The sequence below is a fragment of the Paraburkholderia sp. J76 genome (genome assembly GCF_905220295.1).
Classification (GTDB): Bacteria; Pseudomonadota; Gammaproteobacteria; order Burkholderiales; family Burkholderiaceae; genus Paraburkholderia.
The window spans coordinates 114,189-170,385 of record NZ_CAJMZJ010000016.1 but is presented as its reverse complement, the minus strand read 5'-3'; the positions used below and the strand labels follow the sequence as shown (position 1 = coordinate 170,385).

The window sequence follows — 56,197 nt, the reverse complement described above, 5'->3', positions numbered from 1 at the left end:
TGCTCGACACGATCGGCGCAGGCGCGCCGGACTTGCGCGCGGTCGTCGCGGGCTTCGGCGAGCGCCGTATCGACGAATACCGCATCGGCTTCACGAAGCGCGGCAGCAATGACGTGCTGTACGGCGTGGTCTGGCCGCTCTATGGCCGCGAGAACGGCGATGCCGACATCGACGAGGAACCGACCGAAGAAAATGTCAGCAGCGGTCCGCTCGAAGAGATTGTTGCGTTGCTGAAGGAATCGGGTATCACCGATATCCGTCGTCACGCCGGCCGCTTCGAGCCGGAATATTGCGATGACTGCGGCGTACCGCTCTATGCGGACCCACTCGGCGAGATCGTCCACGCCGAGATGCCGGAAGATGCTGAGCCTGTACAGCCACACTTCCACTAAGACAACTCCAGAATTCCTACCCGGTCCCGCCTGTGTGCGGGACTTTTTTTTGCCCTATGTCTTATGCCTTTTGGACAGGCCGCCAGCGCCCAACCTTTTTGTCATCATGGTGTTGTTCACCGCCGCTTAGAAGCGGTGCGCATTGCACAACATTTTGAGAGGAGGGCATTCCATGCGGTTCGTTGTACTCAATCCGGACGCTGAAAGACGCGAAGGCCTCAAGGCGCTGTTAAGACAAATCGACCGACGCGCTCGCTTCAACGACGCGCCGGACTGGCGCAGCGCGGAGCGCGCCATGCAACGCTTCACCCCCAACCTGATCGTGATCGACTGGCACGACGGCATTCGTGCCGGCGAGCTGCGTCACTTTGTCATGAGGCACCGCACCTTGCCCGTCGCCATCCTGGTGGACAGCGCCGAAACGCCCGCGACCGTGCGGGCGCTCATCGACGAAGGCGCCCGCGGCATCATCCGGCGCACAACGGACTCGATCCTGATCGTGAAGTTTCTGGAACTCATCATGCTCGGCGGCGATCACCTGCCTGCCGACGTGCTCGGTCCGTGCACGCCCTGGCCCATGCCGCCCCGGCGCAACGCCAAGGCCGCTGCGCAGGCCCGCAAGGTACGTCCGAAGGTCCACCTGTCGCCACGACAGGAGCAGATTCTGCGCTGCGTCCATATGGGCAACACGAACAAGATGATCGCGAGAGCGCTCGGCATCAGCGAGGGCACGGTGAAAGTCCATCTGACAAGCATCTTTCAGCAACTCGGCGCGCCCAATCGCGCGGCGGCCGTCGCGATCTACAACGGATTGCTGGCGAACCAGTTGCAGGTGCTGCGCGCCCAGTACGAGCGGCCCGCCAGGCCGAAGCACGGCGAGCACGGCCCGGTGCCATTGCGCGCACGAGAGAGTCTGCCGTTCCGCTATCCGTTGCTGTCAGGCGACAGTGCGCAGCCGCTGCCCCTCGCCGCTGAGCCGCAGACGCCATTTGGCGACCCTGCCGCGGCGCAGCAGGTGCGCCCCCTCGAGGTGGACGAAACCAGCGAGAGCGCAGACGAGGACGCCCTCCTGCTCGCTCGCGCACACGTCTTGCCCTCCAACGAGTAATATGAAGCACATGGGGTTCCTATTTACGCCGCTTCCGCTCTGGGTTGCTATCGGTGCCTGGGTAGTCACCGTAGGGCTGCTCGCGCTCGCGTTGTGGAAGAACCCCTTCAAGCGTCTTCAGGACGCGACGCTCCAGCACGTGTGGCTCGCGATCGTCGTCGCGATCTCCGTGCTGTGGGCGAGCAACGCATGGCTCGAAGACGGCACCGTGCTGCACCTGCTCGGCGCCACGCTCGTCGTCACGCTGTTCGACTGGGGCCTCGCGCTCGTCGCGATGGGCGTCGTCGTGGGCCTTGCCGCGCTCGTCTTCGACGCCCCCTGGGAAGGCATCGCCCTCACCTTCCTGATATTCGGCGCGTTCCCTGTCGCGGTTTCGACGCTGCTGCAGCGGGCCTGTACGGCATGGCTGCCGCGCAACCTCTTCATGTTCATCGTCGGCCAGGGTTTCGTCTCGCCGGCCATCGCCGTTTCTGCGGCGGCCTATCTCGCGCTCGGCACGCACGTCGCGATCAACGGTGGCTCCGCCATCACGGTGCCCGCAGGCTATGCATTCAGCGTATTTCTGCTCGCTTCGGGCGAAGCCTGGTTCACGGGCATGGCAACCGCATTGATCGCCGTCTACCGGCCAACATGGGTCACGACCTACGACGTGCGCCGTTATCGCCTGGGCGGACCGCGAACCTGAGCGCTCGCCAGCAACGTAACAACGGGCGCGGCAACACGTCGCGATCGACCGGCGACGGATACCTGACAGCGCTTGCGCCGCCTCTTCCATTCAGACATAAGAAAATAATTGTTTCCGGATTGAACTCAACCCGGCTGTGCCGCATCTTACGGTGCCTGACGTCTCACCCCTCTTCCCAAGCAAGCAGATGGACTGCAACCATGCATCCCGCCGGCTGTTGTTGGTAGCCGGTCAACTGGCGGCGTGCGCCGCGAGCCTCATGCTCATCGCCGCGCCGACCGCGCAGGCCGATCAACTCGATCAACACAACGATCTCGTCAATCAGTTCGTCACGCAGATGCACGCCGACCCGCTCGTTGCGGACTGCGCGGCGCACGGCGATTTCGTGGCCAGCACATCGACGGCGCTCGATCATGTCGAATTCCCGCCTAGTTCGTTCGACAGTGCGCACGCAAGCGTCACGCCGTGGAACGACTCGTTCGACGAAGGCAAGCAGCGCGTGAAGGTCGATACGATCGTGACCGTCGACGGCATCGGCATTCCCAAAGACAGCGGCAACGCGCCCTACGATCTGAAGTTTCGCTGCGGCTATGTCTCGCAGCAAATGCTCGCGTTTAGCTGGAACGATCCGCTGCCGCCGGCGCGCGCGCGTAGCGAGCGCAGCACAGCGTCGCCGGCAGCCGCACACGGAACGAGCAGGCATTCGACCGGAAAGGCCACCGGCAAGGGCTCGAAGAAGGCGCCCGCGGGCAAGTCGCACCACAAGTCGTCGAGCAGCACGAAGTCGACCAGCGCGAAGTCGAGCAGCAAATCGACGGCAACGAAATCCACGGCAAAGAAAACGACTTCAAAGAAGAAGACGGCTCACTGAAGTCGTCGGCGTTCCCGATACAAAAAGGGGGAAGCGGCCTGGCCGCTTCCCCCTTTCTCCATGTGCGCGGGATTCTAGCTCGCGTTACGCGAACGTCTCCACGTGATGCAGGATAGCCTGCAGCATCGCGGCACCGAGCGCGGCGCTACGCTCGCCGTTCCAGCCTACGCGCTCGTCGGGCAGATTGGCGTTGTCCTTGAACGGCATTTCGAGCGTGAGCGACAGGCAGCCATGGCGATGACCGATGTACTTCGACGCGAGCTTGAGCGCATCTTCGCGGTAGCGGCTCGCCTCGTAGCCGTGCTGATCCTGGAAGTCGGGGCTCGCCACCTTGAACGCCTCGATGAACGCCTTCTGTTCCGTGCGTTGCTGATCGGTAAAGCCCGGCAGCATTTCCGAACCCGCCACGAATACATAAGGCAGCGTTTCGTCGCCGTGGATGTCGAAGAAGAGATCGACGCCCGTCTGTTCGATCGCATCGCGCACGACGAGCACTTCGGGACTGCGCTGCGCGTCCGGCTCCATCCACTCGCGGTTCAGGTTCGCGCCCGCCGCGTTGGTGCGCAGATTGCCGTGAACGCTGCCGTCCGGATTCATGTTCGGCACGATATGGAACACGGCGCGGTCGTACAGCTTGCGCGCGACCGGATCGCCCGCCCAGTCGCCCCAGCCCGCGAGCCGCTTGACCAGACCTTCCACGAACCACTCGGCCATGCTCTCGCCCGGATGCTGGCGCGCGATGATCCACACGGTCTTTTTGGGCTTGCCGTCGGGCCCGGTATCGCCCGGCATGCCGAGCGAGAGCAGCGACATGGGCCGGCCTTCCACGCTCTGGCCGAGTTCCGTGAGCGCGGCATGCGGCAGTTGCTGAAGCGCGCCGAGGAACTCCGAGTGACGCTCTTCGCTATACGGCTCGAAGTACGCGTAGTAAATGCTGTCGAAGTCGGGCGTGTGGTCGATGACGAGTTGCTTGCCGTCATAGGAAGTCGGCACGCGGAACCAGTTCACGCGGTCATAGCTCGCGGCGGCCTGATAGTCGCGCCAGCCCTCGGGAAACGCGCAGGCCGACGCATTTTCGAACGTCATCACGCAACGCTCGCCGCGCACGCCGGACACGCGGAAGTAGAACCATTGCGCGAACTCTGACTGGTTGTCCGCGCGCACGCGCAGACGGATATCGTCGGCGCGCTCGCTCGACAGAACCTCGATCGCGCCCGCATCGAACTGGCTGGAGATGGCAATCGTCATAGTCTTTTCCTTCCTGCTTGTTTGTTCACTTACTCGGCGATGCGCCGGCGAAATACGTAGGTCGAGTCGTTCGATGCGTCCGCATCGAACGCGTAGCCTTCCACGTCGAACGCCTTGAGCGCTTCGGGCTCGGCCACGCGATTCTCGACGGCGTAACGCGCCATCAACCCGCGCGCGCGCTTCGCATGAAAGCTGATGATCTTGTAGCGGCCGCCCTTCCAGTCTTCGAAGACGGGCGTGATGACAGGCGCGGCGAGCTTCTTCGGCTTCACGGCCTTGAAGTACTCGTTCGACGCGCAGTTCACCAGCACGCGCGCGCCCTTCGCCGCTTTCGCGTGGTTGTGTTCGATCTGCGCATTGATCGCGTGCGTGATGCGCTCGCCCCAGAATGCGTAGAGATCCTTGCCGCGCGCGTTTTCGAAGCGCGTGCCCATTTCGAGGCGATAAGGCTGCAGCAGGTCGAGCGGACGCAGCACGCCATAGAGCCCCGAGAGCACACGCACGTGCTGCTGCGCGTAGTCGAGATCCGCCGACGAAAGCGACTTCGCGTCGAAGCCTTCGTACACGTCGCCGTTGAACGCGAGCACGGCCTGCTTCGCGTTGGCCTGGCTGAACTGCTTCGACCAGTCGGCGTAGCGCTGGAAATTCAGGCGCGCGAGCGGATCGGAAATGCTCATGAGCGAGCCGATCTGTTGCGGCGAAAGGCGGCGCAGGCCCGCGATCAGCTCGGCTGCGTCGTCGACGAAATCGGGGATGGTGTGGGTTTCGATGTGCGCCGGCGTGTCATAGTCGAGCGATTTGGCCGGCGACAGAACGATTATCATAGAGGCTTGCAGGCACGATGTGCCGATGTTCAAAGGCGAAAGCCCGATTGTAGCGAATTCACGAATGACCGGCCTCACGCTCCCCCCCGCAACGCCCCTCTCGCCTGCCGCTGCTGCGGCGCTCCCCGTGGTTCTCGACTCGAACGTCTGGCTCGATATTCTCGTGTTCGACGACCCGCACACACGCCCCATTCGCGAGGCGCTCGAGCGCGGCGCGATCCGGGCGCTGATCGACGAACGCTGCCGGGCCGAACTGGCTTACGTGCTCGACTATCCGCAGTTCGCCGGCCGGGGCGTCGAGAAAGCAGACGCACTCGCCACGCTGTCAGGGCTCGTTGCTCTGCTCGAATTGCCGGAGCTTCCCGCCGACGCGCGCCCGCTGCCCCAATGCCGCGACCGCGACGACCAGAAGTTTCTGGAACTCGCGCGCGCAAGCGGCGCGCAGTGGCTCGTCTCGAAAGACCGCGCCGTGCTCAAGCTCGCGAGGCGCGTGGCGCGCGACTTCGGCTTTCGCATCGCGACGCCCGACGCGTTCGTCGCCGAATGCGCGCAAAACGCGGCTCAGGCGGCGCGGGCCTGATACGCGGGCATCGCGGCGCTCTCGCCAGGCCGGGCCACCGCATCCGCGCCGATTTGCCTACAATCAACCTTTCCTGTCCCAACGTCTGACTTCCGCCCGCGACATGAACGCACCGCATCTCACGCAGAATTCGCAGGACTCCCTGCTCACGCCCTCTTTTCCGTCGCGCCTGCCGAATGTGGGCACGACGATCTTCACCGTGATGAGCGCGCTCGCCGCCGAAAAGGGCGCGGTCAATCTGGGCCAGGGCTTTCCCGACTTCGACTGCGACGCACGCATTGTCGACGCCGTCGCGCAAGCCATGCGCGAGGGCCACAACCAGTACCCGCCGATGGCCGGCGTCGCCGCGCTGCGCGAAGCGATCGCGGACAAGATCGAGCACGTATATGGCCGCCGCTACGACGCCGCCAGCGAGATCACGGTGACGGCGGGCGCCACGCAGGCGCTGCTTACGGCGATTCTCGCGACCGTGCATGCGGGCGACGAAGTAATCGTGGTCGAGCCGACCTACGACAGCTATCTGCCGTCGATCGAACTGGCGGGCGGCAAGCCCGTGTTCGTGACGCTCGAAGCGCCCGACTACGCCATTCCGTTCGACCGCCTCGCCGCGGCGATCACGCCGAAAACGCGCCTTATCCTCATCAATACGCCGCACAACCCCACAGGCACGGTGTGGCGCGCCGAGGACATGCAAAAGCTCGAGGAAATCGTGCGCGGCACCAACGTGATGATCCTCTCCGACGAGGTGTACGAGCACATGGTCTACGACGGCCAGCCGCACGAGAGCGTCGCGCGCTATCCGGAACTGGCCGCGCGCAGCTTCATCGTGTCGAGCTTCGGCAAGACCTATCACGTGACGGGCTGGAAAGTGGGCTATGTGGCCGCGCCAGCGCCGCTCACGGCCGAGTTCCGCAAGGTGCATCAGTTCAATGTGTTCACCGTGAATACGCCGATGCAGTTCGGCCTCGCGCAATACCTGCGCGATCCGAAGCCGTATCTGGAATTGCCCGCGTTTTATCAGAAGAAGCGCGACTTCTTCCGCGCCGGCCTAGCCAACACGCGCTTCAAGCTGCTGCCGTGCGAAGGCACCTACTTCCAGTGCGTGGACTACTCGGCGATCAGCGATCTACCCGAGGCCGAATTCTCGAAGTGGCTCACGAGCGAGATCGGCGTGGCGGCCATTCCGGTGTCGGCGTTCTATCACGAAGCGCACGAATCGGGCGTCGTGCGCTTTTGCTTCGCCAAGCAGGAAAGCACGCTCGCGAGCGCGCTCGAACGGCTCGCGCGGCTCTGATGGGCTTCGCGCGCGATGAATCCGCGAACGGCAGTGCGTTCCCGATCATCGCGCGCAACAACTCGCGCAGCGGCGCGACGCTTACGAGTTCGCCTCGATATACGCCTTGCGGTCGGCGTTGACGCGCTGCGCCGCGGGCCGCTCGCCGATCAGCTTGAGATACGACTTCCAGTCGATGCCCACGTCGGCGAGAAAATCGCTGCCGTAGACGGCCTGCGTCGCGCGGCCCACGAGCGGCAGACTCACGAACGCCGCCGCGTCGGCCACGCCGAATCGATCGCCCGCCACGTACGGCGCGAATTTCGCGATCCGCGCGAAGGCCGCCACATAGCGGCGCAACCGCTTCTCCATGGTCGCCTTGACCTCTTCGGTCGCCTTGCCGCCGAAGAACGCTTCGCCGTAAAGCTCGCGCGCGTTCAACTCCAGATGCGTTTCGATGAAGACGATGAGTTCGCGCTCCTTCGCCGCCTGCCACGGATCCGCCGCGAAAATGGGCTTTTCGGGAAAGCGCGCCGCCAGATACTCGGCGATCACTTCCGACTCGCACAAAAATCCCTGTTCCGTTTCGATAAAGGGCACCTTGCCGCCCGGCGACTGAGCGAGCAGCGCCTCGTCGAGCGGCAGTTTGTTCGCCACCTCCTCGAACTCGATACCGTGTTCGAGCAGCAGAAGCTTGACCTTGTTGTAGTAGTTCGAAAGCGCGAAACCGTGCAGCTTGATCATCCTCATTGCCTCCTTGTGAGGGGCAGTTCCGTTAGCGAAACCGCCGAACCGTTTTCAGAAAATTGTACGACCGTGCTATTCTAGGCCAATCATGGAGCCAGGCTTCCAATGACTTCACATCATTTCAACATTGAGACAATCGGCGTAGCCGACACCTTCGCGAAACTCGCGGCAAAAGGCAAGCTCGACGAGCCCTGCGCTCACGCAGCAGACATCAACGCATCGAACGAGGCATCGCAATGAGCGCCGAACTCCGCAGCACCCGCCCCCACGGACACGAATCGACACTCGTTCTCACGCTGTCGAACCCCGGCGCACGCAACGCATTGCATCCCGACATGTACGCCGCAGCCATCGAAGCCTTCGACGCCGCCGAGCGCGACCCGTCGCTGCGCGCGATCGTCCTCACGGGCGCGGACAACTTTTTCTGCGCGGGCGGCAACCTGAACCGGCTGCTCGAAAACCGCGCGAAGGACCCGTCGGTGCAGGCCGCCAGCATCGACATGCTCGCCGCGTGGGTCACGGCGATGCGCCAGTCGAGCAAGCCGATCATCGCGGCCGTGGAAGGCGCCGCGGCAGGCGCGGGCTTCTCGCTCGCGCTCGCGGCCGACCTGCTCGTCGCCGCCGACGATGCGAAGTTCGTCATGGCCTATTCGCGCGTGGGCCTGACGCCCGACGGCGGCGGCTCGTGGTTCCTCGCGCGCTCGCTGCCGCGCTCGCTCGCGTTCGAACTGATGGTGGAAGGCAAGCCGGTCGGCGCGGCGCGTCTCGCGGAACTGGGCGTCGTGAACCGCCTCGCGAAGCCGCAATCTGCGCTCGACACGGCGCTCGCCTGGGCCGACGAACTCGCGAAAATCTCGCCGAATTCGGTGGCACGCATCAAGGGGCTGACGAACGTCGCCGACACCCAGCCGCTCGAAGCGCAACTCGCCGCGGAGCGCGACAGTTTCGTCGCATCGCTTCATCACGGCGACGGGCTCGAAGGCATCACCGCGTTCCTCGAAAAACGCGCTCCCGTCTACAAGTAACTCCACCGAGCGCCATGCCCATGAGCGAATACCCACTGCCCGCGCGCCGCCGCCTCTACGTGATGCGGCACGGCGACGTCACCTACTTCGACGGCACGGGCCGCGCGATCGACCCGGACACCGTGCCGCTCAACGAGAACGGCTGCGCCCAGGCAACCGCCGCGGGCGAAGCGTTCGCCTTGCAGGATGTGCGTTTCGATCGCGTGATCGTGAGCGGGCTGCGCCGCACGATCGAAACCGCCCAGCGCGTTCTTGCGGCAACCGGGCAGGAAATCGAACTCGAAGTGCAGCCCGCGTGGGAAGAGATTCGCGGCGGCAGGCTTGCCGCGATTCCGCCCGCCGAAGTCGAAGACGCCTTCCTGCGCGTGTTCGACGGCATCGTGCCGGAAGACACGCGCTTTCTCGGCGGAGAGACCATCGGCGAATTGCTCGACCGCGTGCTGCCGCCGCTGGATGCACTGCGCGCCGATCCCTCGTGGGACACGGCGCTCCTCGTGCTGCACGGCGGCGTGAACCGCGCGATTCTCTCGCACGCGATCACGGCGGGCGGCCGTGCATTCTTCGGCCACCTCGCGCAGGCAACGGGCTGCATCAACGCGCTAGATGTCGGCGCCGCGCCGCGCGACTGGGTCGTGCGCATGCTCAACTACGCGCCGCCCTCGCCGCTTCACCGAGACACACGCAACACGACGATGGAAATGCTTTACGCGCAATATCTGCGCTACAGACCGCACGGCTGACGCGCGGCGACCCACAGGAGCATCAGCAGGGAGACAGCGATGGCGCAAGCCACCCCCGATGGAGACACGCAAAAAAACGCGCAAGATCACGCGCAAGCGCGCACCGACTACTCGGCGTTCGAAGGCACGCGCCCGGTTGCCGAGCGCCAGCGCTTCGACACCGACGCGCTGACCGCCTGGCTGACCTCGCACGTAGAGGGCTTCAAAGGACCGCTCACGATCGAGCAGTTCGCCGGCGGCCAATCGAATCCGACGTTCAAGCTCGTCACGCCGAGCCGCACTTACGTCATGCGCGCGAAGCCGGGACCGAAGGCGAAGCTGCTGCCCTCGGCGCATGCGATCGAACGCGAATACCGCGTGATGGATGCGCTCGCGAGAACCGCCGTTCCAGTCGCGAAGATGCTCGCGCTCTGCGACGACGAAGCGGTGATCGGCCGCGCGTTCTACGTGATGGCGTTCGTCGAGGGCCGCGTGCTCTGGGACCAGTCGCTGCCCGGCATGACGCGCGAGGAACGCGGCGCGATATACGACGAAATGAACCGCGTGATTGCGGCGCTCCACAACGTGAAGCCCGACGCCGTGGGCCTCGCCGATTACGGCAAGCCCGGCAATTATTTCGCACGCCAGATCGATCGCTGGAGCCGCCAGTATCAGGCATCGGAAACAGAGCGCATCGAGGCGATGCATCAGCTCATCGAATGGCTGCCGAAGCACACGCCGGACGATGCGGGTTCGCGCGTATCGGTCGTGCATGGCGACTACCGCCTCGACAACCTGATCTTTCACCCGAGCGAGCCGCGCGTGCTGGCCGTGCTCGACTGGGAACTCTCCACACTAGGCGACCCGCTCGCCGACTTCTCGTATCACTGCATGGCCTGGCACGTCGATCCCGCGCAGTTCCGCGGCATTGCCGGGCTCGACTGGGAGGCGCTCGGCATTCCCGACGAAGCCCAGTACGTCGCGCGCTACTGCGAGCGCACCGGCCTCGAAATTCGCGGCGACTGGAACTTCTATCTTGCGTACAACATGTTCCGGATCGCGGCGATCCTGCAAGGCATCATGAAACGCGTGGTGGACGGCACGGCCGCGAGCGCGCAGGCAATCGACGCGGGCCGCCGCGCGAAGCCGATGGCCGAACTCGCCTGGCGCTACGCGCAGAAAGTGCGCTGAAGGTCCGCGAGAGCGCGTTCGCCAAACGACTTATTTTCCATTGTCATTGTCACTGCATCGCATTGCGAGGTTACCGATGAATTTCGATTACTCCCCGAAAGTGCAGGCGCTGCGCGAGAAGCTGCTCGCGTTTTTCGACGAACACATTTACCCGAACGAGGCGATCTTTCACGAGGAAGTCGAGCGCAATCGTGCGAACGGCAATCCGTGGGTGCCCACGCAAATCGTCGAACAGTTGAAGGAAAAGGCGCGCGAGGCGGGACTATGGAACCTGTTCCTGCCCGCGTCGGAACGCGGCGCGGGCCTCACGAACCTCGAATACGCGCCGCTGTGCGAAATCATGGGCCGCGTGCATTGGGCGCCCGAAGTGTTCAACTGCAGCGCGCCCGACACCGGCAACATGGAGACGATCGAGCGCTACGGCAGCGAATCGCACAAGCAGCAATGGCTCGCGCCTCTGCTGGCAGGCCAGATCCGTTCGGCGTTCCTGATGACCGAGCCCGACGTGGCCTCGTCGGACGCGACGAACATCCAGACGCGCATCGAGCGCGACGGCGACGACTACGTGATCAACGGCACGAAATGGTGGTCGTCGGGCGCGGGCGACCCGCGCTGCGCGATCTACATCCTGATGGGCAAGACCGATCCCGATGCGCCCCGCCATGCGCAGCAGTCGATGATCCTCGTACCCTCGGATGCGGCCGGCATCACCGTGCGCCGCCCGCTCACGGTGTTCGGCTACGACGACGCGCCGCACGGTCACATGGAAATCACGCTCGATAACGTGCGCGTGCCCGCCTCGAACATCCTGCTCGGCGAAGGCCGCGGCTTTGAGATTGCGCAAGGACGCCTCGGGCCGGGCCGCATCCATCACTGCATGCGCCTGATCGGCCTCGCAGAGCGCGCGCTGGAGTTCATGGCGAAGCGCGCCCTCTCGCGCGTGGCGTTCGGCAAACCTGTCGCCCAGCAGACCGTCACGCAGGAGCGCATCGCCGAAGCACGCTGCATGATCGAACAGGCGCGCCTGCTCACGCTCAAGACCGCGTACATGATGGACACCGTCGGCAACAAGGGCGCGCGCGGCGAGATCGCCATGATCAAGGTGGTGGCGCCGAACATGGCTTGCCAGGTGATCGACTGGGCGATGCAGGTGCACGGCGCGGCGGGCGTGAGCGGCGACTTTCCGCTGGCGTATTCGTACGCCTCGGCGCGCACGCTGCGCTTCGCGGACGGCCCCGACGAAGTGCACCGCAACGCCATCGCCAAGCTCGAACTCTCGCGCTATATGGACGCGGGTGCGGCTTCGCGCGTGGAAATGCCAGTTACGCGGTCGTAAGTGCGTGCAGGCCAGCCTGTGCATCGGGCGGCATTCGCCTCGCCCGATGCCGCTGGTCATTGCTGCGCGGCGAGCGCTTTCGCAATCATCGCGAGCGTGCGGCGCCTGATCCAGCCGCTCGATGCGCGAATCGCGAACCAGTAGGGCGTCATCATCGCTTTCACGCTCCACGACGGGCAATGCACGAACGTTTCGGTGACCAGACGCGCGTCGCCCTTTGCCGGCACCTCGACGCGAAATCGCAAAACCAGCCTGGCAGCATCAGAGGGGCCGGACGTCAAAAATTCCTCGACGTCAGCGACGGCCAACAGGCCGAGATCAGGGCGCCAAAAGCGGCCCAGGAGGCCCAGCGACAGTTCACATTCGTCCCGATGAAGCAACGTGAACGTCCCGAAACCGAAGGAATCGTGCGTCGTTCCGCGCATTCGCGTTGCCAGGCGACGCGGCCACTCGCGCACACGCAGAAGTCTGTCGATGACGGGATCGGCGCGCATGTCCAGACTCGCGACCGCGTCGATAATACGTTCCGGCGAAGCTCGCAAGACCGGCCCTTCATGCCGCTCGTAAAATGTATAGCCGGGCAGAAAACGTGTGGAAGGTGAGGTTTTGCCGGCCATCGTTCATCCCGTGCGAATCGCTTCGTTGTTCAATGCGCACCATGATGCCAGCCGCCGGGCCGGTGATCCCATACCGCAATTGAGGTCACTCGACCAGCGTCAGCAGCGCGCAACGAACTATGCTACCTTGCGCCAGATCCGGCGCGGCCACACAACGCGCCCTCTTCCACGGTGCCAAGGAGCCACGATGATCGACGTCTATAGCTGGGCCACGCCGAACGGTCACAAAGTCCATATTATGCTCGAGGAAACCGGCCTCGAATACCGGGTGCATCCGGTCGATATCGGTGCGGGCGACCAGTTCAAGGCCGACTTCCTCGCCATCAGCCCGAACAACAAGATTCCCGCCATTACCGACTCCGAAGGCCCGCGCCGCGCCGACGGCCAGCCGTTTTCGCTCTTCGAATCGGGCGCGATCCTGATTTATCTCGCCGCGAAAACCGGCCGCTTCATGCCCGAAGACCTCGCCGCGCGCTACGACGTGCTGCAATGGGTGATGTTCCAGATGGGCGGCCTTGGCCCCATGCTCGGCCAGGCGCACCACTTCCGCATCTATGCACCCGAGAAAATCGACTACGCGGTCAATCGCTACACGAACGAAGCGAAGCGTCTCTACAACGTGATGGAAACGCAACTGGAAAAAACCGAATACCTGGCCGGCGACGAGTACACCATCGCGGATATCGCCGCTTTCCCGTGGACGCGCTCCTGGCAGAACCAGGGTATCGATCTCGATTCGCTGCCCAACGTCAAGCGCTGGCACGAAAACATCGCCGCGCGGCCGGCGGTCAAGCGCGGCGTCGAAGTGCTGGCGAATGCGCGCAAGCCGCTGATGGACGAAAAGGCGAAGGAAATGCTGTTCGGCGCGACACAATACGCCCGGCGCTGATTGCGCCGACTGCTGATTCCCTCGCCAAACCACAGGGGCGCCCGCCTTGCAGCGGAGCGCCCCTTTTCGTTGAGCACGCAACGACCTCAGAAATAGTGCCGCGTGATGAACTCGGCCACGCAAGCGGGCCGCGCGTTGGCCTCACCCGTGCCCTCGCGCTCGATGGTCACGTCCCACACGACCTGCACGCCGCCGCCCTCCAGGTCGCTCACATCTTTCACCGCGATGCGCGCACGCACCTTCGCGCCCACGGGCACCGGTTGCGTGAAGCGCACACGGTTGAGCCCATAGTTCACGCCCATGCGCTGGCGCATCTGCAGCGTTGCCCCAAGCAGCACAGGAATGAGCGACAGCGTGAGAAAGCCGTGCGCGATCGGGCCGCCGAACGGCGACTCGCGGCGCGCACGTTCGGCGTCGAGGTGAATCCACTGGTGATCGCCCGTGGCATCAGCGAAACCGTGCACATCCGCTTCGCTCACTTCGCGCCAGCCGCTCACGAGCGGCCCGGCGCCGATCAGCGCGCGCAACGCCGCGGCGTCTGCAATCTGCGTGATGTCGCTCTCGCTCACGATGCGCTCCCTGGATGGCGAAGGCCGAAGAGCGCCTTCGAACGCACGATTACGAGCAGTTCGCCGTGCTGGTCATGGCCTTCCCACCGCGTTTCGACGATGCCGCGATCGGGCTTGCTCGCCGAAACGCGCTTGCTCACGATCGTGTTCGTCATCGTGAGCGAATCGCCCACGCGCGTGGGCTTGAACCAGCGAATCTCGTCGACGCCGGGCGAGCCCATCGAGGTCGAGTCCTTCAGGAAGTTGCGCACGAGCATGCCCATCATGACCGAGCACGTATGCCAGCCGCTCGCGACAAGCCCGCCGAACATCGACGCCTCGCCGGCGGCCTCGCTCATGTGAAACGGCTGCGGATCGAACTGCTCCGCGAAATGCACCACCTCGTCGCGCCCGAACGTGTGGGAACCGATCGTATAGCGCCTGCCCACTTCGAGATCTTCGTAACTCACGCCCATCCGTACTCTCCGCCGATGTTGGCCTGTTGTCGTTCGCCTGCGCCCCGAGTCACGCTGCCTGCGCGAAACCGGGCAGCGAGGCGAAGCGTTCGAGATGATGATCGACATCGCCGAGCGTCGTTTCGATGATCGCAAGACGCTTGAACAGATGCGCAGCCGCCACTTCGTTGGTGACGCCCATGCCGCCGTGCAGTTGCACGGCCTGCTGGCCAATGAAACGCGCCGCCTGGCCGACCCGCACTTTCGCCGCCGAGATCGCGCGGCGCCGTTCATCGGCCGATTCACTACTGTAACGCGCGGCAGCGAGGTAAGTCAGCGAGCGGGCCTGCTCCGCGTGGATCAGCATCTCCGCCATGCGGTGCTGCAACGCCTGGAAGCGCGCGATCGGCACGCCAAACTGCTGACGGGTTTTCGTGTATTCGACGCTCGCGTGGTTGAGCGCGTCCATCGCGCCCACCGCTTCCGCGCATAGCAGGAACGTGGCGTAGTCGGCGATCTTTTCCCACGTCGCCGCGCCGGTGTGTGCCTCGCCGAGACGGCGCGCGTGGGCGTCCTTGAATGTCAGCGTCGCGGCGCGGTGTCCGTCGATCGTGCGGTAGTCGCTCACCTCGACGCCATTCGCATCGCGCGCGACGACGAAGAGCGCCACCTCGCCCGCGGTACGCGCCGGCACGATCCAGTAGTCGGCCTGGGCGCCGTGCTGCACGACCGATTTCGTACCGGTGAGCGCAAAGCCGTCGCCGGTTTCCTTCGCCTGCGTTTCGAGCGAGAACAGGTCGTAGCGCGACTGCGGTTCATGGAAAGCGGCGGCGAGCTTGATCTCGCCCGCGGCCACGCGTTCGAGCAGGGCCGCGTTTTCGGCATTGGCCGCGCCGCCCGCGAGCTTGAGCGCCTCGACGCCCACCGCGCTCGCCCAGTACGGCTCGACCACGAGCGAGCGGCCCAGCTCCTGCATGACGACGAGCATGTCGAACGGCGCGCCGTCGAAGCCGCCCTGTTCCGCCGGCACCGGCAGCGCGGTCAGGCCAAGTTCGACGAACGCATTCCAGTGCTGGTCCGATACGCCCGCAGGCGTCTTCACGATCGCCTGGCGCGCTTCGAAGCCGTAGTTCTTGTCGAGATAGCGACGCAGAGCGTCGGCAAGTTGCTGTTGTTCTTCGGTGAAATTGAAGTTCATGACGCCGCTCCTCAAATCCCCAGAATCATCTGCGAGATGATGTTCTTCTGAATTTCGTTCGATCCGCCGTAAATCGACGTCTTGCGATAGTTGAAGTAGTAAGCCGCGAGCGGCGCCGCATCGTCGTCGCCGCCTGCCGCGTGTTCGTGCTCGCCTTCGAGGAAGGCCGGATCGAACGGCGCCGCAAGCGGGCCGATCGCATCGACCATCAGTTCGGTCAGCGCCTGCTGGATTTCCGTGCCCTTGATCTTGAGCATCGACGCTTCGGGACCAGGGCCGCGTCCGTTGGACGCGCTCGCGATCACGCGCTCGGCGGTGACTTCGAGCGCCATCAGCTCGATTTCGACGGCCGCCACACGCGCCGCGAATACGGGATCTTCTAGCAGCGGCTTGCCGTGCTTCTTCTGCTTGAGCGCGACGCCCTTGAGGAACGCGAGTTCGCGATTCGACGCGCCCACGCGCGCAATGCCCGTGCGCTCGTGACCCAGCAGATACTTCGCGTAAGTCCAGCCGCGATTTTCCTCGCCCACGAGATTCTCGACCGGCACCTTCACGTCTTCGAAAAATACTTCGTTAACCTCATGATCTTCGTCGAGCGTGATGATCGGACGCACCGTGATTCCGGGCGTTTTCATGTCGATGAGGAGGAACGAGATGCCTTCCTGCTTCTTGGCGGCGGGATCGGTGCGCACGAGGCAGAACATCATGTCGGCGTGCTGGCCGAGGGTGGTCCACGTCTTCTGGCCGTTCACGACGTAGTGATCGCCTTCGCCGCTTTTGACAAGAACGGCGCGCGTGCGCAACGAAGCAAGGTCGGAACCCGAGCCCGGCTCGGAATAGCCCTGACACCACCAGTCCTCACCGGAAAGAATACGCGGGAGATAGCGGCGCTTTTGCGCCTCGTTGCCGTACTTCATCAGCACGGGCGCGACCATCGACACGCCGAACGGCAATACCGGCGGCGCGCCGATGCGGCCGCACTCGGCGTCCCAGATATGGCGTTGCGCTTCGGTCCAGCCGGGGCCGCCCCATTGCGCGGGCCACGCCGGCGCGGACCAGCCCTTCTTCCCTAGCAGCTTGTGCCAGGCGGCGATGTCGTCGCGCGAGAGGCGTTTGTGGTTGAGAACCTTGTCGCGCATCGCTTGAGGCAGATTGGCCTCGAGCCAGGCGCGGATTTCGGCGCGAAATGCGTCGTCGGCGGGGGTGTAGTCCAGATCCATGCGCTAAGTCTCCTGGCCGCGGCCGGTGCGGAGTGAACCCCGCGCCGCAGCGAAGACCCGCATGGCGTTATTGCAGCGGACCCTTCAGCGCGGCCGGAACCGGCAGCGGCATCACATCGATGCCTTCTTCGACGAGAGCTTGCGCATCTTCCGCGGAGGCCACTCCACGGATGTTGCGCGACGGCGCTTCGTTATAGTGAATGCGCCGCGCCTCCTCGGCGAAACGGTCGCCTACGTTCTCCGTCTTGTCGAGGACCTCGCGGATTACACGCATCGCATGCGCCTGCCATTTCGCCGCCTGCTCGTGCGAGAACGCTTTCGGCGTTTCGCTCGCGCCGGACAGGTTCAACCGGGGCGCGGACGGCAAGCGGCTCACGTGGGTGGCGCCGCACATCGGACATTCGACCAGCTTGCGGGACAGTTGCGATTCGAAATCGTCAACCGATGCGAACCAGCCTTCAAACCGATGGCCGTCTGGACACTGTAAATCGAGGACCTTCATGGGGAATCGAGGCTTGCGATGAGTTTAGCGCAAATCGTAAATTTGTGAACGACCGTTCGGAAAAATTCCCGCGGCCAGCCACCGGGATTTTCCCGGGGGTTCGATTGTAGCGCCGCTTGTTAGGGCACGCTGCAGGTACTTCGACGCGTAGAAGCGACAACGGCGGCCCGAGGGCCGCCGTCGATCGCGAGTTCACTGCGCCAGCCGGCGCGTTGTGTCCTTGTCAGCCCTGCTCCGGCTGCGCGAGGGGCCACGCACCCGACAGCGCTTTTTCGAGCCAGAAAGTCCCGATGATCGTCTTTACGTCGGTGATCTTGCCCGTGCGGACCCATTCGAGCAGTTCGGGAACTGTCGCGGTGAAGGTTTCGAGAAACTCGCCGTCGTCGAGTTGCGCCGCGCCCGCGGTCAGCCCGCGCGCGAGATAAATGTCGATGAACTCGGTCGAGTACGAAATCACGGGATGGATCTGCGCGAGATAAACGTACTCGCGCGCCGTATAGCCCGTTTCTTCCTTGAGTTCGCGGATCGCGCAGGAGAGCGCGCCCTCCTGCGGATCGAGCTTGCCGGCCGGGAATTCCGTCATCACACGCGAGAGCGGATAGCGGTACTGGCGCTCCATGAGCACGCGGCCGTCGTCGAACAGCGGAATCACCATCACCGCACCAGGATGCTGAACGAACTCGCGCGTGGCGTGCTTGCCGTCCGGCAACGCAACCGTGTCGCGCTTGAGAGTCAGGAAATTGCCCGCGTAGAGCGTCGTGCTTTCCACGCACGTCTCGGCGAGCGCCGGATCGTGTTGATGATGTTCAGCCATAGTCAGCCTCGTGGGTGCTCAAAATAAACGGGAAGCCGCGGGCGCGCCGCAAGAAGTGAACCGGCCCAAAAGCGGCCCGCACGGCGCGTGCCGACCGCAGGGCCCAGTACAGGACTACGCGCGCATTACGCCGGGCGGCGTTTGACGAGATATTGCCAGGTGAAGCCGGGAAACGCGAACACGACAAAAAGACTGAAGGTGATCGCGTAGAACTGCCAGCCCTGGTCGAAGCGGTTGCCGGCGCGCGCCTCCAGCAGGAAGCCGAACGCACCGACCACAAAATACAGCACGATCATTTCAGCGATGCGAATCCACGCACTCTTCTTCGGCGCGCGAAGCGGCACGACGCCGAACAATCGCTGGTTGAAGAACGGCAGGTTGGCGCCCGCGAGCGCCAACAGCACAATGAACCAGCCCGCTGCCGACATTAGAGCGGCAGCGTATGCGTAACGGCCTGCAGGCAGATCGACATCAGCGGACCCGGGATGATGCCCAGCACCAGCACCGCCACGCCGTTGAGCGTGAGCAGCGCGCGGTTGCATGCATGGCTTTCGATCGGTGCTTCGTCCTGCGGGGCGTCGAAGTACATCAGCTTGACGATGCGCAGGTAGTAGAACGCGCCGAACAGCGACGTGATCACGGCGAGCACGGCAAGCCACGTCAGGCCAGCGTTCATGGTCGCTTCGAGCACGGCGAGCTTCGCGTAGAAGCCGACCGTCGGCGGAATGCCCGCGAGCGAGAACATCATGAGCATCATGACGAACGCGAACACGGGGTTGCGCTGGTTGAGGCCCTTGAAGTCGTCGATCGTTTCCGCCTCGAAATCGCGGCGGGAGAGCAGCATGACGATGCCGAACGCGCCGAGCGTCGTGATCAGATAGACGATGCTGTAGAACATGGCCGAGCTGTATGCGCTGGCCGCGCCCGTCGCCTTGTTGTCCACGATGCCGGCGAGCAGGCCCAGCAGCACGAAGCCCATGTTCGAAATGGCCGAGTACGCGAGCATGCGCTTGACGTTGCGCTGCACGATACCCGTGATGTTGCCGACGATCATCGAAAGCGCCGCGAGGATGATCAGCATCTCCTGCCAGTCCACCGCCAGCGGCAGCAGGCCCATCACGAGGAAGCGCACCGCCCACGCGAATGCCGCGACCTTCGGGCCGCCGCCGGTGAGCAGCGTCATGGCCGTAGGCGCGCCCTGATAGACGTCGGGCACCCACATGTGGAACGGCACCGCGCCCATCTTGAAGGCCACGCCGGCGACGATGAACACCACGCCGAACAGCAGGACGATGTCGTTGATGTGGCCCGAAGCCACGGCCTTGAACACTTCGTTCAGCTCGAGCGAGCCGGTCGCGCCGTACAGCATCGAGATGCCATAGAGCAGGAAGCCCGAAGCGAGCGCGCCCAGCACGTAGTACTTCATGGCCGCTTCGTTCGACTGCGCCGCGTTACGACGCAGTGCGATGACCGCGTAGAGCGAGAGCGACATCAGCTCGAGGCCGAGGTACAGCGTGAGGAAGTTGTTGCCCGAGATCATCGTGATCTGGCCGAGCAGCGAGAACATGCCCAGCAGGAAGAACTCGCCCCGGAACATGTCGCGGTCTTCGAGGTACTTGCGCGAGTACACGATCGACACGGCGAAGCCGAGCGTGACCACCGACTTCATCGCGCTCGCGAACGGATCGACCACGAACATGCGCGTGAAGTAGTAGTACACGTGCGGATCGAACGCGTTCACCGCGAACCAGATACCGGCTATGACCGTGGTCAGCAGCGTGATGAAATAGGTTGTGCGACGGCCCGAAGGGCCGGTGAACGTGTCGTTGAGCCACGCGACGACGAGGCCGGTCATCACCAGCGCGTCGGGTAGCAGAGCGTTCAAAGGGGCGTTTGGCATGATCTTTTGTTCCTCCGCTCGGTATTACTGTGACAGCGGCAGTTTCGACACTGCGACGTGGGAGAGGAGGTTTTCCACGGAAACGTGCATCACATCGGTAAAGGGCTTCGGGTAGATGCCCATGAAAAGCGTAAACAGCGCGAGCACCGCAAGCATGAAGTATTCGCGACTGTTGATGTCCTTCAGCTCGCGAACGTGATCGTTCGCGATGGCGCCGAAGTACACCCGCTTGTACATCCACAACGTATAGGCCGCGCCCAGGATCAGCGTGAACGCCGCCCCGAAGGCGATCCAGAAGTTGTACTTCACGGCGGCCAGAATCACCATGAATTCGCCGACGAATCCAGAGGTGCCCGGCAGACCGCAGTTGGCCATGGCGAACAGCATGACCAGCGCCGCGAACTTCGGCATGGTGTTGACCACACCGCCGTAGTCCGCGATATCGCGTGTGTGCATACGGTCGTACAGCACGCCGATGCACAGGAACATGGCGCCCGAGACAAAACCGTGCGAGATCATCTGGATGATCCCGCCTTCCATCGCGAGCTGGCTCGACGGGCCGAACATAAAGAAGCCGAGCGTGACGAAGCCCATGTGGGCAATCGACGAGTACGCGACCAGCTTCTTCATGTCCGCCTGCACCATCGCCACAAGGCCGATGTAGATCACCGCGATCAGGGACAGCGTAATGATGACGGGCGCCAGGTAATGGCTCGCGTCCGGCGTGACCGGCAGCGAGAAACGCAGGAAACCGTATGCGCCGAGCTTGAGCATGATCGCGGCCAGCACGACGGAGCCGCCCGTGGGCGCTTCGACGTGCGCATCCGGCAACCACGTGTGGACCGGCCACATCGGCACCTTGACGGCGAACGCGAAGAAGAACGCGATGAACAGCAGGATTTGCGGCGTCATGGCGATCTTCGCGGCCTGCCACGAGGCGAGGTCGAAGGTCCCGGTAATGCGGTACAGGTACAGCAACGCGACCAGCATGAGCAACGAGCCGGCCAGCGTGTAGAGAAAGAATTTGAACGCCGCGTACACGCGGTTCGGTCCGCCCCACACGCCGATGATGATGTACATCGGAATGAGCGTGGCTTCGAAGAACACGTAGAACAACAGGCCGTCGGCGGCGCAGAAAACGCCGATCATGATGCCCGACAGGATGAGGAACGAGGCGTAGTACTGCGCGACGTTCTTCGTGATGACCTGCCAGCCCGCGATCACGACGATCACGGTGATGAGCGCCGTCAGCACGACGAACCACATCGCGATGCCGTCGACGCCCAGGTGATACGAAATATTGAACCGCTCGATCCAGACCGACTTCTCCTCGAACTGCAGCGAAGCCGTGGTCGTATCAAAGCCCGTAACGAGCGGAAGGGTGACGAGGAAACTAAGCACCGAACCGATGAGTGCGAGCCAGCGGTCCGCACTCGGGTTCCGACGGGAACCCACTACAAGAACGATGATGCCGAATACGATCGGCATCCAGATCGCAATACTGAGAACCGGAGTTGCGTGCATGCGTTTCCTCGCCTTATTTTGCCTTATTTGCCGCCGAGCGTTACAAAAAGGGTAAGGAGGCCAAGCATGCCAATGATCATGGCGAATGCGTAGTGGTAGATATAGCCGGATTGCAGGAAACGAATGACAGTTGCAAACCAGCCGATAAACTTGGCGCTCCCGTTCACGACGCCGTCGATCACGACGACATCGCCCTCCTTCCACAGACCGCGACCGATAGCGACTGCTCCGCGTGCGAAGACGATTTCGTTGATCTTGTCGAGGTAATACGCGTTTGCCAGCAGCTTGTAGACCGGCGAGAAAGTGCGCGACACGACGGCCGGCAGCTCCGGGCGCTTCATGTAGAAGAACCACGCCACCACCACACCCGCGAGCGCGAGCCACACCGGCAGACCCGAGAACGCATGCGCGCCCATCGCGGCCCAGCCCTGGAATTCCTTGCCCATTTCCACGAGCGCTTCGTGGTTCTCGCCAACGAAGATGACGTTCTGGAACGCCACGCCATGCGAGAAGAAGTCACCGAAGAGCAGCGGCTGGATCGCGATTGCACCGGCGATCACCGAGGGGATCGCGAGCAGAACGAGCGGCACCCAGATCACCCACGGCGACTCGTGCGGCACGTGCACGTGATGATCGTCGTGGCCATGGCCGTGATCCCCATGGCCGTGCGCGGCTTCGATCGCCATCGGCGATTCCGGGTGCTTCGGACCGCGGAAGCGCTCTTCACCGTGGAACACGAGGAAGTACATGCGGAACGAGTACAGCGCCGTGACGAACACGCTCGCCACCACCGCGAAGTACGCGAAGCCCGAGCCCGGCAGGTGCGAGAGCTTCACGGCGTCGATGATCGAGTCCTTCGAGTAGAAGCCCGAAAAGAACGGCGTGCCGATCAGCGCGAGCGAGCCGATGAGCGAGGTGATCCACGTGATGGGCATGTACTTGCGCAGGCCGCCCATATTGCGCATGTCCTGATCGTGGTGCATGCCGATGATGACCGAACCCGCGCCGAGGAACAGCAGCGCCTTGAAGAACGCGTGCGTCATCAGGTGGAAGATCGCGACCGGGTAAGCCGAGACGCCGAGCGCCACCGTCATGTAGCCGAGCTGCGAAAGCGTGGAGTAAGCCACCACACGCTTGATGTCGTTCTGCACGATGCCAAGGAAACCCATGAAAAGCGCGGTAATGGCGCCGATCACGACGATGAACGACAACGCGGCTTCCGAAAGCTCGAACAGCGGCGACATGCGCGCGACCATGAAGATACCGGCCGTCACCATGGTTGCCGCGTGAATCAGCGCCGAGATCGGCGTCGGGCCTTCCATCGAGTCCGGGAGCCAGACGTGCAGCGGGAACTGCGCCGACTTACCCATCGCGCCGATGAAGAGGCAGATACACGCAACGGTGAGCAGGTTCCACGAGGTACCCGGGAACGTCAGCGCGGCGATTTCATGACCCTTCGCGAAGATGTCGTTGTAGTTCAGCGAGCCGCCGTATGCGAGCAAGAGGCCAATGCCGAGCAGGAAGCCGAAGTCGCCCACGCGGTTCACGAGGAACGCCTTCATGTTCGCGTAGATGGCGCTTTCACGCTTGAAGTAGAAGCCGATCAGCAGGTACGAGACGAGACCCACCGCTTCCCAGCCGAAGAACAGTTGCAGGAAGTTGTTGCTCATCACGAGCATCAGCATCGAGAACGTGAAGAGCGCGATGTACGAGAAGAAGCGCTGGTAGCCCTCCTCTTCCGCCATGTAGCCGATCGTGTAGATATGCACCATCAGCGACACGAAGGTCACGACGACCATCATGAGCGCCGTCAACGAGTCGATGAGGAAGCCGACTTCGAACTTCAGGCCGCCGACCGACATCCATTCGTAGACGGTCGCGTTGAAGCTCGCACCGCCCATCACGTCGAACAACGTGATGCACGACAGCACGAACGCAATCGCGACGCCAAGAATGGTCACCGTATGCGCGCCCGCGCGCCCGACCGTTTTGCCGAACAAACCGGCAATGAGAGAACCGGCGAGAGGCGCCAGCGGGATCGCCAGCAATAAGGTTTCGTTGAGTGTTGTTGCCATAGCAGCCTGCCTTAGCCTTTGAGCTGATCGAGGTCCTCGACGTTGATCGTGTCGAGGCTGCGGAACAGAGTCACAAGAATAGCCAGACCAATCGCGGCTTCCGCTGCCGCAACAGTTAGCACGAAGAACACGAAAATCTGTCCGTGAACGTCACCGAGGTAATGCGAGAACGCGACGAAGTTCGTGTTCACCGCTAACAGCATCAGCTCAATCGCCATCAGGATGATGATGACGTTGCGCCGATTGAGAAAAATGCCAACGATCGAGATCGCAAAAAGGATCGCGCCGAGGACGAGGTAATGGGCCAGTGTCAGCATGGTTCGCTCCTTCGCGCTTAGCTCTTCGTTGCCGGTGCGGCCGGGGCAGCGCCGGCAGCCGGTGCGGCTTCGGCCTGCGCCGGTTCCGCCGGCTCCGGCACTTCCACGACGGCGGCCATCTTCACGAGGCGCACGCGGTCCTGGCGGCGCACGCTCACCTGCTTCGACACGTTCTGGCGCTTCGAGTCTTTCGGCTCGCGCACGGTCAGCGCGATGGCCGCGACGATCGCCACCAGCAGCACGAGGCCGGCCACTTCGAACGCGAAGATGTAGTCGGTGTAGATGATCTTGCCGATCAGGTGCGCGTTCGAGATCGCGGCGGCGGCGGCCGGCGTGGTGTCGGGCACCGGCGTGCTCGTCGCGCCGTAGCCGTGCCACAGGATCAGCGCGGTTTCGACCACGATGATCGCGCCCACGATGGTCGCCACGGGGATGAAGCGCTTGAAGTCGCGGCTCAGCACGTCGATGTTGATGTCCAGCATCATCACCACGAACAGGAACAGCACCATCACCGCGCCCACGTAGACGAGCACCAGCAGGATCGCGAGGAATTCGGCCTCGAGCAGCATCCAGATCGCGGCCGCGTTGAAAAACGCGAGCACGAGGAAGAGCGCAGACGCGACAGGATTGCGCGAAGTGATCACCTTCAGCCCTGACAGCGTGAGCAGCAGCGCGAAGATGTAGAACAGGACGGTCGTGAATTCCATGATTACTGGTTCATCGTTGAGGCCTTCGTGAAGCGGATTGCGCGGCGCAAACTGGCGGCCAGACCAGGGAGCGTCGCGCCGCGGCGGTCAGGCTGCGGTAAAGCGCGGGCGTTCGGCACACGCGTTCCCCACAGCCGGCCCGGACCGCGGGCCGATGCAGCGTCAAACTGAAAGATCAACGGTACGGTGCATCCGCTGCCTTGTTCGCCGCGATCTGCGCTTCATAGCGATCGCCGACGGCCAGCAGCATATCCTTCGTGAAATACAGATCGCCGCGCTTCTCGCCGTGATACTCGAGAATGTGCGTTTCGACGATCGAGTCGACCGGGCAGCTTTCTTCGCAGAAACCGCAGAAGATGCACTTGGTCAGGTCGATGTCGTAACGCGTCGTGCGGCGCGTGTTGTCCTCGCGCACTTCCGATTCGATCGTGATCGCGAGCGCGGGGCACACGGCCTCGCACAGCTTGCACGCGATGCAGCGCTCTTCGCCATTTTCATAGCGGCGCAGCGCATGCAGACCGCGAAAACGCGGGGAAATGGGCGTCTTTTCTTCCGGGAACTGCACCGTGAACTTGCGCTTGAAGGTGTAACGACCCGTCAGCGCGAGGCCCTTGAGCAGCTCGGTCAGGAAAAACGTCTTGAAGAAGTTTTGGATAGCGTTCATGGTTGTGTTCGCCCCTTATTTCCAGATGCTCAACGGCGACATGTACCAGAAGCCGACCACGATCAGCCACACGATGCACACCGGAATGAACACCTTCCAGCCGAGACGCATGATCTGGTCATAGCGATAGCGCGGGAACGTCGCGCGGGCCCAGATGAACACCGACAGCAGGCAGAAGACCTTCAGCACCAACCAGAACACGCCCGGGATGAAGTCGAGGAACCCGAACGGGGCGCTCCAGCCGCCGAGGAACAGCACCGAGGCGAGCGCCGAGATCACGATCATGTTGATGTACTCGGCGAGGAAGAACAGCGCGAACGCCATCCCCGAGTAATCGATCATGTGACCCGCAACGATTTCCGACTCCCCTTCCACCACGTCGAACGGATGGCGGTTCGTTTCGGCAATGCCCGAGATGAAGTAGACGACGAACATCGGCAGGAGCGGCAGCCAGTTCCACGAGAGGAACGTGATGCCCCAGTTGGCGAACATGCCGCGCATCTGGCCTTCGACGATCACCGAAAGGTTCAGGCTACCCGACACCATCAGCACGACGACGAGTGCGAAGCCCATCGAAATTTCGTACGACACCATTTGCGCCGCCGCGCGCATGGCGCCGAGGAACGCGTACTTCGAGTTCGAAGCCCAGCCCGCCAGAATCACACCGTAGACGCCGATCGACGAGATCGCCATCGCGTAGAGCAGACCCGCGTTGATGTCGCCGAGCACCGCGCCCGCCTGGAACGGAATCACCGCCCAGACCGCGAAGGCCGGCACCACCACCATGATCGGCGCGACCATGTAGATCCAGCGGCTTGCCTGCGCGGGCTGAATCACTTCCTTGAGGAGCAGCTTCAGCACGTCGGCGATCGGCTGCAACAGACCGGCGGGGCCCACGCGGTTCGGACCGAGACGCACGTGCATCCAGCCGATCAGCTTGCGCTCCCAGAGGATCAGGTACGCGACGCACAGCAGGATCACCACCGCGACGACGAGAATGCGCACCAGCGCCCAGACGGTGGGCCATGCCACGCCGAGCAACTGGCTGCCGCCTGCATTGATCGTATCGAACAAGCTCATTTACGCCTTCTCCACCAGCAGTTCACCGAACAGGCTGCCGAGTTGCGCCCCGGCCGGCGTCGCCGCCGACACGCGCACCACCGTCGGCGCAAGATTCGCATCGCGCGTTGCGGGCGCCGTTACCGACAGGTCGCCCTGGCGCACGCGCACGGCGTCGCCTTCCTTCAGGCCGAGCTGGTCGAAGTATGCGGCCGGCAGACCGATTGCGTTCGCGACGCGGGCAGCCATCGTGAGCTGCAGCGCTTCGCCGCGGCGCACGATTTGATCGGCGTGGTAAATCGGCACGTCGGCGATGCGTTCGAGGCGGCCTTGCGCGGCTTTCGCGAGGCTGCCGCGCGCAATCGCGGCGCCGGCCTTGTTCGACAGACGGCCTTCGAAGCTGCCGTCGCCGAGCGCCTTGCGGCGCACTTCTTCCGCCGTGTCGTATTCGAAGCCCCTGGCGCCCAGCAGCGTGCCGAGCACGCGCAGAACCTTCCATGCCGGACGCGTGTCGCCGAGCGGACGCACGACGCCGTTGAACGTCTGCGCCGTCCCTTCGGCGTTGATGAACGTGCCCGACGTTTCCGTGTACGGCGCGATGGGCAGCAGCACGTCCGCGTAGTCGAGGCCCGTCTTGTACGGCGAGAACACGGCGACCATTTCGGCCTGCGCAAGCGCGGCGCGCGCGGCGGCCGGGTTTGCCGTATCGAATTCCGGCTCGACGTTGAAGAGCAGATAGCCCTTGCGCGGCTGCTCGAACGCTTCGCGTGCGTTCAGGCCGTCGCGGCCCGGCAGTGCGCCGGCGATATGCGCGCCGACCGTGTTGGCCGCTTCAGTGAGGAAGCCGAGCGTCGCGCCCGTCGTTTCGGCGATGAACTGCGCGGCGGCGTGCAGGCGCGAGAATTCCGGATGCTGGACCGCGGCGTTGCCAAGCAGCACGTAGCGGCGCTCGCCGCTCACAAGCGATGCGGCGACCTGCTTCGCGGCATCGCTAGCCTGCGCGCCTGCGAAGCCTTCCGGCAACGCAACGCCCTTCGCGTCGGCAACCGCCGCTGCGATCGAGGCGAGTTCGTCGAGCCATGCCGAAGGCGCGGCGACGATGCGCTGTGCGTTCGGGATCAGCGAGCCGTCGGCCGTGGCATTGAGGAACGACACCTGTGCGCCGCCCTTCGCGGCCTGGCGCAGACGCGCGGCGAACAGCGCATGGTCGCGGCGCAGGAACGAGCCGATCACGAACGCCGAATCGGCGTACGAGAGTTCGGCGATCTTCGTGCCGAGCCACGGCGCGCCTTCGAGCGGCGCCGAGAAGTCGCTCTGGCGCAGGCGGAAGTCGACGTTCGGCGTGCCGATGGCGTCCGCGAACTGCTTCGCGAGATAGAGTTCTTCGAGCGTGCTGTGCGGACTCGCGAGCAGCGCGAGCTGGTTCTCGCCGTGTTCGTCGGCAATGCCCTTGATGCCCTTCACGACGTAGTCGAGCGCGGTCTGCCAGTCGGTCTCGATCCACTCGCCGCCCTGCTTGATCATCGGGCGCGTGAGACGGTCTTCGCTGTTCAGGCCTTCGTACGAGAAACGGTCCTTGTCCGAGATCCAGCATTCGTTGATGGATTCGTTCTCGAACGGCAGCACGCGCATCACGCGGTTGTTTTTCACCTGCACGACGAGGTTCGCACCCGTCGCGTCGTGCGGGCTCACCGACTTGCGGCGCGAGAGTTCCCACGTACGCGCCGAGAAGCGGAACGGCTTGCTCGTGAGCGCGCCGACCGGGCACAGGTCGATCATGTTGCCCGAGAGTTCCGAGTCGACCGTCTTGCCGACGAACGAAGTGATTTCCGAGTGCTCGCCGCGGCCGAGCATGCCCAGTTCCATCACGCCGGCGATTTCGTCGCCGAAGCGCACGCAGCGCGTGCAGTGGATGCAGCGCGACATCTCTTCCATCGAGATGAGCGGGCCGACGTTCTTGTGGAACACCACGCGCTTTTCTTCGCTGTAGCGCGACGCGGACTTGCCGTAACCCACGGCCAGATCCTGGAGCTGGCATTCGCCGCCCTGGTCGCAGATCGGGCAGTCGAGCGGGTGGTTGATCAGCAGGAATTCCATCACGGCTTGCTGACCCTGCACGGCCTTGTCCGACATGGTGCGCACGACCATGCCTTGCGACACCGGCGTCGCGCACGCGGGCACGGCCTTCGGCATCTTCTCGACATCGACGAGGCACATCCGGCAGTTGGCCGCGATGGAGAGCTTCTTGTGATAGCAGAAGTGCGGGATGTACGTGTCCACGCGCTGAGCAGCCTGGATCACCATGCTGCCCTCGGGCACCTGCACCTGCTTGCCGTCTATTTCAAGTTCAACCATGATGGTTAATCGTCCCTAACCTGTTACCGCTCAATTTCACAGCGGCATTCCCCGTTGCGTCGTGCTACGTGGCATTGTGCGCAACCCGGCACAACGCGCTGTCCTTCGCCCTTCAGGCGGCCACCGTTTCCGGTGCCGCGTGCGAGCCGGCATGACCGCCGACGAGACAACGCTTGTTGTGCACGTGATATTCGAATTCGTCCCAGTAATGCTTCAGCATGCCGCGCACCGGCATGGCCGCCGCGTCGCCGAGCGCGCAGATCGTACGGCCCATGATGTTGCCCGCCACCGAGTTCAAGAGGTCCAGGTCTTCCTGGCGGCCCTCGCCGTGCTCGATGCGGTTCACCACGCGGTACAGCCAGCCCGTGCCTTCGCGGCACGGCGTGCACTGGCCGCACGACTCTTCGTAATAGAAGTACGAAAGACGCAGCAGCGAGCGCACCATGCAGCGCGTTTCGTCCATGACGATGACCGCGCCCGAGCCGAGCATCGAGCCCTGCTTGGCGATGGAGTCATAGTCCATGTCCGTCTGCATCATCAGGTCGCCAGGAATGACCGGCGCCGACGAGCCGCCCGGAATCACGGCCTTCAGTTTCCTGCCGCCGCGCATGCCGCCGGCCAGTTCCATGAGCGTCGCGAACGGCGTGCCGAGCGGAATCTCATAGTTGCCCGGACGCTCCACGTCGCCCGAGATCGAGAAGATCTTCGTGCCGCCGTTGTTCGGCTTGCCGAGTTCCATGTAAGTCTGCGGACCCACGGTCAGCAGGAACGGCACCGCGGCGAAAGTCTCGGTGTTGTTGATCGTCGTGGGCTTGCCGTACACGCCGAAGCTCGCCGGGAAAGGCGGCTTGAAGCGCGGCTGGCCCTTCTTGCCTTCGAGCGACTCCAGCAGCGCGGTTTCTTCGCCGCAGATGTACGCGCCATAGCCATGGTGCGCGTGCAACTGGAACGAGAACTCCGAACCGAGAATGTTGTCGCCGAGATAGCCCGCCTGGCGCGCTTCTTCCAGCGCAGCCTCGAAGCGGCGATACACCTCGAAGATTTCGCCGTGGATGTAGTTGTAGCCCACGGTGATGCCCATCGCGTACGCGCCGATGGCCATGCCTTCGATCACGCTATGCGGATTCCAGCGCAGGATGTCGCGGTCCTTGAACGTACCCGGCTCGCCTTCGTCCGAGTTGCAGACGAGATACTTCTGCCCCGGGAACTGACGCGGCATGAAGCTCCACTTCAGGCCCGTCGGAAAGCCCGCGCCGCCGCGGCCGCGCAGACCGCTCGCCTTCACGTCGGCGATCACCTGCTCGGGCGGAATCTTTTCTTCGAGAATACGGCGCAACTGCTTGTAGCCGCCGCGCGCGACGTAGTCTTCGAGATGCCAGTTCTCGCCATTGAGGCCCGCGAGAATCAGCGGTTTGATGTGACGGTCGTGCAACGAAGTCATTTCGAAAGCTCCTCGAGCAGCTGGTCGATCTTCTCGCGGCTCATGAAGCTGCACATGCGGTGATTGTTCACGAGCATCACCGGCGCATCGCCGCACGCGCCCATGCACTCACCTTCTTTCAAGGTGAACTTGCCGTCGGGCGTGGTTTCGCCGAAGTCGATACCGAGCTTCTGCCTCAGGTATTCGGCGGCGCTTTCCGAGCCGCCTTCGGGTCCGAGCTGGCAGGGCAGATTCGTGCAGAGCGTGATCTTGTGCTTGCCGACCGGCTTCGTCTCGAACATCGTGTAGAACGTGGCGACTTCCTGCACCGCGACAGGCGGCATGCCAATGTACTCGGCCACGAACTGCATGATTTCGGGAGACAGCCAGCCGTGCTCTTCTTGAGCCACGGCCAAAGCCGCCATCACGGCGGACTGTCGCTGATCGGCGGGGTACTTCGTCAACGCGCGATCGATTTCTTTCAGGCCTTCAGCTGAGATCATTTTCAGACACGACTCTTTCAATTCCTACCGAACGAAAACCTGCCGCGCGTTTCATACACTCGCTGCGACAGACGTGGCGTTCCATGCTGCGCGCGCCCGGGACCGGACGCACCTTACTGCGCACCGCCCTGGCGGTCGCGCTTCAACGGTCAATCTCACCGAACACGATGTCCTGCGTGCCGATGATCGTGACCGCGTCGGCAATCATGTGGCCGCGCGCCATTTCATCGAGCGCGGACAAGTGGGCATAACCCGGCGCACGGATCTTCAGACGATAAGGCTTGTTCGCGCCATCTGACACCAGGTAGATGCCGAATTCACCCTTCGGATGTTCGACGGCAGCGTATGCCTCGCCTTCGGGCACATGGAAGCCTTCCGTGAAGAGCTTGAAGTGGTGAATCAGCTCTTCCATGTTCGACTTCATGTTCACACGCGAGGGCGGCGCAACCTTGTGATTGTCGATCATCACAGGACCCGGATTCTTGCGCAGCCACTCAATGCACTGTTTCGCGATGCGGGTGGATTGACGCATTTCTTCGACACGCACGAGATAGCGGTCGTAGCAGTCGCCGTTCACGCCCACCGGAATGTCGAAGTCCATCTGGTCGTAGACTTCGTACGGCTGCTTCTTGCGCAGATCCCATTCGATGCCCGAACCGCGCAGCATCGCGCCCGTGAGACCGAGCTGCATGGCGCGCTCGGGGCTCACCACGCCGATGCCGACGAGACGCTGCTTCCAGATGCGGTTGTCGGTGAGGAGCGTTTCGTACTCGTCGACACAACCCGGGAAGCGCGTGAAGAAGTCGTCGATGAAGTCCAGCACCGAACCCTGGCGCGCCTCGTTCATGCGGGCGAGCGCCTTCTCGTTGTGGATCTTCGACGCCTTGTATTGCGGCATCGCGTCGGGCAGATCGCGGTACACGCCGCCCGGACGATAGTAAGCCGCGTGCATGCGCGCGCCCGACACCGCCTCGTAGACGTCCATCAGGTCTTCGCGCTCGCGGAACGCGTAGAGGAACACCGCCATCGCGCCGACGTCGAGCGCGTGCGAGCCGATCCACATGAGATGGTTCAGCACGCGCGTAACTTCGTCGAACAGCACGCGGATGTACTTCGCGCGGATCGGCACATCGATGCCGAGCAGCTTTTCGATGGCCATCACATAGCCATGCTCGTTGACCATCATCGACACGTAGTCGAGACGGTCCATGTACGGCACCGACTGGATGAACGTCTTGCTTTCGGCGAGCTTCTCGGTCGCGCGATGCAGCAGGCCGATATGCGGATCGGCGCGCTGGATCACTTCGCCGTCGAGTTCGAGCACGAGGCGCAGCACACCGTGCGCTGCCGGGTGCTGCGGGCCGAAGTTGAGCGTGTAGTTCTTGATCTCTGACATGCGACCCTCTTAGTGTTTCTTCAGACCGCCGTAGCGATCTTCGCGGATCACACGCGGCGTGATCTCGCGCGGCTCGATCGTGACGGGCTGATAGACCACGCGCTTCTGCTCCGGGTCGTAACGCATTTCGACATAGCCCGAAACCGGGAAGTCCTTGCGGAACGGGTGCCCGATGAAACCGTAGTCGGTCAGGATGCGGCGCAGGTCGGGGTGGCCTTCGAAGACGATGCCGAACAGGTCGAACGCCTCGCGCTCGTACCAGTTGGCCGAATTCCAGATCTCGACGAGCGACGGCACGATCGGCACTTCGTCGTCCGGCGCGAACACGCGCAAACGCACGCGCCAGTTGTTCGCGAGCGAGAGCAGATGCGACACGGCGGCGAAGCGCGGGCCTTCCCACGCGCCGTCACCGAAGGTCTGATAGTCGACGCCGCACAGGTCGATCAGTTGTTCGAAGCGCAGCGAGGGATTGTCGCGCAGCTCCCTGGCCACCGCGAGGGACTCGCCCGCCTTGACGACCAGCGTCAGCTCGCCGAGGGCCTCGGTGAGGCTGACGATGCGCGCGCCGAGGGCCGTTTCGAGGTTCGCTTTCAGGGTCTCGAGTTTGCTTGCCATATTGTGGGGAGGCACTCGGCCTTTATTGACGGGCGATGGTGCTGGTGCGGCGAATCTTCGCCTGCAACTGGATCACCCCGTAGACCAGGGCTTCCGCTGTCGGCGGGCATCCCGGCACATAGACGTCGACCGGCACGATGCGATCGCACCCGCGCACGACCGAATACGAATAGTGGTAGTAGCCGCCGCCGTTGGCGCACGACCCCATCGAAATGACCCAGCGCGGCTCGGCCATCTGGTCGTAGACCTTGCGCAGCGCAGGCGCCATCTTGTTGCAGAGCGTGCCGGCGACGATCATGACGTCCGACTGACGCGGGCTCGGACGGAACACCACGCCGAAACGGTCGAGGTCATAACGGGCCGCGCCCGCGTGCATCATCTCGACCGCGCAACACGCCAGACCGAACGTCATCGGCCACAGCGAGCCGGTGCGCGTCCAGTTGATCAGCTTGTCAGCCGTGGTGGTGACAAACCCTTCCTTCAAGACCCCTTCGATACTCATGTGCTTTCCACTCCAGACGGACAGCCCACAGTTTCCCCGCAGTGCCGCCCATGCTATCCGGCGATTAACCCATTATTCCCAGTCGAGACCACCCTTCTTCCAGATGTAGGCAAAGCCCAGCAGGAATTCGAGCAGAAACAGCATCATCGACAGGAAGCCGGGCCAGCCGATGTCGCGCAGGGCCACGCCCCACGGAAACAGGAACGCCGTTTCGAGGTCGAAGATGATGAAAAGGATGGCGACCAGGTAGTAGCGTACGTCGAACTTCATGCGCGCGTCTTCGAACGCTTCGAAGCCACACTCGTACGGCGAATTTTTTTCGCTGTCCGGCCGGTTGGGACCGAGGACCTTGCCGATTGTCACTAGCGCTATGCCCAGACCAACACCCACGAGGAGAAACAGAAGGACGGGGAAATAGGCAGCGAGGTTCAAGGCTATCCTCTATATCGGTTGGTTCTGAGGCTCCGCTGGAACTTGCATCGCTCCGCGGGAATCACTTCACGTACTTCGCGCTGCGAACAGAAGACGAACACGACGTAAGAAGCAAAAATGCCAGCCGAAGCTGAAGCAAGCGGCTGGCATTTTTTAGATAACATTGGTGCCGACGGCGAGACTCGAACTCGCACAGCTTTCGCCACTACCCCCTCAAGATAGCGTGTCTACCAATTTCACCACGTCGGCACTACATGCAATCCGGGACAACAAAATCTTGCAACCCGCGAATCGCTTCAAGACTTAAATTCTAACTTGTTTCCGTTCTTTGTTCAACGCACAAAACAAGTTTTTCAAATTTATTTCGGCACGTCGTTGCCCGGTTGCGAGGCTGCTGCAGCCGGCGAAGCCGCCGCCGGAGCAACCGCGCCAGGAGCCGCTGCAACCGGTGCCGAAGCACCCGGCGCCGAGGCCGGATTCACCTGCGCCGGGGCTGGAACCGAAGCGCCAAGCACGCCCGCCGAAGGCTTCGCATGATACGACCCCAGGTAAGTTAACGCAAGGGTCGATACGAAAAACACCGTTGCGAGAACTGCGGTAGTGCGCGAAAGAAAGTTCGCGGAGCCGCTCGCGCCGAACAGACTGCCCGACGCGCCGCTGCCGAATGCGGCGCCCATGTCCGCGCCTTTGCCGTGCTGCAGCAGAACGAGGCCAATCACCCCGAGCGCCGACAGAAGCTGAACGACGATAATCAACGTTTTCAAATACAGCATCACACTCACCTGAGTCCTGGTTGAACGCCCGCCCCTCCCGGAGCAAACGCATAAGCAGCCCGCACGACGCGCTTTATTTCGAACGCCTCGTGCGCAAGCCTTTAGCTCGCGACACTGGCGCCCGCCGTGGCGGCCGCGCAGATCGCAAGGAAATCACCCTCTTTCAGCGCCGCACCGCCGATCAGACCGCCATCGATGTCGGCCTGACGGAACAGTTCCGCCGCATTTTCCGGCTTCACGCTGCCGCCATAGAGCAGCGGCACGTCCGCCACCTGCGCGCCCTTGGCGGCAAGGCGTGAGCGCAGGAACGCGTGAACCTGCTGCGCCTGCTCCGAGGTCGCGCTCTTGCCCGTGCCGATCGCCCAGACCGGCTCGTAAGCAACGACAATACGCGCCGCCTCTTCAACCGGCAGCGCGGCCAGCACGGCGTCGAGCTGTGCGCCGACCACGCGCTCGGTCGCGCCCGATTCGCGTTCTTCGAGCGTTTCGCCCACGCAGACGATGGGCGTGAGGCCCGCCGCCAGCGCGCGCTGCGCCTTCACGGCGACGAGTTCGGAGCTTTCGCCATGGTAAGCGCGACGCTCCGAGTGACCAACGATCGCAAAAACGGATTCGAAGTCGGCGATCATGCCGGCCGCGACTTCGCCCGTATAGGCGCCCTGATCGTGCGCCGAGACGTCCTGCGCGCCCCACTGAACCCGGCTGCCGCCGAGCAGCGCCTGCGCCTGCGCGAGATACGGGAACGGCACGCACACACCAACACGCACGTCCGGGGAGAGGGCCTGCGCGCCGCGCGCCATGCCTTCCAGCAGTGCCGCATTGGTCGCGAGGCGGCCATGCATCTTCCAGTTACCGACTACGAGCTTCGATCGTTGTTTCGTCATTGTTCCGGTTGCTGTTAAAAGCGGACGCAAAACACATAATTTTACTGCGTGAAATCCAGGTGGGTCAAACCAACCCGTTCGCGATGCGCCAAAACACGCGAAAAAATCCAGAAAAATCAAGCGCGAGCCGGTGGCCCGCGCCGATATGGCGTCAGGCCGCGCTATTCCAGTCGAGCACGATCTTGCCGACATGCTCGCTGCTTTCCATCAGCGCGTGAGCCTCAGCGGCCTGCGCAGCGGGAAATACGCGGAACACAACGGGTTTGATGCGGCCCTCTTCGATCAGGGGCCAGACCTTATCCTTAAGTTCCTGCGCGATCCGCGCCTTGAACTCGACCGAGCGGGCGCGCAGCGTTGAGCCGGTCACCGTGAGGCGGCGGCGCAGGATCTCGCCCATGTTGAGTTCGGCTTTCGAGCCGCCGAGCGTCGCGATGATCACGATGCGGCCGCCCGTTGCGAGCGCCGAAAGCTCGCGCGCCACATAGCCGCCGGCCACCATGTCGAGAATCACGTCCACGCCGCGATCGTTCGTGAGCGCCTTCACGACCTCCACGAAGTCGCTGGTGCGGTAGTTGATGGCGCGGTCAGCACCCAAGGCCTCGCAGGCGCGGCACTTGTCGTCGGAGCCCGCGGTCGCGAACACGCGAAAACCAAGCGCATGCGCGATCTGGATCGCCGTCACGCCAATACCGCTCGAACCGCCCTGCACGAGCAGCGTCTCGTTTTCGCCGCCTTCGCCCTGGCCGAGGTACGCGCGCTGAAACACGTTGCTCCAGACAGTGAAGAACGTTTCGGGCAGCGAGGCGGCCTCGATATCCGTGAGGCCCTTCGGCACCGGCAGGCATTGGCCGAGCGGCGCGACCGCATATTCGGCGTACCCGCCGCCCGCGATCAGCGCGCACACCCGGTCGCCAATCTTCAGGCCGAACGGATTGTTCTTCTCGTCGATCGCGCCGCCGACGATCTCGCCTGCCACCTCCAGACCCGGCAGATCGGAAATGCCCGGCGGGGGCGCATACGAGCCCTTGCGCTGGAACACGTCGGGACGATTCACACCCGAGGCGCTGACCTTGATCAGCACTTCGCCGGCCTTCGGCTCGGGGGTTGGCCGTTCGGCCAGCTTGAGCACGTCCGGCGCACCGAATTCCGTAATCTCGACTGCCTTCATCTTGCATCTCCCTGAAGCTTCAAGCGCTGGTCTGGATGGCATTGCGTCCGCCGCGCAGGCGCAATGCCTTCCCTGCCTCACATTCTGATAAAAAAACGGCCGGCGCGCGTGACACGCTGCCGGCCGTTCGAGCTTACCGCTTTACTGCTGCGGTTCGCCTTGCGGTGCGCCGCCGGTCTGCTCGTTGAGCAGCGCCTTGGCCGACAGGCGCACGCGACCCTTCTCGTCCGTCTGGATGACCTTGACCTTCACGATCTGGCCTTCCTTCAGATAGTCGTTGATGTCCTTGATACGCTCGTTGGCGATTTCGGAGATGTGCAGCAGACCATCCTTGCCCGGCAGCAGGTTCACGATCGCGCCGAAGTCCAGCAGCTTGAGGACCGCGCCTTCGTACACCTGACCGACTTCGATTTCGGCCGTGATGTTCTCGATGCGCTTCTTCGCTTCGGCCATGCCTTCGCTCGACGTCGAAGCGATGGTCACGACGCCGTCGTCCGAAATGTCGATGGTCGTGCCGGTTTCTTCCGTCAGCGCGCGGATCACCGAACCGCCCTTGCCGATCACGTCGCGGATCTTTTCCGGGTTGATCTTGATGGTGATCATGCGCGGCGCGTACGCCGACAGTTCCGTGTTCACGCCCGCAACCGCCGAGGTCATCTTGCCGAGGATGTGCATACGGCCTTCCTTCGCTTGCGCGAGCGCGACCTGCATGATTTCCTTGGTGATGCCCTGGATCTTGATGTCCATCTGCAGCGCGGTCACGCCAGCTTCCGTACCCGCGACCTTGAAGTCCATGTCGCCGAGGTGATCTTCGTCGCCGAGGATGTCGGTCAGCACGGCGAACTTGTTGCCTTCGAGGATCAGGCCCATCGCGATGCCCGCGACGTGCGCCTTCATCGGCACGCCGGCGTCCATCAGCGCGAGGCAGCCGCCGCACACCGAAGCCATCGACGACGAACCGTTCGATTCGGTGATTTCCGAAACCACGCGGATCGAGTAGCCGAACTCTTCGGCGCTCGGCAGACACGCGACGAGCGCGCGCTTGGCGAGACGGCCGTGGCCGATTTCGCGACGCTTGGGCGAGCCCACGCGACCCGTTTCGCCGGTCGCGAACGGAGGCATGTTGTAGTGGAGCATGAAGCGGTCGCGGTACTCGCCTTCGAGCGCGTCGATGATCTGCTCATCGCCCTTCGTGCCGAGCGTGGCCACCACCAGCGCCTGCGTTTCGCCGCGCGTGAAGAGCGCCGAACCGTGGGTGCGCGGCAGGACGCCCGTGCGGATTTCGATCGGACGAACCGTACGCGTGTCGCGACCGTCGATACGCGGCTCGCCGTTCAGGATCTGCGAGCGGACGATCTTCGCTTCGAGGTCGAACACGATGTTGCCGACCGTGGCCTTGTCGGCCGCCGTCGTGCCGGCCGCAGCCGCTTCTTCTTCGAGCTTCGCCGACGTCGCTGCGTAGACTTCCTTCAGCTTGGCCGAACGCTGTTGCTTGTCGCGCAACTGGTACGCGGCGAGCAGGTTCTCGTTGGCGATGGCCGTGACGCGCGCGATGAGCGCTTCGTCCTTCGGCGCCGGCGTCCAGTCCCACTCGGGCTTGCCGCCGTCGCGCACGAGTTCGTGGATCGCGTCGATAGCCGTTTGCATTTGCTCGTGGCCGAACACGACCGCGCCGAGCATCACGTCTTCCGGCAACTGGTCGGCTTCCGATTCCACCATCAGCACGGCGCGCTCGGTACCGGCCACGACGAGGTCGAGGCGCGATTCCTTGATCTGCGCGCGCGTCGGGTTCAGCACGTACTCGTTATTGATGTAGGCCACGCGTGCGGCGCCCACCGGACCGTTGAACGGCAGACCCGAGATCGCCAGCGCAGCCGACGCGCCGATCAGCGCGGGAATGTCAGCCGGCACTTCCGGGTTGATCGACAGGACGTGGATCACGACCTGGACTTCGTTGTAATAGCCTTCCGGGAAGAGCGGGCGCAGCGGACGGTCGATCAGGCGCGAGATCAGCGTTTCGCCTTCCGACGGACGGCCTTCGCGGCGGAAGAAGCCGCCTGGGATCTTGCCGGCCGAATAGGTCTTTTCGATGTAGTCGACGGTGAGCGGGAAGAAGTCCTGACCCGGCTTGGCGGTCTTTGCGCCGACGACGGTCGCGAGCACGACGGTATCTTCGACGTCGACAATGACGGCGCCGCTTGCCTGACGAGCGATTTCGCCCGTTTCGAGGCGAACGTTATGCTGGCCCCATTTGAATTCTTTCACGACTTTATTGAACATGGTCATGGTCACTCACTCCTTACTCATTTGTTATCGCCGCCCGCACACGCGGACGACGCGGCAAGACAGGCTCCGGCACCGCGCAGGAAGAGGAGTGTTATGCCATTCCAGCGGATCGCGACGTTGCGACACAGCGGCGCACGATCTGCTGGAATGACACAAAGCTCTGCCCCACGGCCCGGCCCTGCTGCTTGCACTGCTGGTGCTACATGGTGATGCCTTTGTTTTGAACGACTTTTGGCCCGTAAAAACGGAATGAAGCGCGCCGTTCAAAAACAAAATGCCTGCATCAGCGGAACTGACACAGGCATCTTTGCGGAAGACCTTCCGATTACTTACGCAGACCCAGCTTTTCGATCAGCGCGCGGTAACGGTCGGCGTCCTTGCCCTTCAGGTAGTCGAGCAGCTTGCGGCGGCGGCTCACCATGCGCAGCAGACCGCGGCGGCTGTGGTGATCCTTCGCGTGCGACTTGAAGTGCGAGGTCAGTTCGTTGATACGCGACGTCAGGAGTGCAACCTGAACTTCGGGCGAACCCGTGTCGTTGGTGCCGCGCGCGAATTGCGCGACGACGTCGGACTTCTTGATATCTGCTACGGACATTTTGCTTTTCCTTTAAAACAAACGAGCGGTCACGGAAGAAAGGCCGTGCCGTGGCTTGGTTCTCACTACATGAGTGTCTTGCCGCAGGTTCGCGACAAGGCGCGTATTGTAGCACAGCCCCGATTTGCCGCGAACCCGCCTGAAAGGAACACCGTCAAGGCCGTTTCATCTGACAGACGGTCACAGGCGCGGTGCGCTCCGCGGGCAGCGTCAGCACGGTGCGAAAGCCGTAGCCCGAACCCTCGTTGTCGTAGCGCACGCCGGGCGTCCCCTGCTTGTCCATCTCCATGACGTAAAGGGGCTGGATCACCTGATGGTCGTCGGCGCGCATCCCCATGGGGTGGAAACCCGCTTCGCCGCCTTTGAAGTGCATGCCCTCCAGCGCCTTCGCGACCGCCTCGGGGTCGGCCGTGCCGGCCTTCGTCATGGCCTGCGCGAGCATCTCCACCATCATCGACATGCGCAGCACCGGGTAGTCATCCCTGGCCGCCGGGTAACGCGCGCGAAACGCCTGGTACCACGCGTCCGAGGCCGCGCCGCCCACGTTCGGATGCCAGTCGGCCACGGCGATCACGCGCTTCACGCCCGCGTCGCCCAGCGCCGCCGGCGCGCCCAGGCTGTTGCCGTAGAACGTGTAGAACTTCGCGTCGAGCCCCTGCTCTCGCGCAGCCTTCACAAGCAGCGTGAGGTCGTTGCCCCAGTTTCCGGTGATGACGGCGTCCGCGCCAGCGGCGCGAATCTTGGCGATGTACGGCGCGAAGTCCTTCACGCGGCCGATGGGGTGGAATTCGTCGCCGACGATGGCGATGTCGGGGCGGTCCTTCGCGAGCGCCGCGCGCGCGAGCGTGCTCACATCGTGGCCGAAGCTGTAGTCCTGGTTGAGCAGATACACCTTCTTCACCGACTTGTCCGCGGCGATCACGTCCGCGAGCGCGTCCATGCGCATGCCCGCGTGCGCGTCGAAGCGGAAGTGCCAGAAGCTGCAGTTCGCGTTCGTGAGCGCGGGATCGTCGGCGGAATAGTTGAGGAAGATCTGGCGGTTCTCCGGGTCCCGCTCGTTCTGGCGAACGATCGCCGTCACGAGCGCCGCCGCCACCGCCGAGCTATTGCCCTGCATGACAAAGCCGATGCGGCGGTCCTGCGCCATGCGCAACTGCACGAGCGCCGCCTCGGGGCTGCCCTTGCTGTCGAGCGTGACCAGTTCAAGCGGATGCCGTCCGTCACGCAGCACGACGCCGCCGCTCGCGTTGACCCGCTCCACGCCGAAGCGCAGATTGCGCTCGACGGCGGCGCCCGCGTCCGCGAACGGACCGGACATGCCTTCGATGAGCGCGAGCTGGATCGGCTTGCCGGTGACCGTCTCGTCCGCATGGGCCCCGGTTGCTGCCGCGAGCCCCGCCGCCATGGCCGCCAGGGCGAACATGGCCGCTGCCACGCGCGTCACGCGTGCCGTTATGCGCTTCTCTCTCATTGTCGATGCCAGCAGGATATTCATTCGAAGCGCGGATCATAGGCCGCGAGACGGTGCGACGGCAAGGCCGCGATCGACCGCGGGACCGGGCAGGCCCGGCCCGCGAGCGCGGCGCGCCGTGTCAAAATAAGGGTTCCACATTCACGGCGGTCATTGGAACCTTGCCATCGGGGGACATCATCATGCTCACGCGTCTATCCACCTCCCTCGCAACGCCCGTGCGCCTCGCCTCGCGCCGCTTGCGCCTCGGCCTCCTCGCGGGCGTGGGCGCCCTCGCGCTCGCCGGCTGCGCGCAGCCGTGGCAGCAATTCCACGCAGGCGACGACGCGCAATCGGTCGTTGCCCGCTTCGGGCCGCCGGCCGAAACCTACGATCTGCCCGACGGCGGCAAGCGACTGATGTGGCCCACCCAGCCGATGGGCGAAACCACCACGGCCGCCGACATCGACGCCAGCGGCCGGGTCGTGAACGTGCGCCAGGTGCTGCAGCCCAACGAGTTCTACCGCGCGGAAATAGGCAAATGGACGCGCAGCGACGTGCTCGTGAACTTCGGCCGCCCGGTCGAAACCGCCTACTTCCCGCTGATGAGGAAGGAAGCGTGGACCTACCGTTACCTCGAAGACAACGTCTGGTACATGCTCTACAGCTTCTACTTCGACGACCAGGGCATTCTGCGGCTCACGCAGAAGACGCCCGATCCGCTGCACGATCCGGATCGGCGCAGCCTGTTCTAACCGCGCCGCAGAAAAACAAACCCCCGCGCTCTTGCGAGCCCGGGGGTTTTTCATTGCGTCGTCGGCGTAACGACGTGATGCGACGCGAGTCGCCTCGCCTCGAATTACATCGCTTCAGAGCGCTGCGGATTCACCTTGTCGCCCGAGTAGAGCTTGTTGAGCGCCGAGATATACGCCTTCGCCGAAGCCGCGACGATATCCGGATCGGTGCCCACGCCATTGACGATGCGGCCGGCCTTCGAAAGGCGCACCGTCACTTCGCCCTGCGCCTGCGTGCCCGTCGTGATCGCGTTCACCGAGTACAGCAGCAATTCCGAGCCGCTGCCCACTTCGGTTTCGATGGCATTGAGGGTGGCGTCCACCGGGCCGTTGCCCGCGGCTTCGCCCGTCACTTCCTTCCCGTCTGCCGAGAACACCACACGTGCGTGCGGACGCTCACCCGTTTCCGAGTGCTGCGCAAGCGAGACGAACTTGAAGTGCTCCTGATCCTGCGCCTGCGCCGACTCTTCCGTGACGATCGCGATGATGTCTTCGTCGAAGATTTCGGCCTTGCGGTCGGCCAGTTCCTTGAAGCGCGCGAACGCGTTGTTGATTTCGCCTTCGCTGTCGAGCGTGATGCCCAGTTCCTGCAAGCGCTGCTTGAACGCGTTGCGGCCCGAGAGCTTGCCGAGCACGATCTTGTTCGCGCTCCAGCCCACGTCTTCCGCGCGCATGATTTCGTAGGTGTCGCGCGCCTTGAGCACGCCGTCCTGGTGGATGCCCGAGGCGTGCGCAAACGCGTTCGCGCCCACCACGGCCTTGTTCGGCTGCACGACGAAACCGGTGATCTGCGAAACGAGCTTCGACGCCGGCACGATCTGCGTGGTGTCGATGCCGAGATCGAGGCCGAAGTAGTCCTTGCGCGTCTTCACGGCCATCACGATTTCTTCGAGCGACGTGTTGCCCGCGCGCTCGCCGAGACCGTTGATCGTGCACTCCACCTGGCGCGCGCCGCCGATCTGCACACCGGCCAGCGAATTCGCCACGGCCATGCCGAGGTCGTTGTGGCAGTGCACCGAGAACACGGCCTTGTCCGAGTTCGGAATGCGCTCGCGCAGCGTCTTCACGAGGTTGCCGTACAGCTCGGGAACGCCGTAGCCGACCGTATCGGCGATGTTGATGGTGGTCGCGCCTTCGTTGATCACGGCTTCGAGCACGCGGCACAGGAAGTCCATGTCCGAGCGGCTGCCGTCTTCGGGCGAAAACTCCACGTCGTTCGTGAACTTGCGCGCGAAACGCACCGCGAGCTTTGCCTGCTCGAGCACCTGCTCGGGCGACATGCGCAGCTTCTTCTCCATGTGCAGCGCCGAGGTGGCGATGAACGTGTGGATGCGGAAGTGGTCGGCGGGCTTGAGTGCGTCGGCGGCGCGCTGGATGTCCTTGTCGTTCGCGCGGGCGAGCGAGCAGATCGTGCTGTCCTTGATCATGCCGGCGATCGTGTGGATCGCGTCGAAATCGCCGTTCGAGCTGGCCGCGAAGCCCGCTTCGATCACGTCGACCTTCATGCGTTCAAGTTGCTTCGCGATGCGGATTTTCTCTTCCTTCGTCATCGACGCACCGGGCGATTGTTCGCCGTCACGCAACGTCGTATCGAAGATGATGAGTTTTTCTGCTGCCATTTCGGGTCTCCAGGGGGACTTGTTCAGTGTCTAAAACGGATTTCGGGTGTTCGCGCCACCGATGGCGACGCTGACAATGAACGAGGCTTACGGAGGGCGAGCGAGATCAGCGTGGCAGGCGCGCTAGCGCTAGCGTGCGTAGGGGCGCGCCGGCTTGAAGGGAGAAGAAGGGGAACTGGATGGTGTCCATCCCGCCGACTATAGACGGAATCCGCCGATAGCGCAATGGGAAGCGAGCAGCGCCGGCGTCCGCAAAAAGAAAAAGGGCCGTGCTCACGCACAGCCCTCCTTCGGTCACTCCCGCATCCGCGCCCTACCGCTCGCGCGGCGACGAACGCGCCGGGTTCGAGCGCCCGCGCAGCCCCTGGTAGGCCCAGAAAACATAGCCCGAGAGGCCATACAGCACGAACAGGCCGAACAGCATCAACGGCGGGTCGGACGACACCAGCACGAACGCCACCACCACGAGCAGCGTGGCCGCGAACGGCACGCGATGGCGCACGTCCAGCGCCTTGCCGCTATAGAACGGCGCGTTGGACACCATCGTCACGCCCGCGTAGATCGTCAGCACGAAGGCCACCCAAGGCAGCCACGCGAGTTTCACGGGCACGCGGTTGTCGGTGGCGAGCCAGACGAAGCCTGCGATGAGCGCGGCGGCGGCCGGACTCGGCAGGCCCTGGAAGAAGCGCTTGTCCACCACGCCGATGTTCGTATTGAAGCGCGCAAGCCGCAGCGCCGCGCCCGAACAGTAGACGAAAGCCGCGAGCCAGCCCCAGCGCCCGAGATCCTTGAGCACCCACTCGTACATCACGAGCGCGGGCGCGACGCCGAACGACACCATGTCCGAGAGGCTGTCGAACTGCTCGCCGAACGCGCTCTGGGAGTGCGTCATGCGCGCGACGCGCCCGTCCATGCCGTCGAGCACCATCGCCACGAAAATGGCGATGGCCGCCACCTCGAAGCGCACGTTCATGGCCTGCACGACCGCGAAGAAGCCGCAGAAGAGCGCCGCCGTGGTGAACGCGTTGGGCAGCAGGTAAATGCCTCGTTTCTTCAGGAATTCCTGGCGCGCCGCGCGCCGGTTCGCGGCGACGCCCATGGGTTCCTGCACGGCCTTGTTGCGCCGGAACGGCCGCGGCAGCGGCGCGCCAGCGGGGTTACGGGGTCGACGCTGTTTGAATCCGGCCATCGCGGCCCTCCTTTATGCCGATTGGGTCGGCAGTTCGGCAAGGATCGTCGACGAGGCGGACACCTTCTCGCCAATCGACACGCGCGGGCGGCTGCCCACGGGCAGGTAGACATCGACGCGCGAGCCGAAGCGGATGAAACCATACCGCTGGCCGCGCGAAAGCGGCTCGCCGGCGCGCACGTAGCAAAGAATGCGGCGCGCGATGAGGCCCGCGATCTGCACCGAAGTCACGGTCGTGCCGTCGGCCATCGTCAGGACCACGGCGTTGCGCTCGTTCTCGGTGGAAGCCTTGTCGATGGCGGCGTTCAGGTACGCGCCCGGGAAATACTCGACCTTGGCGACGGCGCCATCCACGGGCGAGCGCTGCGAGTGCACGTTGAACACGTTCATGAACACGCTGATCTTGAGCGCTTCACGGTTTGCATACGGATCGTGCGCCGTTTCCACGGCGACAATGCGGCCGTCCGCCGGGCACAGCACCGCGTTGGCCTGGCTCGGGATCGGGCGCGGCGGATCGCGGAAGAACTGAACGACGAAGATCAGGATCAGCCAGAAGGGCCATGCGAGTCCGAAGCCTGCGACCGCATGGATCAAGAGCGCCACGACGGCCGCAATGGCGATGAACGGCCAGCCTTCGCGCGCGATGATCGGATGAGGGTAATTCATGGTGGCTTCGCTGTTATTTTAAAAACCGTAGGATAGCAAAAGCCGCCCAGGGTTCATCCCACCTGGGCGGCTTTTTCGGGTCTGACTCAGATCAAACTGATATGCGCCCGCACAAAACCGCACGCGCAGTCAGCCTTACACCGTCAGATTAGTTCTTCGACTGGTCGACGAGCTTGTTCGCGGCGATCCACGGCATCATCGCGCGCAGCTTCGCACCGACCACTTCGATCTGGTGCTCGGAACCGAGGCGGCGGCGCGATTGCAGCGTCGGTGCGCCGGCCTTGTTTTCCAGGATGAAGCTCTTCGCGTATTCGCCGGTCTGGATGTCCTTCAGGACTTCCTTCATGACCTTCTTCGTTTCGGCCGTGATGACGCGCGGACCCGTCACGTACTCGCCGTACTCGGCGTTGTTCGAGATCGAGTAGTTCATGTTGGCGATGCCGCCTTCGTAGATCAGGTCGACGATCAGCTTCAGTTCGTGCAGGCACTCGAAGTACGCCATTTCCGGCGCGTAGCCCGCTTCGACCAGCGTTTCGAAGCCAGCCTTGATCAGGTCGACCGTACCGCCGCACAGCACGGCTTGCTCGCCGAACAGGTCGGTTTCGGTTTCTTCGCGGAAGTTCGTTTCGATGATGCCGGCACGGCCGCCGCCGTTCGCCGCTGCGTACGACAGGGCGATGTCACGCGCCGAACCCGACTTGTCCTGGTGCACAGCGATCAGGTGGGGCACGCCGCCGCCTTGCGAGTACGTGCCGCGAACCGTGTGGCCCGGCGCCTTCGGGGCGATCATGATGACGTCCAGATCCGCGCGCGGGATCACCTGGCCGTAGTGCACGTTGAAGCCGTGCGCGAATGCGAGCGCTGCGCCGTTCTTGATGTTCGCGTGGACTTCCTTCGCGTAGACATCGGCGATCTGCTCGTCGGGCAGCAGCATCATGACGACGTCGGCGTTCTTCACTGCTTCGGCCACTTCCTTGACCTGCAGGCCGGCGTTCTCAGCCTTGCTCCACGATGCGCCGTTCTTGCGCAGACCGACCGTGACGTTCACGCCGCTGTCCTTCAGGTTCAGCGCGTGTGCGTGGCCTTGCGAGCCGTAACCGATGATCGTGACCTGCTTGCCCTTGATGAGGGAGAGATCGGCGTCCTTGTCGTAGAAAACTTTCATGTTGGTTCCTTGGCGAGAGTCTGGTGAATTTCGGTACTGCTATTAGCTTGTGCTGCACCGGATGCGGTTGAAAAAACGCATCCGGTCAAGTTCCGGTGCAAGATCGACTGTGGTCGGGTCACACCTTCAGAATGCGCTCTCCGCGCCCGATGCCCGAGCCGCCCGTACGGACGGTTTCGAGAATCGCGGTCGCATCGATCGCTTCGATGAACGCGTCGAGCTTGTCGCTCGCGCCCGTCAGTTCGATCGTGTAGGTCTTTTCGGTGACGTCGATGATGCGGCCGCGGAAAATATCCGCCATCCGCTTCATCTCCTCACGTTCCTTGCCGACCGCCCTTACCTTGATCAGCATCAGCTCGCGCTCGATGTGGGCGCCCTCGGTAAGGTCGACCACTTTCACCACCTCGATCAGGCGGTTCAGATGCTTCGTGATCTGTTCGATCACGTCGTCCGAGCCAATGGAAACGATGGTCATGCGCGACAGCGAACGGTCTTCGGTCGGCGCCACCGTCAAGGTTTCAATGTTGTAGCCGCGTGCGGAGAAGAGGCCGACCACGCGCGAAAGCGCGCCCGGCTCGTTTTCCAGCAGAACGGAAATGATGTGTCTCATGATGTGATCCGCGATTTATCCAGTTGAGCGTGTCGCCGTTGCGTTCCCGCGAACCCGCGCGCCCTTTGTGCGAGCGCGCGCCGCGCGGGATTGCAACGGCGCCGTGCAAATACCGTTACAGGTCTTCCGAGCCGAGCAGCATCTCGGTGATGCCCTTGCCGGCCTGTACCATCGGCCAGACATTCTCGGAAGGGTCGGTCTGGAAATCGAGGAACACCGTGCGGTCCTTCAGGCGCAGCGCTTCCTTGAGCGCCGGCTCCACATCAGCCGTCTTTTCGATCCGCATGCCGACGTGGCCGTACGCTTCGGCAAGCTTCACGAAGTCGGGCAGCGCATCCATGTACGAATGCGAATAGCGCTTGCTGTATTCGATCTGCTGCCACTGGCGGACCATGCCGAGGTAGCGGTTGTTCAGCGAGATGATCTTCACGGGCGTGTCGTACTGCTTGCAGGTCGACAGCTCCTGAATGCACATCTGGATCGAGCCTTCGCCCGTGATGCACAGCACGTCGTCGTCGGGGTGCGCCATCTTCACGCCCATCGCCGCCGGCAGGCCGAAGCCCATCGTGCCGAGGCCGCCCGAATTGATCCAGCGGCGCGGCTGATTGAAGCGATAGAACTGCGCGGCCCACATCTGGTGCTGGCCGACGTCCGAACACACGAAGGCGTTGCCGCCCGTGAGTTCCCACGCTTTTTCCACCACGTACTGCGGCTTGATGATGTCGCTCGAACGGTCGAACTTCAGGCAGTTCTTCTCGCGCCAGCCTTCGATGTCCTTCCACCAGTCGGCGAGCGCGGCCGTGTCCGGACCATGGTCGGCATGCTGAAGCTGCTCGATGAGTTCCTTGAGCACTTCCTTCACGTCGCCGACGATGGGGATATCGACCTTCACGCGCTTGCTGATCGACGAAGGGTCGATGTCGATGTGGATGATCTTGCGCGGACGCGAAGCGAAGTGCGCCGGGTCGCCGATCACGCGGTCGTCGAAACGCGCGCCGATGGCGATCAGCACGTCGCAGTGCTGCATGGCCATGTTGGCTTCGTAGGTGCCGTGCATGCCGAGCATGCCGAGGAACTTGCGATCGCTCGCGCGGTAGCCGCCCAGCCCCATCAGCGTGTTCGTGACCGGATAGCCGAGCAGGTCGGCGAACTGGTTCAGTTCGCGCGACGCATCCGCGAGGATGATGCCGCCGCCGGTGTAGATGTACGGACGTTTGGCCGAGAGGAGCAGCGACACCGCCTTGCGGATCTGCCCCGAGTGGCCCTTCGTGACCGGGTTGTACGAGCGCAGCGCGACGTTTTTGACCGGTTCATACGCGCACGGCGTCTTCGACACGTCCTTCGGAATGTCGATCAGCACGGGGCCGGGACGGCCGGTGCGCGCAATGTAAAAAGCTTTCTTGACGGTGGCGGCGAGGTCGCGCACGTCCTTCACGAGGAAGTTGTGCTTCACGCAGGGACGCGTGATGCCGACCGTATCGCACTCCTGGAAGGCGTCCTGACCAATCGCGGCGGTAGGCACCTGGCCGCTGATGATCACCATCGGGATCGAGTCCATATAGGCCGTCGCGATGCCCGTCACCGCATTGGTGACGCCAGGTCCCGAGGTCACGAGACACACGCCGACGTTGCCGGTCGAACGCGCGTAGGCGTCCGCCGCGTGCACGGCAGCCTGCTCGTGGCGCACGAGAACGTGCTGGATTTTGTCCTGCTTGTACAGCTCGTCGTAAATGTAAAGCACCGAGCCGCCGGGATAGCCCCAGATGAATTCGACCTGCTCGTCGGCGAGCGCCTTCATCAGCACGGTTCCGCCGATGGAAGTTTGAGCTTGAGGGTCAGATTCTTGCGAGGGGGGGACCGACGTGGAGAATTCCGCGCTGGGCATGTTCATCATTGACCTTTCGAAATTTCGGCAAAAATTTGATCGGGTGCTCTCTGCCGGGCTTGTGGCTCGGGTTCAAGCGGCGCGTCCAGTTGACAGATGAGCTTCTTGGGCCACATCCGAATTGAGACAAGTCACTTATGTTGCGAACCGTCGAAGATAGCGGCTCGACGTCTTCCGGTCAAGCAATTATTAAGGAAGCGGGTACGGGCGTTGCGATAGCGCGCACACCTCGCGGCGCCCGCGAGGGGCCAGCAGGAAAGCCGCCGCGGCGCGCGCATCCATGATGCGAAGCAGTCTTGCGGCCTTCCCGCTCCCCTGCCGGCGCGAAAATTTGCTAGCATCCGCGAGTTTTACGACATTTTTCGAACGATTACGCGTACGCTGGCAGCGGCGCCCTGCAACGGATGGCATCAGACAAGGAACTCGCCGACTTTCTGGCGGGCGTCGAAAGACGCGCGTTCAAGCAGACGGTCTACGCCGTAAGGGACGACGACGCCTCGCTCGACATCGTGCAGGACGCGATGATCAAGCTCGCGGAAAAATACGGAGACCGCCCGGCCGCAGAACTCCCCCTGCTCTTTCAGCGTATTTTGCAAAATACGATGCACGACTATTTTCGTCGGCAGAAAGTACGCAATACGTGGGTGAGCCTGTTTTCGTCGCTCGGCAACGCCGACGACGAGGAGTTCGATCCGCTCGAGACGTTCGAGGCCCAGCAGGGCACGGCCGGCGCCGAGAGCAGCGAGCAGCAGATCGAGCGCGCCCAGGTGCTCCAGATGATCGACGACGAAATCCAGAAATTACCGGCACGTCAACGGGAGGCGTTTCTGATGCGTTACTGGGAGGATATGGATGTCGCCGAGACTGCCGCCGCAATGGGCTGCTCCGAAGGCAGCGTGAAAACGCACTGCTCCCGGGCCACCCACACGCTGGCGCAAGCGCTCAAGGCCAAAGGAATCACGCTATGAGCTCCGCCCTCGAAAATAAAGAACTGGCGTTCGTGCGGGAAATGCGTCGTGCGCTCGACGAGAGCGCCGCCAACCTGCCCGCCGCCACCACCGCCCGACTCGCCGCCGCACGCAAGACCGCCCTCGCCCACAAAAAGGCCGAGGTCGTGTTCGTGCGCGCACCGGCGCTCGCCGCGGCCGGCGTGGGCAGCCTGTCCGGCGCGCCTGCGCAACTGCCCGCGCGGCGCCGTTCGGCGCTCGCGCGCTTCGCGCTCGCCTGGCCGCTCGCGGCGCTCGTGGCGGGCCTCTTCGCCATTGCGTATTTCGAAGATCAGCAACGCACCGCTGAACTCGCCGATATCGACGCGGCCATGCTGAGCGACGATCTGCCGCTCACGGCCTACCTCGATCACGGGTTCAACGCGTATCTGACGCGCGCGCACTAAGGAAAATCTGAGCAGGAGACCGACGGGGTGAGTTACAAGCGCGGCCTGGCCGTTGTCATTGGATGTGTGGTCGCGGCAGTCGTGTCGTATGTGGCGACCTACCCGCGCTTTCACCCTGAGCCCGTCAGCGAAACCACCGCTGGCGCGGCGGCGCCCGTGAAGGCGCCCGCCGCCGACACCTCGATCACGACGGCATTCGCGCCGCTGGCCGGCCAGGCCGATCCGCTCGCGTGGGGGCATCTGAGCGAGGCGCAGCACGCGGCGCTCGCGCCGTTCGCGCTTGAATGGGACCGCTTCAGCGACGAGCGCAAGCGCAAATGGCTGAAAATCGCCGCGCGTTACCCGAAGATGTCGCCGGAAGCGCAAAAGCGCCTGCATGAACGCATGGCCGAATGGGTACGCATGACGCCGGAGCAACGGCGCGTTGCACGGGAAAACTATCAGGTTTCCAAGGAATTGCCCGCGCAGGCGCGCCAGCGCGCCTGGAAGGCCTATCAGCAACTCCCCGAGGAACAGAAAGAGCGCCTTGCCGCGAGCGAGCACAAGCGCCGGCCCACCGTCGTGAGCGCACCGCCCAGCGGCAACAAGAGCGAAATTCGCGATATCGAGCGCCTCGTCAACGAGCGCGATCGTCGCGGTCTGCCGCATGCGCCCGCAGGCGTCACCGGGGCGTCGGGCACGGCTGGCGCCAGCAGCACGGGCTCGGGCCTCGCACCCTCGGCGCCTGGCGCGCCGAACGAGCCGGCCGTGGCTTCGTCGTTCGCGTCGGGCATTCCCGCCGCCGGCAGCTTCGTGCCGGCCACGCCGATCCCCGTTTCGCCCGCCGAAGCGCCCGCGGCATTCAAGGGCTCCTGAAGCGTCCGCCTGGCGCTCCCGATTCGGCCATACCAACCCTCGTTAACCCCGCCGCGGCGTTGCGGCCATTTCGCCGCGCGAGGGGTTATGCTTGGGCGTCCCGTCCCCGAACCGACGCCATCGTGTCCGAAAGCGCCCAAGCCGCCGCCCTGCCGTCCTCCGTCGTCCTACCCGTCGAACCTGCGCCCGTTTCCATTCGTCGCCGCCTCGCCGCGTTCGTCTACGAGGGCGTGCTGCTTTTCGGCGTCGTCTTCGCCGCGGGGCTCGCGTTCAGCCTCGTCATGCAGCAGCGCAACGGCTACACGCATCACGACGCAATGGGCGCCTGGATCGTCTTCGTGGCCGGTGTGTATTTCGTCGGCTTCTGGCACAAGGGCGGCCAGACGTTGCCGATGAAGACCTGGCGGCTGCGCGTGGTCGGCCCGGACGGCAAGCCGCCCACGCTCGCTCGCGCGACGCTGCGCTACCTCGCCGCGTGGCTCTGGTTTCTGCCGCCGCTCGTGATGCATCCCCTGCTCGGTCTTTCGATTCCGCACACGCTTGCGCTCGAAGCCTTCTGGTTCGTCATCTGGGCCGCCAGCGCGCGCTTCTCCCACGACCGCCAGTTCCTTCACGACCGCATTGCGGGCACTCGCATTCTCGCCATCGCGCGCCAGGGCGCGAAGGCGTAACGCGCGCCAGCAAAAAACTTCACGGGACCGGGCGGCCGTAACGAGAGCTTCTCGTGACTGTCATGTTGCCGTCACGGCGGCATGGCGCAATGCGCGTATTACAACCTGCCGCGCGCGCCATGGCCCAAAAGACGTCAGCGACCACCCTGTTCCGGCAGACCACCGAACGAGGCACCGACTCCGCCACGTTCCACCCGTCCCCCGGCGCAGCCTCCTTTCCCGCCACGCCCCTGCCGCCCTCGTCGATCGACGACACCCCCGCCTCCGGCTCCCACGACGACGATCATCCCGATCCCACCCGCTACCGCACGATCTGGATCTCCGATATCCATCTCGGCACGGGCGGCTGCCAGGCGCCGTATCTGCTCGATTTTCTGCGCCATAACGAGTCGGAGTATCTGTACCTCGTCGGCGACATCATCGACGGATGGCAGTTGAAGAAGGGCTGGTACTGGCCGCAGGCGCACAACGACGTCGTGCAGAAGGTGCTGCGCAAGGCGCGCAAGGGCACCCAGGTCATCTACATTCCCGGCAACCACGACGAGAGCGCGCGCCAGTTCTGCAATCTCGCGTTCGGCGACATCCACGTGCGCGAGGAAGCCTTTCACACGACGCTCACCGGCAAGCGCCTGTGGGTCGTGCACGGGGACCTCTTCGACGGCGTGATCCAGCACGCGAAATGGCTCGCCTATCTCGGCGACTCGGCGTACACGGTGATCCTTCTGCTCAACCGCTGGTTCAACCGCGTGCGCGCGAAGCTGGGTTTCCAGTACTGGTCGCTCTCGCAGTACCTCAAGCACCAGGTGAAGAACGCGGTGAACTTCATCTCGTCGTTCGAGCGCGTGATGACCGACGAAGCGCGCCGGCGCGGCTGCGACGGCGTGGTCTGCGGTCACATCCACAAGGCCGAGATCCGCGACATCGACGGCATCCTGTACTGCAACGACGGCGACTGGGTCGAGAGCCTTTCCGCGCTCGTCGAGACGTTCGAGGGCGAGTTGCGCATCGTCTACTGGACCGTGATGCAAGCGCCGCAAGCGCAGGCCGCCACGCGCAAGGCGCGCGTGAGCGCCGCTTGAGCGCCGGTTTCCGCAGCGACAACAGCATGTCAAAACGACGAGAGGGCCGACGACCGATGAAAGTCATGATCGTGACCGATGCATGGGAGCCGCAGGTGAACGGCGTGGTTCGAACCCTGAAGAACACGACGCGCGAACTCATCGCGCTCGGGCATCAGGTCGAACTGCTCACGCCGCTGGAATTCCGCACGATACCGTGCCCCACGTACCCGGAAATCAGGCTCTCGCTGTTTGCGAAGCGGCATCTGCGGGAGCGCATCAACGCGTTCGGGCCCGACGCGATCCACGTCGCGACCGAAGGTCCGCTCGGCCTCGCCGCGCGCCGCTACGCGATCGACCACGACCTGCCATTCACGACCGCGTATCACACGCGCTTTCCCGAGTACGTGCAGGCGCGCTTCGGCGTACCGCTCGCGGCGACGTACCGTTTCCTGCGCTGGTTCCACAAGCCGTCGCTTGCGGTGATGGCGCCCACGCCCGTCGTCAAGGCCGATCTCGAGAAGTTCGGCTTCACGAACGTCGTGCTGTGGACGCGCGGCGTGGACCTCGACATCTTCCGGCCGATGGAGTCGAAGGTGCTCAACACGGCGCGCCCCATCTTTCTCTACGTGGGCCGCGTGGCGGTGGAGAAGAACGTCGAGGCGTTTCTGAAGCTCGATCTGCCCGGTTCGAAATGGGTGTGCGGCGAAGGCCCGGCGCTGGCCGAACTGAAGTCGCGCTATCCCCAGGCGAATTACCTGGGTGTCCTGAGTCAGCCCGAACTCGCGAAGGTCTACGCCGCCGCCGATGTCTTCGTGTTCCCGAGCCGCACCGACACCTTCGGCCTCGTACTGCTCGAAGCGCTCGCATGCGGCACGCCGGTGGCCGCCTACCCGGTGACGGGCCCCATCGACGTGCTCGGCGCGGGCGGCGCTGGCGCGATGAACGAAGAACTGCGCGACGCGTGCCTCGAAGCGCTCAAGATCGATCGCGCGCAGGCGCGCGCCTGGGCCGAGCGCTTCTCGTGGCGCGCGGCCTCCGAGCAATTCGCGGCGCATCTCAAGCCGCGCTCGCGCGCCACGATGGAGCCCTCCAGCGCCGCCGCCTGAGCCCCGGGCCGGCGATGGTCCGCGCCACGATCGACAGCCAGTGCGCCGGGGAAACGGACGGCCCCGGCGCACCCGCCTCCCGCGCGTGCGATACTGAGACGCTTACTCGCACCGCCATGACGCCACGTCCTCCGTCACCGCCGCATAGCGCCCAGAGCGCACGCAGTCCCAATCCGCCAGTGCGCCAGAATGCCGGCGGATCGACGCGTGCCGCGCGCGCAGCCGAAGCGCTCGACCCGCGCGCCGACGCGCGTCTGAGCGAGCACGCCGATCCCGCTGCGCCCGTTGCATCGCCGGCGGCTTCGTCCGCGGTTTCTCCCGTCGCGGCGCGCGCCGCGGCGCAAGAGCCGCCCGAACCCGCCCATCTGCACGAACCGCTCGGCCCCGACGATCCCCTCGCTCCGCTGCCCTTGAACCCGTACAAGGGCAACCGCGGCGTCACCCGCGCATGGAAGGCACTCACGTACTCGATCAAGGGCTTTCGCGCGGCCATCCGCGAGGAAAGCGCGTTTCGCCAGGAACTGACGCTCGCGGCCATCCTCGTGCCCATCGGCGTGTTCATTCCGGTCGAGCCCGTCGAGCGCGTGCTGCTGCTCGGCTCGATCATCCTCGTGCTGATCGTCGAGTTGCTCAATTCGAGCATCGAAAACGCGGTGGACCGCATCGGCCTCGAGCGCAACGAGCTTTCGGGCCGCGCCAAGGACCTCGGCAGCGCGGCGGTCACGCTCGCGTTGCTGCTGTGCGTGATGACCTGGGGGCTGATTCTCGTGCCCCGTTTCGGGCCGCTCCTGCTGCACGGAATCGGCATACTCTAGCGTCCGACGCCTTCCGTCCCGCGCGGGTCCCGCCTCTTCCCCACGCGCCTGACAGACGCAAGCTGTCGGTGCGCGCGGGCCATCGGTTTATAATCGAACGACAGTCTTATAACGACCAACCGCGGCCGGGCCGCGCGCACCGCAACATACGAGCGGGCGCCCGGGCCCGGCACAGCATTTTCAAGGCCGGACGACATGGATGCCAAACCTCCCCGCCGTACACGCGAACGGATTCTCGAGCTGTCGCTGAAACTGTTCAACGAGATCGGCGAGCCGAACGTCACCACGACGACCATCGCCGAGGAAATGGAGATCAGTCCAGGCAACCTGTACTACCACTTCCGCAACAAAGACGACATCATCAACAGCATCTTCAGCCAGTTCGAGCAGGAGATCGAAAAGCGTCTGCGTTTTCCCGAAGACCATCGCGCCACCATCGACGAGATGTGGGCGTACCTGCAGTACATGGTCGATTTCACGTGGCGCTACCGCTTTCTCTATCGCGACCTGAACGACCTGCTCGCGCGCAACCGCACGCTGGAGATGCACTTCAAGCAGATCATCAGCCACAAGGTGCACTTCGCGAAGCAGTTCTGCGAGCAGCTCATGGAAGACGGCGACATGGTCGCCACGCCCGCCGAGATCGACGTGATCTCGACCAATATCGGCGTGATCGCCACGTACTGGCTTTCGTACCAGTTCGTGATGAACCCGCGCAAGTACAACGACCAGGAAGCGATTCGCGACGAGCTGCACCAGGTGAGCGTGCAGATCGTCTCGCTGATGGCGCCGTATCTGCGCGGCCGCGCGCGCGAGCTGTTCGACGACCTCGTCTCGGGCAAGCTGCCCAAGCGCGAGTTCTACGACTACCTGCCGCCGCGCGAAGGCGCGGGCGCCGCGAAAGACAACCGGGAATAAAGGCCAAAGCCGAATGAAAGCAGTCTGCGTCTATTGCGGCTCCTCGTTTGGAGCCAATCCGGTTTATACCGAAGCCGCACAGGCCTTTGGCCGCGCGCTCCTCGACGCGAACCTCGCGCTCGTCTACGGCGGCGGCAAGGTGGGCCTGATGGGCGTGATCGCCGACACCGTGATGGCGGGCGGCGGGCGCGCCATCGGCGTGATCCCCGAGCTGCTCGTGGACAAGGAAGTGGGCCATGCGGGCCTCACCGAGCTGCACGTCGTGCCCGACATGCACCACCGCAAGAAAATGATGGCCGATCTCTCCGACGCCTTCGTCGCGATGCCGGGCGGCGCGGGCACGCTCGAAGAGCTGTTCGAGGTCTATACCTGGGCGCAGCTCGGCTATCACCGCAAACCCGTGGGCGTGCTGAACATCAGCGGCTTTTACGATCCGCTGATGGCGTTGCTCGATCACACGGTGCGCGAAGGCTTCATGCGCGAGGCCTACCTCGACATGCTGCAAACCGACAGCGACCCCGTCGCGCTGATCGCCAAACTCAAGCGCTATCACGCGCCCGCGAAGGACAAGTGGGCGGACTTG

Annotated in this window: 59 protein-coding genes and 1 tRNA gene (2 of these 60 only partly in view); 22 read left to right on the top strand and 38 right to left on the bottom strand. The window is 63.8% G+C overall.

What is annotated here, in order from left to right; genetic code table 11:
- The 4 genes from U5768_RS26770 to U5768_RS26755 form a co-directional block, all read left to right on the top strand.
- Positions 1–392, top strand: the final stretch of a protein-coding gene (locus tag U5768_RS26770) for a DUF2863 family protein (protein ID WP_322033383.1). Its footprint begins 823 nt before the window's first position; only the last 392 of its 1,215 coding nucleotides appear in the window; its start codon lies beyond the left edge, outside the window; its stop codon occupies positions 390–392.
- Positions 393–564: 172 nt separating this feature from the next.
- Positions 565–1,500 (top strand): response regulator transcription factor, encoded by a 936-nt coding sequence (locus U5768_RS26765; RefSeq protein ID WP_322033394.1) that lies wholly within the window; start codon positions 565–567, stop codon positions 1,498–1,500.
- A 10-nt stretch (positions 1,501–1,510) separates the two neighbouring features.
- Complete coding sequence (locus U5768_RS26760; protein WP_322033382.1) at positions 1,511–2,185, top strand: energy-coupling factor ABC transporter permease; 675 nt, start codon at positions 1,511–1,513, stop codon at positions 2,183–2,185.
- 187 nt (positions 2,186–2,372) lie between these two features.
- Entirely contained in the window at positions 2,373–3,056 is a 684-nt protein-coding gene (locus U5768_RS26755) for a BspC domain-containing protein (protein WP_322033381.1), read from the top strand.
- An 84-nt stretch (positions 3,057–3,140) separates the two neighbouring features.
- Here the strand turns inward: U5768_RS26755 and U5768_RS26750 are convergent, their stop codons facing one another.
- Positions 3,141–4,304, bottom strand: coding sequence for a M14-type cytosolic carboxypeptidase (locus U5768_RS26750; protein WP_322033380.1), 1,164 nt, complete (start codon positions 4,302–4,304; stop codon positions 3,141–3,143).
- Between the two features lie 29 nt (positions 4,305–4,333).
- Positions 4,334–5,128 (bottom strand): peroxide stress protein YaaA, encoded by a 795-nt coding sequence (yaaA, locus tag U5768_RS26745; RefSeq protein ID WP_322033379.1) that lies wholly within the window; start codon positions 5,126–5,128, stop codon positions 4,334–4,336.
- 64 nt (positions 5,129–5,192) lie between these two features.
- Between yaaA and U5768_RS26740 the strand changes: the two genes are divergently transcribed.
- On the top strand, positions 5,193–5,708 hold the full coding sequence (locus tag U5768_RS26740; RefSeq protein WP_322033378.1) for a putative toxin-antitoxin system toxin component, PIN family: 516 nt from the start codon (positions 5,193–5,195) through the stop codon (positions 5,706–5,708).
- Positions 5,709–5,811: 103 nt separating this feature from the next.
- Positions 5,812–7,002 (top strand): pyridoxal phosphate-dependent aminotransferase, encoded by a 1,191-nt coding sequence (locus U5768_RS26735; protein ID WP_322033377.1) that lies wholly within the window; start codon positions 5,812–5,814, stop codon positions 7,000–7,002.
- Between the two features lie 81 nt (positions 7,003–7,083).
- Here the strand turns inward: U5768_RS26735 and U5768_RS26730 are convergent, their stop codons facing one another.
- Complete coding sequence (locus U5768_RS26730) at positions 7,084–7,725, bottom strand: glutathione S-transferase (RefSeq protein ID WP_322033376.1); 642 nt, start codon at positions 7,723–7,725, stop codon at positions 7,084–7,086.
- Positions 7,726–7,833: 108 nt separating this feature from the next.
- Between U5768_RS26730 and U5768_RS26725 the strand changes: the two genes are divergently transcribed.
- The 5 genes from U5768_RS26725 to U5768_RS26705 all read left to right on the top strand — a co-directional run bounded on the left by U5768_RS26725 (position 7,834) and on the right by U5768_RS26705 (position 11,999).
- Positions 7,834–7,968 (top strand): hypothetical protein, encoded by a 135-nt coding sequence (locus tag U5768_RS26725; RefSeq protein ID WP_322033375.1) that lies wholly within the window; start codon positions 7,834–7,836, stop codon positions 7,966–7,968.
- Complete coding sequence (locus U5768_RS26720) at positions 7,965–8,753, top strand: oxepin-CoA hydrolase, alternative type (protein ID WP_322033374.1); 789 nt, start codon at positions 7,965–7,967, stop codon at positions 8,751–8,753. The genes U5768_RS26725 and U5768_RS26720 overlap by 4 nt, the downstream gene beginning before the upstream one ends.
- Positions 8,754–8,773: 20 nt before the next feature.
- Entirely contained in the window at positions 8,774–9,493 is a 720-nt protein-coding gene (locus U5768_RS26715; RefSeq protein ID WP_322033373.1) for a histidine phosphatase family protein, read from the top strand.
- 39 nt (positions 9,494–9,532) lie between these two features.
- Positions 9,533–10,663 (top strand): phosphotransferase, encoded by a 1,131-nt coding sequence (locus tag U5768_RS26710; RefSeq protein WP_322033372.1) that lies wholly within the window; start codon positions 9,533–9,535, stop codon positions 10,661–10,663.
- Positions 10,664–10,739: 76 nt separating this feature from the next.
- A complete protein-coding gene (locus tag U5768_RS26705) occupies positions 10,740–11,999 on the top strand; it encodes an acyl-CoA dehydrogenase (RefSeq protein WP_322033371.1) in 1,260 nt (419 codons plus the stop codon).
- Between the two features lie 56 nt (positions 12,000–12,055).
- On the opposite strand, the gene U5768_RS26700 is transcribed toward U5768_RS26705, so the two are convergent.
- Positions 12,056–12,616 carry a hypothetical protein gene (locus U5768_RS26700; RefSeq protein WP_322033370.1) on the bottom strand — a complete coding sequence of 187 codons (561 nt, stop codon included), beginning with the start codon at positions 12,614–12,616 and terminating at the stop codon, positions 12,056–12,058.
- A gap of 187 nt (positions 12,617–12,803) precedes the next feature.
- Here U5768_RS26700 and U5768_RS26695 point away from each other — a divergent pair, with 187 nt between their 5' ends.
- Entirely contained in the window at positions 12,804–13,505 is a 702-nt protein-coding gene (locus U5768_RS26695) for a glutathione binding-like protein (protein ID WP_322033369.1), read from the top strand.
- Between the two features lie 86 nt (positions 13,506–13,591).
- On the opposite strand, the gene U5768_RS26690 is transcribed toward U5768_RS26695, so the two are convergent.
- From U5768_RS26690 to U5768_RS26555, 28 genes are all read right to left on the bottom strand, one after another.
- Complete coding sequence (locus U5768_RS26690) at positions 13,592–14,074, bottom strand: MaoC family dehydratase (protein ID WP_322033368.1); 483 nt, start codon at positions 14,072–14,074, stop codon at positions 13,592–13,594.
- Positions 14,071–14,529, bottom strand: coding sequence for a MaoC family dehydratase (locus tag U5768_RS26685; protein ID WP_322033367.1), 459 nt, complete (start codon positions 14,527–14,529; stop codon positions 14,071–14,073). Before U5768_RS26685 ends, U5768_RS26690 begins: the two co-directional genes overlap by 4 nt.
- A 49-nt stretch (positions 14,530–14,578) precedes the next feature.
- Entirely contained in the window at positions 14,579–15,706 is a 1,128-nt protein-coding gene (locus U5768_RS26680) for an acyl-CoA dehydrogenase (protein ID WP_322033366.1), read from the bottom strand.
- 11 nt (positions 15,707–15,717) lie between these two features.
- Complete coding sequence (locus U5768_RS26675; protein WP_322033365.1) at positions 15,718–16,926, bottom strand: acyl-CoA dehydrogenase family protein; 1,209 nt, start codon at positions 16,924–16,926, stop codon at positions 15,718–15,720.
- A 67-nt stretch (positions 16,927–16,993) separates the two neighbouring features.
- Complete coding sequence (locus U5768_RS26670; RefSeq protein WP_322033364.1) at positions 16,994–17,428, bottom strand: DUF1178 family protein; 435 nt, start codon at positions 17,426–17,428, stop codon at positions 16,994–16,996.
- Between the two features lie 223 nt (positions 17,429–17,651).
- On the bottom strand, positions 17,652–18,242 hold the full coding sequence (locus U5768_RS26665) for an NUDIX hydrolase (protein WP_322033363.1): 591 nt from the start codon (positions 18,240–18,242) through the stop codon (positions 17,652–17,654).
- A gap of 125 nt (positions 18,243–18,367) precedes the next feature.
- Positions 18,368–18,670, bottom strand: coding sequence for a DUF2818 family protein (locus U5768_RS26660; protein ID WP_322033362.1), 303 nt, complete (start codon positions 18,668–18,670; stop codon positions 18,368–18,370).
- The gene (gene nuoN / locus U5768_RS26655) at positions 18,670–20,142 is read right to left on the bottom strand and encodes an NADH-quinone oxidoreductase subunit NuoN (protein ID WP_322033361.1); all 1,473 of its coding nucleotides are present in this window, start codon (positions 20,140–20,142) and stop codon (positions 18,670–18,672) included. The genes U5768_RS26660 and nuoN overlap by 1 nt, the downstream gene beginning before the upstream one ends.
- A 24-nt stretch (positions 20,143–20,166) precedes the next feature.
- Positions 20,167–21,666, bottom strand: coding sequence for an NADH-quinone oxidoreductase subunit M (locus tag U5768_RS26650; protein ID WP_322033360.1), 1,500 nt, complete (start codon positions 21,664–21,666; stop codon positions 20,167–20,169).
- Positions 21,667–21,689: 23 nt separating this feature from the next.
- Complete coding sequence (gene nuoL, locus U5768_RS26645) at positions 21,690–23,741, bottom strand: NADH-quinone oxidoreductase subunit L (protein ID WP_322033359.1); 2,052 nt, start codon at positions 23,739–23,741, stop codon at positions 21,690–21,692.
- Positions 23,742–23,752: 11 nt separating this feature from the next.
- On the bottom strand, positions 23,753–24,058 hold the full coding sequence (nuoK, locus tag U5768_RS26640; protein ID WP_006052894.1) for an NADH-quinone oxidoreductase subunit NuoK: 306 nt from the start codon (positions 24,056–24,058) through the stop codon (positions 23,753–23,755).
- A gap of 17 nt (positions 24,059–24,075) precedes the next feature.
- Positions 24,076–24,765, bottom strand: coding sequence for an NADH-quinone oxidoreductase subunit J (locus U5768_RS26635; protein WP_322033358.1), 690 nt, complete (start codon positions 24,763–24,765; stop codon positions 24,076–24,078).
- Positions 24,766–24,940: 175 nt separating this feature from the next.
- Positions 24,941–25,429, bottom strand: coding sequence for an NADH-quinone oxidoreductase subunit NuoI (gene nuoI, locus U5768_RS26630; RefSeq protein ID WP_069265275.1), 489 nt, complete (start codon positions 25,427–25,429; stop codon positions 24,941–24,943).
- A gap of 15 nt (positions 25,430–25,444) precedes the next feature.
- A complete protein-coding gene (nuoH, locus tag U5768_RS26625) occupies positions 25,445–26,509 on the bottom strand; it encodes an NADH-quinone oxidoreductase subunit NuoH (RefSeq protein ID WP_233880948.1) in 1,065 nt (354 codons plus the stop codon).
- Positions 26,510–28,843 carry an NADH-quinone oxidoreductase subunit NuoG gene (gene nuoG, locus U5768_RS26620; protein WP_322033357.1) on the bottom strand — a complete coding sequence of 778 codons (2,334 nt, stop codon included), beginning with the start codon at positions 28,841–28,843 and terminating at the stop codon, positions 26,510–26,512.
- A 112-nt stretch (positions 28,844–28,955) separates the two neighbouring features.
- Complete coding sequence (nuoF, locus tag U5768_RS26615; protein ID WP_322033356.1) at positions 28,956–30,284, bottom strand: NADH-quinone oxidoreductase subunit NuoF; 1,329 nt, start codon at positions 30,282–30,284, stop codon at positions 28,956–28,958.
- Complete coding sequence (nuoE, locus tag U5768_RS26610; RefSeq protein WP_322033355.1) at positions 30,281–30,766, bottom strand: NADH-quinone oxidoreductase subunit NuoE; 486 nt, start codon at positions 30,764–30,766, stop codon at positions 30,281–30,283. The genes nuoF and nuoE overlap by 4 nt, the downstream gene beginning before the upstream one ends.
- A gap of 142 nt (positions 30,767–30,908) precedes the next feature.
- Positions 30,909–32,162 (bottom strand): NADH-quinone oxidoreductase subunit D, encoded by a 1,254-nt coding sequence (locus U5768_RS26605; RefSeq protein ID WP_322033354.1) that lies wholly within the window; start codon positions 32,160–32,162, stop codon positions 30,909–30,911.
- 9 nt (positions 32,163–32,171) lie between these two features.
- Entirely contained in the window at positions 32,172–32,777 is a 606-nt protein-coding gene (locus U5768_RS26600; protein ID WP_322033353.1) for an NADH-quinone oxidoreductase subunit C, read from the bottom strand.
- A 22-nt stretch (positions 32,778–32,799) separates the two neighbouring features.
- Positions 32,800–33,279 carry a NuoB/complex I 20 kDa subunit family protein gene (locus U5768_RS26595; RefSeq protein WP_027819582.1) on the bottom strand — a complete coding sequence of 160 codons (480 nt, stop codon included), beginning with the start codon at positions 33,277–33,279 and terminating at the stop codon, positions 32,800–32,802.
- Positions 33,280–33,351: 72 nt separating this feature from the next.
- Entirely contained in the window at positions 33,352–33,711 is a 360-nt protein-coding gene (locus tag U5768_RS26590; RefSeq protein ID WP_028205678.1) for an NADH-quinone oxidoreductase subunit A, read from the bottom strand.
- 164 nt (positions 33,712–33,875) lie between these two features.
- A tRNA-Leu gene (locus U5768_RS26585) sits at positions 33,876–33,960 on the bottom strand.
- A gap of 110 nt (positions 33,961–34,070) precedes the next feature.
- Positions 34,071–34,484 (bottom strand): preprotein translocase subunit SecG, encoded by a 414-nt coding sequence (gene secG / locus U5768_RS26580; RefSeq protein WP_322033352.1) that lies wholly within the window; start codon positions 34,482–34,484, stop codon positions 34,071–34,073.
- A 101-nt stretch (positions 34,485–34,585) separates the two neighbouring features.
- Positions 34,586–35,368 (bottom strand): triose-phosphate isomerase, encoded by a 783-nt coding sequence (tpiA, locus tag U5768_RS26575; protein ID WP_322033351.1) that lies wholly within the window; start codon positions 35,366–35,368, stop codon positions 34,586–34,588.
- Between the two features lie 151 nt (positions 35,369–35,519).
- Complete coding sequence (locus U5768_RS26570; protein WP_322033350.1) at positions 35,520–36,536, bottom strand: NAD(P)H-quinone oxidoreductase; 1,017 nt, start codon at positions 36,534–36,536, stop codon at positions 35,520–35,522.
- Between the two features lie 141 nt (positions 36,537–36,677).
- Complete coding sequence (gene pnp / locus U5768_RS26565; protein WP_322033349.1) at positions 36,678–38,822, bottom strand: polyribonucleotide nucleotidyltransferase; 2,145 nt, start codon at positions 38,820–38,822, stop codon at positions 36,678–36,680.
- Positions 38,823–39,147: 325 nt separating this feature from the next.
- Positions 39,148–39,417 (bottom strand): 30S ribosomal protein S15, encoded by a 270-nt coding sequence (gene rpsO, locus U5768_RS26560; RefSeq protein ID WP_042271770.1) that lies wholly within the window; start codon positions 39,415–39,417, stop codon positions 39,148–39,150.
- A 154-nt stretch (positions 39,418–39,571) separates the two neighbouring features.
- Positions 39,572–40,822, bottom strand: a complete 1,251-nt coding sequence (locus U5768_RS26555) for a branched-chain amino acid ABC transporter substrate-binding protein (protein ID WP_322033393.1) — start codon at positions 40,820–40,822, stop codon at positions 39,572–39,574.
- Between the two features lie 248 nt (positions 40,823–41,070).
- On the opposite strand from U5768_RS26555, the gene U5768_RS26550 reads away from it, so the two are divergent.
- Positions 41,071–41,622, top strand: a complete 552-nt coding sequence (locus tag U5768_RS26550) for a hypothetical protein (RefSeq protein ID WP_322033348.1) — start codon at positions 41,071–41,073, stop codon at positions 41,620–41,622.
- 104 nt (positions 41,623–41,726) lie between these two features.
- Here U5768_RS26550 and U5768_RS26545 read toward each other — a convergent pair whose 3' ends face one another.
- The 6 genes from U5768_RS26545 to U5768_RS26520 all read right to left on the bottom strand — a co-directional run bounded on the left by U5768_RS26545 (position 41,727) and on the right by U5768_RS26520 (position 48,801).
- The gene (locus U5768_RS26545; protein WP_322033347.1) at positions 41,727–43,280 is read right to left on the bottom strand and encodes a 2-isopropylmalate synthase; all 1,554 of its coding nucleotides are present in this window, start codon (positions 43,278–43,280) and stop codon (positions 41,727–41,729) included.
- A 313-nt stretch (positions 43,281–43,593) separates the two neighbouring features.
- The gene (gene pssA, locus U5768_RS26540; RefSeq protein ID WP_322033346.1) at positions 43,594–44,469 is read right to left on the bottom strand and encodes a CDP-diacylglycerol--serine O-phosphatidyltransferase; all 876 of its coding nucleotides are present in this window, start codon (positions 44,467–44,469) and stop codon (positions 43,594–43,596) included.
- A 12-nt stretch (positions 44,470–44,481) separates the two neighbouring features.
- Positions 44,482–45,135, bottom strand: a complete 654-nt coding sequence (locus tag U5768_RS26535; protein WP_028205688.1) for a phosphatidylserine decarboxylase — start codon at positions 45,133–45,135, stop codon at positions 44,482–44,484.
- Positions 45,136–45,283: 148 nt separating this feature from the next.
- Positions 45,284–46,300, bottom strand: a complete 1,017-nt coding sequence (gene ilvC, locus U5768_RS26530; RefSeq protein WP_322033345.1) for a ketol-acid reductoisomerase — start codon at positions 46,298–46,300, stop codon at positions 45,284–45,286.
- A 118-nt stretch (positions 46,301–46,418) separates the two neighbouring features.
- On the bottom strand, positions 46,419–46,910 hold the full coding sequence (ilvN, locus tag U5768_RS26525; protein ID WP_027795483.1) for an acetolactate synthase small subunit: 492 nt from the start codon (positions 46,908–46,910) through the stop codon (positions 46,419–46,421).
- A 115-nt stretch (positions 46,911–47,025) separates the two neighbouring features.
- Complete coding sequence (locus U5768_RS26520) at positions 47,026–48,801, bottom strand: acetolactate synthase 3 catalytic subunit (RefSeq protein ID WP_322033392.1); 1,776 nt, start codon at positions 48,799–48,801, stop codon at positions 47,026–47,028.
- A 398-nt stretch (positions 48,802–49,199) separates the two neighbouring features.
- On the opposite strand from U5768_RS26520, the gene U5768_RS26515 reads away from it, so the two are divergent.
- From U5768_RS26515 to U5768_RS26475, 9 genes are all read left to right on the top strand, one after another.
- Positions 49,200–49,763, top strand: coding sequence for an RNA polymerase sigma factor (locus U5768_RS26515; protein WP_254357578.1), 564 nt, complete (start codon positions 49,200–49,202; stop codon positions 49,761–49,763).
- A complete protein-coding gene (locus U5768_RS26510) occupies positions 49,760–50,188 on the top strand; it encodes a DUF3619 family protein (protein WP_322033344.1) in 429 nt (142 codons plus the stop codon). Before U5768_RS26515 ends, U5768_RS26510 begins: the two co-directional genes overlap by 4 nt.
- Positions 50,189–50,215: 27 nt before the next feature.
- Positions 50,216–51,043 carry a DUF3106 domain-containing protein gene (locus U5768_RS26505; RefSeq protein WP_322033343.1) on the top strand — a complete coding sequence of 276 codons (828 nt, stop codon included), beginning with the start codon at positions 50,216–50,218 and terminating at the stop codon, positions 51,041–51,043.
- Positions 51,044–51,165: 122 nt separating this feature from the next.
- Positions 51,166–51,714, top strand: a complete 549-nt coding sequence (locus U5768_RS26500; protein WP_322033342.1) for an RDD family protein — start codon at positions 51,166–51,168, stop codon at positions 51,712–51,714.
- A 119-nt stretch (positions 51,715–51,833) separates the two neighbouring features.
- Positions 51,834–52,793: a UDP-2,3-diacylglucosamine diphosphatase gene (locus U5768_RS26495; RefSeq protein ID WP_322033341.1), complete on the top strand. Its 960-nt coding sequence runs from the start codon at positions 51,834–51,836 to the stop codon at positions 52,791–52,793.
- Between the two features lie 56 nt (positions 52,794–52,849).
- Positions 52,850–53,881: a glycosyltransferase family 1 protein gene (locus U5768_RS26490; protein WP_322033340.1), complete on the top strand. Its 1,032-nt coding sequence runs from the start codon at positions 52,850–52,852 to the stop codon at positions 53,879–53,881.
- 254 nt (positions 53,882–54,135) lie between these two features.
- Positions 54,136–54,696, top strand: a complete 561-nt coding sequence (locus U5768_RS26485) for a diacylglycerol kinase (protein WP_415913977.1) — start codon at positions 54,136–54,138, stop codon at positions 54,694–54,696.
- 195 nt (positions 54,697–54,891) lie between these two features.
- Entirely contained in the window at positions 54,892–55,614 is a 723-nt protein-coding gene (locus U5768_RS26480; RefSeq protein WP_254336471.1) for a TetR/AcrR family transcriptional regulator, read from the top strand.
- A gap of 13 nt (positions 55,615–55,627) precedes the next feature.
- Positions 55,628–56,197, top strand: the 5' portion of a protein-coding gene (locus tag U5768_RS26475) for a TIGR00730 family Rossman fold protein (protein ID WP_322033338.1). The gene runs 15 nt beyond the window's last position; the window shows 570 of its 585 coding nt (coding positions 1–570); its start codon is at positions 55,628–55,630; its stop codon lies beyond the right edge, outside the window.

Coding starts and splice junctions, on each gene's coding strand:
- nuoG (WP_322033357.1), bottom strand. CDS start 28,843: ATGGTTGAACTTGAAATAGACGGCAAGCAGGTGCAGGTGCCCGAGGGC.
- U5768_RS26730 (WP_322033376.1), bottom strand. CDS start 7,725: ATGATCAAGCTGCACGGTTTCGCGCTTTCGAACTACTACAACAAGGTC.
- U5768_RS26570 (WP_322033350.1), bottom strand. CDS start 36,536: ATGAAGGCAGTCGAGATTACGGAATTCGGTGCGCCGGACGTGCTCAAG.
- pnp (WP_322033349.1), bottom strand. CDS start 38,822: ATGACCATGTTCAATAAAGTCGTGAAAGAATTCAAATGGGGCCAGCAT.
- nuoK (WP_006052894.1), bottom strand. CDS start 24,058: ATGCTGACACTGGCCCATTACCTCGTCCTCGGCGCGATCCTTTTTGCG.
- U5768_RS26545 (WP_322033347.1), bottom strand. CDS start 43,280: ATGGCAGCAGAAAAACTCATCATCTTCGATACGACGTTGCGTGACGGC.
- U5768_RS26750 (WP_322033380.1), bottom strand. CDS start 4,304: ATGACGATTGCCATCTCCAGCCAGTTCGATGCGGGCGCGATCGAGGTT.
- U5768_RS26670 (WP_322033364.1), bottom strand. CDS start 17,428: ATGAAGGTCCTCGATTTACAGTGTCCAGACGGCCATCGGTTTGAAGGC.
- U5768_RS26755 (WP_322033381.1), top strand. CDS start 2,373: ATGGACTGCAACCATGCATCCCGCCGGCTGTTGTTGGTAGCCGGTCAA.
- tpiA (WP_322033351.1), bottom strand. CDS start 35,368: ATGACGAAACAACGATCGAAGCTCGTAGTCGGTAACTGGAAGATGCAT.
- U5768_RS26605 (WP_322033354.1), bottom strand. CDS start 32,162: ATGTCAGAGATCAAGAACTACACGCTCAACTTCGGCCCGCAGCACCCG.
- nuoN (WP_322033361.1), bottom strand. CDS start 20,142: ATGCCAAACGCCCCTTTGAACGCTCTGCTACCCGACGCGCTGGTGATG.
- U5768_RS26595 (WP_027819582.1), bottom strand. CDS start 33,279: ATGAGTATCGAAGGGGTCTTGAAGGAAGGGTTTGTCACCACCACGGCT.
- U5768_RS26660 (WP_322033362.1), bottom strand. CDS start 18,670: ATGTCGGCAGCGGGCTGGTTCATTGTGCTGTTGGCGCTCGCGGGCGCC.
- nuoF (WP_322033356.1), bottom strand. CDS start 30,284: ATGACTTCGTTGCACGACCGTCACATCAAACCGCTGATTCTCGCGGGC.
- U5768_RS26700 (WP_322033370.1), bottom strand. CDS start 12,616: ATGGCCGGCAAAACCTCACCTTCCACACGTTTTCTGCCCGGCTATACA.
- pssA (WP_322033346.1), bottom strand. CDS start 44,469: ATGGCCGGATTCAAACAGCGTCGACCCCGTAACCCCGCTGGCGCGCCG.
- secG (WP_322033352.1), bottom strand. CDS start 34,484: ATGCTGTATTTGAAAACGTTGATTATCGTCGTTCAGCTTCTGTCGGCG.
- U5768_RS26710 (WP_322033372.1), top strand. CDS start 9,533: ATGGCGCAAGCCACCCCCGATGGAGACACGCAAAAAAACGCGCAAGAT.
- yaaA (WP_322033379.1), bottom strand. CDS start 5,128: ATGATAATCGTTCTGTCGCCGGCCAAATCGCTCGACTATGACACGCCG.
- U5768_RS26740 (WP_322033378.1), top strand. CDS start 5,193: ATGACCGGCCTCACGCTCCCCCCCGCAACGCCCCTCTCGCCTGCCGCT.
- U5768_RS26635 (WP_322033358.1), bottom strand. CDS start 24,765: ATGGAATTCACGACCGTCCTGTTCTACATCTTCGCGCTGCTGCTCACG.
- U5768_RS26520 (WP_322033392.1), bottom strand. CDS start 48,801: ATGAACATGCCCAGCGCGGAATTCTCCACGTCGGTCCCCCCCTCGCAA.
- nuoE (WP_322033355.1), bottom strand. CDS start 30,766: ATGATCTCAGCTGAAGGCCTGAAAGAAATCGATCGCGCGTTGACGAAG.
- U5768_RS26760 (WP_322033382.1), top strand. CDS start 1,511: ATGGGGTTCCTATTTACGCCGCTTCCGCTCTGGGTTGCTATCGGTGCC.
- ilvC (WP_322033345.1), bottom strand. CDS start 46,300: ATGAAAGTTTTCTACGACAAGGACGCCGATCTCTCCCTCATCAAGGGC.
- U5768_RS26490 (WP_322033340.1), top strand. CDS start 52,850: ATGAAAGTCATGATCGTGACCGATGCATGGGAGCCGCAGGTGAACGGC.
- U5768_RS26480 (WP_254336471.1), top strand. CDS start 54,892: ATGGATGCCAAACCTCCCCGCCGTACACGCGAACGGATTCTCGAGCTG.
- U5768_RS26680 (WP_322033366.1), bottom strand. CDS start 15,706: ATGAACTTCAATTTCACCGAAGAACAACAGCAACTTGCCGACGCTCTG.
- U5768_RS26720 (WP_322033374.1), top strand. CDS start 7,965: ATGAGCGCCGAACTCCGCAGCACCCGCCCCCACGGACACGAATCGACA.
- U5768_RS26495 (WP_322033341.1), top strand. CDS start 51,834: ATGGCCCAAAAGACGTCAGCGACCACCCTGTTCCGGCAGACCACCGAA.
- ilvN (WP_027795483.1), bottom strand. CDS start 46,910: ATGAGACACATCATTTCCGTTCTGCTGGAAAACGAGCCGGGCGCGCTT.
- nuoH (WP_233880948.1), bottom strand. CDS start 26,509: ATGAGCTTGTTCGATACGATCAATGCAGGCGGCAGCCAGTTGCTCGGC.
- U5768_RS26765 (WP_322033394.1), top strand. CDS start 565: ATGCGGTTCGTTGTACTCAATCCGGACGCTGAAAGACGCGAAGGCCTC.
- U5768_RS26535 (WP_028205688.1), bottom strand. CDS start 45,135: ATGAATTACCCTCATCCGATCATCGCGCGCGAAGGCTGGCCGTTCATC.
- U5768_RS26695 (WP_322033369.1), top strand. CDS start 12,804: ATGATCGACGTCTATAGCTGGGCCACGCCGAACGGTCACAAAGTCCAT.
- U5768_RS26600 (WP_322033353.1), bottom strand. CDS start 32,777: ATGGCAAGCAAACTCGAGACCCTGAAAGCGAACCTCGAAACGGCCCTC.
- U5768_RS26550 (WP_322033348.1), top strand. CDS start 41,071: ATGCTCACGCGTCTATCCACCTCCCTCGCAACGCCCGTGCGCCTCGCC.
- U5768_RS26665 (WP_322033363.1), bottom strand. CDS start 18,242: ATGGCTGAACATCATCAACACGATCCGGCGCTCGCCGAGACGTGCGTG.
- U5768_RS26675 (WP_322033365.1), bottom strand. CDS start 16,926: ATGGATCTGGACTACACCCCCGCCGACGACGCATTTCGCGCCGAAATC.
- U5768_RS26715 (WP_322033373.1), top strand. CDS start 8,774: ATGAGCGAATACCCACTGCCCGCGCGCCGCCGCCTCTACGTGATGCGG.
- U5768_RS26705 (WP_322033371.1), top strand. CDS start 10,740: ATGAATTTCGATTACTCCCCGAAAGTGCAGGCGCTGCGCGAGAAGCTG.
- U5768_RS26650 (WP_322033360.1), bottom strand. CDS start 21,666: ATGCACGCAACTCCGGTTCTCAGTATTGCGATCTGGATGCCGATCGTA.
- nuoI (WP_069265275.1), bottom strand. CDS start 25,429: ATGAACGCTATCCAAAACTTCTTCAAGACGTTTTTCCTGACCGAGCTG.
- U5768_RS26725 (WP_322033375.1), top strand. CDS start 7,834: ATGACTTCACATCATTTCAACATTGAGACAATCGGCGTAGCCGACACC.
- U5768_RS26515 (WP_254357578.1), top strand. CDS start 49,200: ATGGCATCAGACAAGGAACTCGCCGACTTTCTGGCGGGCGTCGAAAGA.
- U5768_RS26555 (WP_322033393.1), bottom strand. CDS start 40,822: ATGGCGGCGGGGCTCGCGGCAGCAACCGGGGCCCATGCGGACGAGACG.
- U5768_RS26735 (WP_322033377.1), top strand. CDS start 5,812: ATGAACGCACCGCATCTCACGCAGAATTCGCAGGACTCCCTGCTCACG.
- U5768_RS26510 (WP_322033344.1), top strand. CDS start 49,760: ATGAGCTCCGCCCTCGAAAATAAAGAACTGGCGTTCGTGCGGGAAATG.
- nuoL (WP_322033359.1), bottom strand. CDS start 23,741: ATGGCAACAACACTCAACGAAACCTTATTGCTGGCGATCCCGCTGGCG.
- U5768_RS26685 (WP_322033367.1), bottom strand. CDS start 14,529: ATGGGCGTGAGTTACGAAGATCTCGAAGTGGGCAGGCGCTATACGATC.
- rpsO (WP_042271770.1), bottom strand. CDS start 39,417: ATGTCCGTAGCAGATATCAAGAAGTCCGACGTCGTCGCGCAATTCGCG.